48 protein-coding genes (2 of these 48 cut by a window edge) are annotated in these 57,671 nt (G+C 65.5%); 21 read left to right on the forward strand and 27 right to left on the reverse strand.

From position 1 onward, the window contains the following. Nucleotides 1-1,137 carry the 3' portion of a fumarylacetoacetate hydrolase family protein gene (locus MTX19_RS12165; protein ID WP_280983800.1) on the forward strand. Its footprint begins 36 nt before the window's first position, so the window shows 1,137 of its 1,173 coding nt (coding positions 37-1,173); its start codon lies beyond the left edge, outside the window; it ends in the stop codon at nt 1,135-1,137. Nucleotides 1,138-1,261: 124 nt separating this feature from the next. Here MTX19_RS12165 and MTX19_RS12170 read toward each other — a convergent pair whose 3' ends face one another. From MTX19_RS12170 to MTX19_RS12180, 4 genes are all read right to left on the reverse strand, one after another. Beyond that, on the reverse strand, nt 1,262-1,657 hold the full coding sequence (locus tag MTX19_RS12170) for a cupin domain-containing protein (RefSeq protein ID WP_280983801.1): 396 nt from the start codon (nt 1,655-1,657) through the stop codon (nt 1,262-1,264). Nucleotides 1,658-1,776: 119 nt separating this feature from the next. Then, nucleotides 1,777-2,469, reverse strand: coding sequence for a carboxymuconolactone decarboxylase family protein (locus tag MTX19_RS12175; protein ID WP_280983802.1), 693 nt, complete (start codon nt 2,467-2,469; stop codon nt 1,777-1,779). Between the two features lie 102 nt (nt 2,470-2,571). Further along, nucleotides 2,572-3,015: an MFS transporter gene (locus tag MTX19_RS39215; protein WP_348638279.1), complete on the reverse strand. Its 444-nt coding sequence runs from the start codon at nt 3,013-3,015 to the stop codon at nt 2,572-2,574. Continuing rightward, nucleotides 2,907-3,752 carry an MFS transporter gene (locus MTX19_RS12180; RefSeq protein ID WP_348638280.1) on the reverse strand — a complete coding sequence of 282 codons (846 nt, stop codon included), beginning with the start codon at nt 3,750-3,752 and terminating at the stop codon, nt 2,907-2,909. Before MTX19_RS12180 ends, MTX19_RS39215 begins: the two co-directional genes overlap by 109 nt. Nucleotides 3,753-3,874: 122 nt before the next feature. Between MTX19_RS12180 and MTX19_RS12185 the strand changes: the two genes are divergently transcribed. Continuing rightward, nucleotides 3,875-4,777, forward strand: coding sequence for a LysR family transcriptional regulator (locus tag MTX19_RS12185; protein WP_280983803.1), 903 nt, complete (start codon nt 3,875-3,877; stop codon nt 4,775-4,777). Between the two features lie 254 nt (nt 4,778-5,031). On the opposite strand, the gene MTX19_RS12190 is transcribed toward MTX19_RS12185, so the two are convergent. Together MTX19_RS12190 and MTX19_RS12195 are read right to left on the reverse strand one after the other, a co-directional pair. Next, nucleotides 5,032-6,738, reverse strand: a complete 1,707-nt coding sequence (locus MTX19_RS12190) for a Spy/CpxP family protein refolding chaperone (RefSeq protein ID WP_280983804.1) — start codon at nt 6,736-6,738, stop codon at nt 5,032-5,034. A 1,317-nt stretch (nt 6,739-8,055) separates the two neighbouring features. Then, the gene (locus MTX19_RS12195; RefSeq protein WP_016841346.1) at nt 8,056-8,517 is read right to left on the reverse strand and encodes an Lrp/AsnC family transcriptional regulator; all 462 of its coding nucleotides are present in this window, start codon (nt 8,515-8,517) and stop codon (nt 8,056-8,058) included. 131 nt (nt 8,518-8,648) lie between these two features. Here MTX19_RS12195 and MTX19_RS12200 point away from each other — a divergent pair, with 131 nt between their 5' ends. Then, complete coding sequence (locus MTX19_RS12200; RefSeq protein WP_280983805.1) at nt 8,649-11,015, forward strand: transketolase; 2,367 nt, start codon at nt 8,649-8,651, stop codon at nt 11,013-11,015. A 179-nt stretch (nt 11,016-11,194) separates the two neighbouring features. Continuing rightward, nucleotides 11,195-12,625 carry an aldehyde dehydrogenase family protein gene (locus MTX19_RS12205; protein ID WP_280983806.1) on the forward strand — a complete coding sequence of 477 codons (1,431 nt, stop codon included), beginning with the start codon at nt 11,195-11,197 and terminating at the stop codon, nt 12,623-12,625. Between the two features lie 277 nt (nt 12,626-12,902). Here MTX19_RS12205 and MTX19_RS12210 read toward each other — a convergent pair whose 3' ends face one another. Next, nucleotides 12,903-13,865, reverse strand: a complete 963-nt coding sequence (locus tag MTX19_RS12210) for an SMP-30/gluconolactonase/LRE family protein (protein WP_280983807.1) — start codon at nt 13,863-13,865, stop codon at nt 12,903-12,905. A 124-nt stretch (nt 13,866-13,989) separates the two neighbouring features. Here MTX19_RS12210 and MTX19_RS12215 point away from each other — a divergent pair, with 124 nt between their 5' ends. Continuing rightward, nucleotides 13,990-14,811, forward strand: a complete 822-nt coding sequence (locus MTX19_RS12215; RefSeq protein WP_280983808.1) for an NAD(P)-dependent oxidoreductase — start codon at nt 13,990-13,992, stop codon at nt 14,809-14,811. On the opposite strand, the gene MTX19_RS12220 is transcribed toward MTX19_RS12215, so the two are convergent. Continuing rightward, on the reverse strand, nt 14,812-15,423 hold the full coding sequence (locus MTX19_RS12220; RefSeq protein ID WP_280983809.1) for an invasion associated locus B family protein: 612 nt from the start codon (nt 15,421-15,423) through the stop codon (nt 14,812-14,814). It lies immediately after the preceding gene. Nucleotides 15,424-15,539: 116 nt separating this feature from the next. Between MTX19_RS12220 and MTX19_RS12225 the strand changes: the two genes are divergently transcribed. Then, a complete protein-coding gene (locus MTX19_RS12225; protein ID WP_280983810.1) occupies nt 15,540-17,243 on the forward strand; it encodes an IlvD/Edd family dehydratase in 1,704 nt (567 codons plus the stop codon). 9 nt (nt 17,244-17,252) lie between these two features. Here the strand turns inward: MTX19_RS12225 and MTX19_RS12230 are convergent, their stop codons facing one another. Then, nucleotides 17,253-18,050 (reverse strand): enoyl-CoA hydratase-related protein, encoded by a 798-nt coding sequence (locus MTX19_RS12230; protein ID WP_280984771.1) that lies wholly within the window; start codon nt 18,048-18,050, stop codon nt 17,253-17,255. 249 nt (nt 18,051-18,299) lie between these two features. On the opposite strand from MTX19_RS12230, the gene MTX19_RS12235 reads away from it, so the two are divergent. Then, complete coding sequence (locus MTX19_RS12235) at nt 18,300-19,520, forward strand: FAD-dependent oxidoreductase (protein WP_280983811.1); 1,221 nt, start codon at nt 18,300-18,302, stop codon at nt 19,518-19,520. Between the two features lie 96 nt (nt 19,521-19,616). Here the strand turns inward: MTX19_RS12235 and MTX19_RS12240 are convergent, their stop codons facing one another. Both MTX19_RS12240 and MTX19_RS12245 read right to left on the reverse strand, forming a co-directional pair. Next, nucleotides 19,617-20,552 (reverse strand): ribokinase, encoded by a 936-nt coding sequence (locus tag MTX19_RS12240; RefSeq protein ID WP_280983812.1) that lies wholly within the window; start codon nt 20,550-20,552, stop codon nt 19,617-19,619. Between the two features lie 22 nt (nt 20,553-20,574). Then, the gene (locus MTX19_RS12245) at nt 20,575-21,468 is read right to left on the reverse strand and encodes a sugar kinase (RefSeq protein WP_280983813.1); all 894 of its coding nucleotides are present in this window, start codon (nt 21,466-21,468) and stop codon (nt 20,575-20,577) included. A 331-nt stretch (nt 21,469-21,799) separates the two neighbouring features. Here MTX19_RS12245 and MTX19_RS12250 point away from each other — a divergent pair, with 331 nt between their 5' ends. Both MTX19_RS12250 and MTX19_RS12255 read left to right on the forward strand, forming a co-directional pair. Next, a complete protein-coding gene (locus MTX19_RS12250) occupies nt 21,800-22,648 on the forward strand; it encodes a VOC family protein (RefSeq protein WP_280983814.1) in 849 nt (282 codons plus the stop codon). An 808-nt stretch (nt 22,649-23,456) separates the two neighbouring features. Beyond that, nucleotides 23,457-24,161 (forward strand): TetR/AcrR family transcriptional regulator, encoded by a 705-nt coding sequence (locus MTX19_RS12255; RefSeq protein WP_280983815.1) that lies wholly within the window; start codon nt 23,457-23,459, stop codon nt 24,159-24,161. A 384-nt stretch (nt 24,162-24,545) separates the two neighbouring features. Here the strand turns inward: MTX19_RS12255 and MTX19_RS12260 are convergent, their stop codons facing one another. Beyond that, complete coding sequence (locus tag MTX19_RS12260; RefSeq protein ID WP_280982097.1) at nt 24,546-25,574, reverse strand: IS110 family transposase; 1,029 nt, start codon at nt 25,572-25,574, stop codon at nt 24,546-24,548. Nucleotides 25,575-25,871: 297 nt separating this feature from the next. On the opposite strand from MTX19_RS12260, the gene MTX19_RS12265 reads away from it, so the two are divergent. From MTX19_RS12265 to MTX19_RS12295, 7 genes are all read left to right on the forward strand, one after another. Continuing rightward, a complete protein-coding gene (locus tag MTX19_RS12265; RefSeq protein ID WP_280983817.1) occupies nt 25,872-26,681 on the forward strand; it encodes an ABC transporter permease in 810 nt (269 codons plus the stop codon). A gap of 176 nt (nt 26,682-26,857) precedes the next feature. Next, nucleotides 26,858-27,853 carry an ABC transporter substrate-binding protein gene (locus MTX19_RS12270; RefSeq protein ID WP_280985981.1) on the forward strand — a complete coding sequence of 332 codons (996 nt, stop codon included), beginning with the start codon at nt 26,858-26,860 and terminating at the stop codon, nt 27,851-27,853. A gap of 162 nt (nt 27,854-28,015) precedes the next feature. Further along, nucleotides 28,016-28,864, forward strand: coding sequence for an ABC transporter ATP-binding protein (locus MTX19_RS12275; RefSeq protein ID WP_280983818.1), 849 nt, complete (start codon nt 28,016-28,018; stop codon nt 28,862-28,864). A 222-nt stretch (nt 28,865-29,086) separates the two neighbouring features. Continuing rightward, the gene (locus tag MTX19_RS12280; RefSeq protein WP_280983819.1) at nt 29,087-30,490 is read left to right on the forward strand and encodes a hypothetical protein; all 1,404 of its coding nucleotides are present in this window, start codon (nt 29,087-29,089) and stop codon (nt 30,488-30,490) included. Continuing rightward, a complete protein-coding gene (locus tag MTX19_RS12285) occupies nt 30,487-31,638 on the forward strand; it encodes a Gfo/Idh/MocA family oxidoreductase (protein WP_280983820.1) in 1,152 nt (383 codons plus the stop codon). The genes MTX19_RS12280 and MTX19_RS12285 overlap by 4 nt, the downstream gene beginning before the upstream one ends. A 14-nt stretch (nt 31,639-31,652) precedes the next feature. Beyond that, the gene (locus MTX19_RS12290) at nt 31,653-32,846 is read left to right on the forward strand and encodes a dihydrodipicolinate synthase family protein (protein WP_280983821.1); all 1,194 of its coding nucleotides are present in this window, start codon (nt 31,653-31,655) and stop codon (nt 32,844-32,846) included. After that, a complete protein-coding gene (locus tag MTX19_RS12295) occupies nt 32,846-33,709 on the forward strand; it encodes a sugar phosphate isomerase/epimerase family protein (protein ID WP_280983822.1) in 864 nt (287 codons plus the stop codon). Before MTX19_RS12290 ends, MTX19_RS12295 begins: the two co-directional genes overlap by 1 nt. Nucleotides 33,710-33,818: 109 nt before the next feature. Here the strand turns inward: MTX19_RS12295 and MTX19_RS12300 are convergent, their stop codons facing one another. From MTX19_RS12300 to MTX19_RS12315, 4 genes are all read right to left on the reverse strand, one after another. Continuing rightward, on the reverse strand, nt 33,819-34,496 hold the full coding sequence (locus tag MTX19_RS12300; RefSeq protein WP_280983823.1) for a potassium channel family protein: 678 nt from the start codon (nt 34,494-34,496) through the stop codon (nt 33,819-33,821). Nucleotides 34,497-34,643: 147 nt separating this feature from the next. Further along, entirely contained in the window at nt 34,644-35,996 is a 1,353-nt protein-coding gene (locus MTX19_RS12305; RefSeq protein WP_280985982.1) for a Spy/CpxP family protein refolding chaperone, read from the reverse strand. Between the two features lie 622 nt (nt 35,997-36,618). After that, entirely contained in the window at nt 36,619-37,833 is a 1,215-nt protein-coding gene (rocD, locus tag MTX19_RS12310; RefSeq protein WP_280983827.1) for an ornithine--oxo-acid transaminase, read from the reverse strand. 106 nt (nt 37,834-37,939) lie between these two features. After that, nucleotides 37,940-39,163, reverse strand: a complete 1,224-nt coding sequence (locus MTX19_RS12315; RefSeq protein WP_280983828.1) for a cytochrome P450 — start codon at nt 39,161-39,163, stop codon at nt 37,940-37,942. A gap of 311 nt (nt 39,164-39,474) precedes the next feature. Between MTX19_RS12315 and MTX19_RS12320 the strand changes: the two genes are divergently transcribed. The 5 genes from MTX19_RS12320 to MTX19_RS12340 all read left to right on the forward strand — a co-directional run bounded on the left by MTX19_RS12320 (nt 39,475) and on the right by MTX19_RS12340 (nt 45,738). Further along, nucleotides 39,475-40,008: a phosphonopyruvate decarboxylase gene (locus MTX19_RS12320; RefSeq protein WP_280983829.1), complete on the forward strand. Its 534-nt coding sequence runs from the start codon at nt 39,475-39,477 to the stop codon at nt 40,006-40,008. Continuing rightward, complete coding sequence (locus MTX19_RS12325; protein ID WP_280983830.1) at nt 40,005-40,595, forward strand: thiamine pyrophosphate-dependent enzyme; 591 nt, start codon at nt 40,005-40,007, stop codon at nt 40,593-40,595. Before MTX19_RS12320 ends, MTX19_RS12325 begins: the two co-directional genes overlap by 4 nt. A 64-nt stretch (nt 40,596-40,659) precedes the next feature. Continuing rightward, a complete protein-coding gene (locus MTX19_RS12330) occupies nt 40,660-41,361 on the forward strand; it encodes a TetR/AcrR family transcriptional regulator (RefSeq protein ID WP_280983831.1) in 702 nt (233 codons plus the stop codon). A 1-nt stretch (nt 41,362) separates the two neighbouring features. Beyond that, the gene (locus tag MTX19_RS12335) at nt 41,363-42,556 is read left to right on the forward strand and encodes an efflux RND transporter periplasmic adaptor subunit (protein ID WP_280983832.1); all 1,194 of its coding nucleotides are present in this window, start codon (nt 41,363-41,365) and stop codon (nt 42,554-42,556) included. A gap of 83 nt (nt 42,557-42,639) precedes the next feature. Next, nucleotides 42,640-45,738, forward strand: coding sequence for a multidrug efflux RND transporter permease subunit (locus tag MTX19_RS12340; RefSeq protein ID WP_280985983.1), 3,099 nt, complete (start codon nt 42,640-42,642; stop codon nt 45,736-45,738). A 133-nt stretch (nt 45,739-45,871) separates the two neighbouring features. On the opposite strand, the gene MTX19_RS12345 is transcribed toward MTX19_RS12340, so the two are convergent. From MTX19_RS12345 to MTX19_RS12395, 11 genes are all read right to left on the reverse strand, one after another. Next, nucleotides 45,872-46,756 carry an ABC transporter permease gene (locus tag MTX19_RS12345; protein ID WP_280976726.1) on the reverse strand — a complete coding sequence of 295 codons (885 nt, stop codon included), beginning with the start codon at nt 46,754-46,756 and terminating at the stop codon, nt 45,872-45,874. Between the two features lie 4 nt (nt 46,757-46,760). Next, on the reverse strand, nt 46,761-47,702 hold the full coding sequence (locus MTX19_RS12350; protein ID WP_280983833.1) for an ABC transporter permease: 942 nt from the start codon (nt 47,700-47,702) through the stop codon (nt 46,761-46,763). A gap of 31 nt (nt 47,703-47,733) precedes the next feature. Next, the gene (locus MTX19_RS12355; RefSeq protein ID WP_280983834.1) at nt 47,734-49,245 is read right to left on the reverse strand and encodes an ABC transporter substrate-binding protein; all 1,512 of its coding nucleotides are present in this window, start codon (nt 49,243-49,245) and stop codon (nt 47,734-47,736) included. Between the two features lie 16 nt (nt 49,246-49,261). After that, entirely contained in the window at nt 49,262-50,368 is a 1,107-nt protein-coding gene (locus MTX19_RS12360; RefSeq protein WP_280983835.1) for a dipeptide ABC transporter ATP-binding protein, read from the reverse strand. Further along, nucleotides 50,365-51,354 (reverse strand): ABC transporter ATP-binding protein, encoded by a 990-nt coding sequence (locus tag MTX19_RS12365; protein WP_280983836.1) that lies wholly within the window; start codon nt 51,352-51,354, stop codon nt 50,365-50,367. Before MTX19_RS12365 ends, MTX19_RS12360 begins: the two co-directional genes overlap by 4 nt. Beyond that, nucleotides 51,351-52,061 carry a DUF1028 domain-containing protein gene (locus MTX19_RS12370; protein ID WP_280983837.1) on the reverse strand — a complete coding sequence of 237 codons (711 nt, stop codon included), beginning with the start codon at nt 52,059-52,061 and terminating at the stop codon, nt 51,351-51,353. Before MTX19_RS12370 ends, MTX19_RS12365 begins: the two co-directional genes overlap by 4 nt. A 247-nt stretch (nt 52,062-52,308) precedes the next feature. Next, nucleotides 52,309-54,114, reverse strand: a complete 1,806-nt coding sequence (locus MTX19_RS12375) for a gamma-glutamyltransferase family protein (RefSeq protein WP_280985984.1) — start codon at nt 54,112-54,114, stop codon at nt 52,309-52,311. A gap of 100 nt (nt 54,115-54,214) precedes the next feature. Further along, on the reverse strand, nt 54,215-55,210 hold the full coding sequence (locus tag MTX19_RS12380) for an oligopeptide/dipeptide ABC transporter ATP-binding protein (RefSeq protein ID WP_280983839.1): 996 nt from the start codon (nt 55,208-55,210) through the stop codon (nt 54,215-54,217). Then, nucleotides 55,207-56,190 carry an ABC transporter ATP-binding protein gene (locus MTX19_RS12385; RefSeq protein WP_280983840.1) on the reverse strand — a complete coding sequence of 328 codons (984 nt, stop codon included), beginning with the start codon at nt 56,188-56,190 and terminating at the stop codon, nt 55,207-55,209. The genes MTX19_RS12380 and MTX19_RS12385 overlap by 4 nt, the downstream gene beginning before the upstream one ends. Then, nucleotides 56,187-57,158, reverse strand: coding sequence for an ABC transporter permease (locus tag MTX19_RS12390; RefSeq protein ID WP_280985986.1), 972 nt, complete (start codon nt 57,156-57,158; stop codon nt 56,187-56,189). The genes MTX19_RS12385 and MTX19_RS12390 overlap by 4 nt, the downstream gene beginning before the upstream one ends. A 16-nt stretch (nt 57,159-57,174) precedes the next feature. Continuing rightward, nucleotides 57,175-57,671: the 3' portion of an ABC transporter permease gene (locus tag MTX19_RS12395; RefSeq protein WP_280983842.1), read on the reverse strand. The gene runs 484 nt beyond the window's last position; 497 of the gene's 981 nt are visible here — the last part of the coding sequence; its start codon lies off the right edge, out of view; its stop codon occupies nt 57,175-57,177.

Raw genomic sequence — 57,671 nt, forward strand, 5'->3', positions numbered from 1 at the left:
GACGGCACCCGCGGCACGCTGGTGGGGCGGGTCTGGCTGCCGCAGGCCGGCGGTCCGGCCGTGGTGGCGGTCCGCGATGACGGCGTGTTCGACGTCACCGCGCGGTTTCCCACGGTCAGCGCGCTGTGCGAGGAACAGGATCCGGCCGCCGCATTGCGCGCCACCAAAGGCGAGCGGATCGGCGACTTTGCGGCGATCCTCGCCAACACGCCGCCCGATAACCGCGACAGGCAGAAGCCCTGGCTGCTCGCGCCGGTCGACCTGCAGGTGCTGAAGGCGGCCGGCGTCACCTTCGCGATCTCGATGCTGGAGCGCGTGATCGAGGAGCGGGCGCGCGGCAATCCGTCGTCGGCGGAGGCGATCCGCAAGGAGGTGGTGCGGCTCGTCGGCGACGACCTCTCCAAGTTGAAGCCGGGCTCGGCGGAGGCGATGAGGCTGAAGCAGGTGCTGATCGAGCAGAACGCCTGGAGCCAGTATCTCGAGGTCGGCATCGGCCCCGATGCCGAGGTGTTCACCAAGGCTCCGACGCTGTCGTCGGTGGGCACGGGCATGGATGCCGGGCTGCATCCGAAATCGACCTGGAATAATCCGGAGCCGGAGGTCGTGCTCGTCGTCTCCAGCACAGGCCGGATCGTCGGCGCGGCGCTCGGCAACGACGTCAATCTGCGCGACTTCGAAGGCCGCTCGGCGCTGCTGCTGTCGAAGGCGAAGGACAACAACGCCTCCTGCGCGATCGGCCCGCTGCTGCGGCTGTTCGACCAGACCTTCTCGCTGGATGACGTGCGCAGGATGGATGTCGGCCTGACCGTGACGGGGACCGACGGCTTCGTGCTCGAGGGTCACTCCTCGATCAGCAAGATCAGCCGCGACCCGACCGACCTCGTCGCGCAGACCATCGGTCCCGTGCATCAATACCCTGATGGCTTCGCGCTGTTCCTCGGCACGATGTTCGCGCCGGTCAAGGACCGCGATGCCCCCGGCCAGGGTTTTACCCACAAGCGCGACGACATCGTCACCATCGCCGCGCCCCAGCTCGGCAAGCTGGTCAACCGCATGCGCGGCAGCGACGAATGCGAGCACTGGACGTTCGGCGTCGGCGCGCTGATGCGGAACCTGGCGCAGCGCAAGGTGCTTTAAGGATGTAATCGTAGGGTGAGCAAAGCGCAGCGTGCCTACAATTGCGCGGGTGGAGGGCACGGCGCTGGCGCGCCTTTGCCTACCCTGCGCATCATGAGCACGGCTTCGGCCTATCGCATCCCGATCACCTGCGATACTGCGCGTCGCTGACCTTTTCCAGCCAGTCGACATTCCTGCCGTCGAGCGTTTCCTGGATCGCGATGTGCGTCATGGCCGTGGTCGGCGTCGCGCCGTGCCAATGCTTGACGCCGGGCGGAAACCAGACGACGTCGCCGGGCCTGATCTCCTCGATCGGCCCGCCCTCGCGCTGCACCCAGCCGCAGCCGGCGGCGACGATCAGGGTCTGGCCGAGCGGATGAGTGTGCCAGGCGGTGCGCGCGCCGGGCTCGAACGTCACGCTGGCGCCGCCGACGCGCGCCGGCTCGGGGGCCTGGAACAGCGGGTCGACGCGGACGGTGCCGGTGAAATAGTCGTCCGGTCCCTTGCGGGACGGTTGCGATCCAATTCGGGTGATCTGCATGCTCTTGCTCCTGTGGTCTGTTGTCTGAATTGGCACGGCGCCGCCGGCCGGCCGCAGCGATGTCAACGCAGCAAGCGCCCCGCCAGTGCCGGCGAGCAGGCCGCGTCTCGACACCGAGGTCATCGCGGCCGTTGCGCGATCACGTCCTTGACGACCGGCAGCGCCGAGAACGCGTTCGGCCATCCGGCGTAGAAGGCGAGCTGGGTGAGCAGCTCGCCGGCCTCGGCCTTCGTCAGGCCGTTATCCATTGCGCGGTTGAGGTGATAGGTGATCTGCGCGACCTGTCCGGTCGCGACCAGCGCGCTGACGGTGACGAGGCTGCGGTCGCGCGGCGCGAGCCCAGGCCGCAGCCAGAGATCGCGGAACAGGACATCGGCCGTGTACTGCACGAGGCCGGGCGCCGCGTCGCCGGATTGCTGCGCAACGCGTGTCGCGCGCTGCGCCTCGGCCGCCTCGTCGAGCGCAAGCTGCGGGCCCGACGCCGCGGGAAGCTGGTTCGTGCCGATCCCGCGCGCCGCGAACACGTCCTTGGCAATGGCAACCGCCGACATCGCATTGGCCCATCCCGTGTAGAAGGCGAGATGGGTGATGGCCTCGGAGATCTCGGCCGGCGTCACGCCATTGTCGAGCGCGCGATCGAGGTAGAAGGCAAGCTCGATCGTCTGGTTGCGCGCGATCAGCGCGGCGAGCGTGACCAGGCTGCGGTCGCGCGGCGACAGGCCCGGACGCTTCCAGAGATCGCCGAGCAGGACGTCCTGGCGGTATTTCTCCAGCGCGGGCGCGACCGCCCGGATGTCGTCGATATTGGGCATGGGTCTTGATCCTTGTGGTGGCTGTTCCCCCAGCGCAGGGTATGAAGCGATCAGGCAAAAGGCGCCGATCACGGCGGCTATCCGTTTCACGGTCATCTCCTGTCAGGCTCGCGTGTCTGACGCCGCCGGCCGCATCAGGCGCAGCGCGATGCAAGCCCCGCTCAGCACGATCAACGCGCTGGCGAGAAATACGGCGTTGAGCCCGGCGCCTCCGGCGATCAGCCCGAGCAGCGGCGCAGTGATTCGGAGCGCAAGGTCGAGGCACGCGGTGTAGGCGCCCATGGCGAGGCCGCGGCTTTCCGGCGGCGCGCGGCGGATCGCCTCGACGCCGAAGCCCGGATAGACCAGCGAGTAGCCGAGCCCGGCGAGCGCCGCGCCGCCGAACACCGCAAGCCGTGTCGCGGCGAGCCAGATCACGGCGAGCCCGGCCGCCTCGATCAGGATGCAGACCAGCGCGACGCGCGGTCCGCCGATGCGGTCAGGCAGTGGCCGAAGGCGACCCGCCCGGCAATGAAGGCCGTGCTGACCGCCGTCAGCGCGATCCATGCCGCGGTCCAGCCGTTGTGCGCGAACAACAGCGCCACGAAGGTGGTGATCGCGCCGAAGCCGACACATGAGAGTGCAAGGCCGAGGCCGGGCACGGCAACTGCGCCGAGCACCTTCGTCACCGCGGGCCGTGCATGGTGCTGCGGCGCGACGCCGCGTAGCGGCGCCACCAGCGCGAGCGTCGCGAGCGGAATCAGCATGGTCGTAAACGCGATCGCGGCGAAGCCGTGACGCGCAAAGAGAGCGCTGCCGGCTGGCGCGCCGGCGGCAAAGGCGACGTACATCGCGGTGCCGACCCACGACATCACGCGTCCAGTGTTCGCGGGACCGGCGAGCGCCAGACCCCAGGTCAGGGCGCCCGCGACCATGAAGCTTTCGGCGCCACCCAGGACCGCCCGCCCGAGCAGGAGCACGGCGAGCGACAATGTGGGCATCTCGACGAATTCGAGTGAAAGGCCGTAGAGCAATCCCGCGGCCGCAGCCGCGATCAGGCCGCTCGCCACGACGCGCTTGGTGCCAGTGGTGTCGGCAAGATGGCCGGCCGTGAAACGCGAGATCAGCGAGGCGGCGAACTGGCTGCCGGCGACGAGGCCGACGACGAAGGTGCCGAATCCAAGGTCCCGATGCACATGCAGCGGCAGCACCGGCATGGCGATGCCGATCACCAGATAGCCCGTGAAGATCACGGCGATGACCGGCAACAGGGTCGCGGCGACCGAGGGTATGGCGCCTCGCATATCTGACGTCGTAACGGACATGGGCGGGGGTGGCTGAATTCTGTGCTGCGCCGAAGCTAGCGCTTCCGCCCCTCGCGGATTAGATGATGAAAACTGCATGCATTCATGAGGCTCGCTAATCAATGGACCGGGACAATGCGAGCGACCTGCTGATCTTCCTTGCGGTGGCGCGGGAGCGGAGCTTTACGCGCGCCGCCGCCAAGCTCGGCCTCTCGCAATCGGCATTGAGCCAGATCGTGCGGGCGCTGGAGGAGCGGCTCGGGGTGCGGCTGTTGAGCCGCACCACCCGCAGTGTCGCGCCGACGCTGGCCGGCGAGCGGCTGCTGCGCACCATCGGGCCGAAATTCGACGAGATGGACGGCGAGCTCGCGGCACTCAGCGCGCTGCGCGAGAAGCCGGCGGGCACCATCCGCCTGACGGCGACCGAGCACGCCGCCGAGGCGATCCTGATGCCGGCGCTGCGCGCGATCCTTCCGAAATACCCCGACATCAACGTGGAGGTCGTGATCGATTACGGCCTCAGCAACATCGTGGCCGAGCAATATGACGCCGGCATCCGCCCGGGCGAGCTGGTCGCGAAGGACATGATCGCGGTGCGGGTCAGTCCGGACCTGCGCATGGCGGTGGTTGGCTCGCCCGACTACTTCGCGACGCGCAAGAAGCCGCGCACGCCGCAGGAATTGACCGAGCACAATTGCCTCAACCTGCGCCTGCCGACCCATGGCGGCCGCCTCTATGCGTGGGAGTTCGAGAAGAACGGACGCGAGCTCAATGTGCGCGTCGAGGGCCAGCTCGTGTTCAACGGCTCCGGCACGCTGCTGAGCGCCGCGCTGAACGGGCTTGGCCTTGCCTATCTGACCGAAGGGCAGGCGAAGCCGCATCTTGCGGCCGGCCGGCTGGTGCGCGTGCTGGCCGACTGGTGCCCGCCGTTTTCCGGCTATCACCTCTATTATCCGAGCCGCCGGCAGGCCTCACCCGCGTTCTCGCTGCTGGTCGAGGCGCTGCGATACCGCGGGAAGGTGTGAGACGGGTCCGGGGCTGACGTTTCCACGTCGTCATGGCCGGGCTTGTCCTGGCTTGTCCCGGCCATCCACGTCTCAACTTCACATCGAGAACAAAAACGTGGATGCTCGGACACGCCCGGGCATGACGAGTTTGTGGGTACAATAACCAAACCACAAGCACCGAACGCGCAACACAACCGCATACGCGATTGCCCTCCACCGCAAGCAATCGGGGGGCACAGTTTCTCCGCGGTTGCTGCCCGACCGCGCGAGCCTCACAAGCCCATCATCCGGAAGATCATGCCTCCGATATTGGGCCCGTAATGGTGGTGGCGGCGATGATGACTGCGCCGTGGCTCGTCGGTATCAGCGGCCATCGCCGTCCTGCTGCCATTGCGCTCGGGGCCGATCGCGTCGAACGCGGCCTTCTGCTCGTCGCTCAGCGAGTTGTAGAAGGCGTCGAGCGCCGGACGCACCGTCCCGATCGCTTGCAGCATTGTATCCAGTCTTGCTTCCACGGCCGCAAGCCGCGCCGGCGGCGTTCGCGCCTCGGTGGGCGGACAGGACGACTTCAGGGTGTCCTCGGCCTTCGTCGCCGCATCCCGCAGCGCGTCGAGGCTCGCGCGCTGGGCGTCGGTCGGCTTCACATTGCGTTCGATGAGATCGCCGGGCCATTCGATGGCGGCGGGCTGCGCAGCATTGCAGGTCGCGGTGTCCACGGTGTTTTCGCGTGGAGCGCGTCCACGCCGCGCGCGCTGCTGCTCTGCCACCAACGCGGTCACCTTGGCCTTCTGATCGTCGCTCAATAGCCCATAGAACTTGTCGAGCGGCGGCCTTAGCGTCTCCACCGCGCTGCGCATGGCCTCGAGACGCTGCTGCATCGCGGCCAGCCGGCTCGGCGCAGTCAGCGGCACGTCCTTCGGGCACGAATTGAGAATGATCTCGGACGCCTGCTGCGAAGCGGCAGCGAGGTCGTCGAGCGCGGCGCTCTGTTCGGCGTTGGGGTCGATCGCGCTGCGGAACTGGTCGATCGGGAACCCCGCGATGTCGCGGCTGTCGCTGCCGCACATGTCGGCGAGTGTCGCTGTTGTCTGACCGCCGGAACGCGTCGCCTGCCGTGATCCGCCGCGGCCCGGCAGATAATCGGCGTAGCCGCTCAAGGCGTCGTAGTCATAGGGACCGAACAGGCCGGCATAGATATCGCCGTAGCCATAGTCCCAGAAGTACGGGTCATACCCCCAGCCCCACCAAGTGTAGTCATAAAGATCGTAGTAGGCGTAGGGCCAGAACACCGGCCCGACCCAGCCGAAGCCGCCATGTGGGTGGCGCCACCACCAGCCTCCGCCCTGATATCCCCACGCGGCCCCCGCAGCGGCCGTCGTAATCGCCGCGCGCGCCATCGGGTTTCGCAAGCCGCCGGGACTGTGCAGCGCGGTCGTAATCTGACGCGAGGACAGGGTGCGACCGACAGCGCTGGCGTTGCGCCGCATCACCGCGGCGGAGGGCGCATGACGGCCGGCGGCTAAGCCGTTCGAGATGGCCGGATTGCGCGTGATGGCTGGATTGTGGGTCGCGCCCGGAGTGCGAGTGGCGTGGAATTGTCGCGCGCCGGTGCTGCGGCCGATTCGTGGAGCGGCATGAGGCGCGGGATGAATGGTGTGAAAGCCGCCACCGCGAGCGCCTCCGCCATGAAAGCCACCAGCGCGAAGCCCGCCGCCGTGGAAACCACCCCCGCCCCCACGGAAGCCGCCACCGCCATGGAAGGCGCCGCCACCGCCGGCGTGGAAACCTCCACCGCCACCGTGGAAACCGCCGCCACCGCCGCCGTGAAATCCGCCGCCACCACCGCCACCGCCGTGACCTCCGCCAGGTCCGCCGCCACGGGCCGCCTGGGCAGGATCCGCAAGCAGCGCCGCCGATGCTGCGGCTGCGAGAATTGCGACCAGCGTCAACCACACCTGTTTGCGAGCAGCTCCAGCCATGGTGGTTCTCACTTCGCGTCAAGGCACTCAATTCAATAAGGCCTGACATCAACACCCCACGTCGCCGCTCGGTTCCCGCCGCGGTGTGCGTCGCAAGCAACTGTTTGCGAGCGCGCCCCTCCGCAGGGATCGCCAACGTCGAATTCGGTCCTGGGCTGACGGCTGCGAAGCCTGCGAGGAGACCGGGCTGCATCTCCACGCATGCTTGCCGTAGCGACGAGCCAAGAACAGCCTCGGAAATATCCGAGCAGGTTCCTTCATAAAGAGGTTGAGAAACCGGACAAAGCATTTCCCTTCGCGCTGTAAACCGCTCACGCTGCGATCGACGACGCAGAGACCTTGATTCGGAGGAGCCCATGCCAAGGCAATTCGGCCTCAAACAAGTGACGGCAGTGGAACGGTCGGCGTCGGCGTTATCGGCTCAAGGCTCGCGCGAGGTGCCTCAATCTGTGGCGCGTGCCGAGCCGTCGTCACGAACGCAAACGTCTCCGCAGCCGGAGCCTCTCTATGCCCCTGCGAGCTGGCGGGGCAAGGCTGATCGGCGCTGCATCTCCGCCGATTGAGGCGGTGCATTAATGCTGCTTTATCGCCGCGACAATGGTTGCTGCGGGCAAGGCCTCCACCGAGGCCGATCGAGCGCCAATCACTGAGTTGCCCGACGGCGCAAGCCCTCGCGTACAAAATATTTCTGTTTATCAGAAGTGCAACTCAGTGTATGAATGGCCCGTCTCACCCGCTTGAGGGGCGCTTCGCGATCGTCACGAGTGTTGGGTCGAGATGCGGTGGACGCCGAGCGTGTGACTGACGAGCACATGCAAGGCGGACGGTGAAGTCGTGTGGTTCCGACGCCCTAGTGGCAGGTGTCGACTCCCAGGACGCGGAAGCGTCTCGCGGATGACGGTGACAAACAAGCCCAATCTCGCCGGGGAGAGCACGTATAAGCCGTAAAACCATCGCGCAGGGAAAGCCGGAGTGTTTCCGGTTTCACCTGTGGTCCTACCTCCCGAGCTTTCCATTTGCTCGGGACCCATGGGTGCGATCGGCACCCGGCTTTCCCTGCGCCCTCTGTTCAAGAGAGGGCGAAAACGAGAGGCAAAACTCGGACGATTCACGTCGCGAGAATGCGATGCCATATCCTCATCAGCAACTGTCATCGCCCGCGAAGGCGGGCGATCCAGTATTCCAGAGGCAGCCGTGACTGATCCTAAAGGCCGCGGCGTACTGGATACCCCGCATGCGCGGGGGCGGGGTATGACGGCCGAGTGTGTTGATGATGCCAGTCCCCACCACTGCGAGGCGGCCCAAAACAAGCCGCGCTCACACCGGCAGCGCGGTCGAATACTTCACCTGGCTCAAGGCAAAGCTCGACTCGATGGAGGCGATGCCGTCGAGCCGGGTCAGCTTGTTCTTCAGGAACGCCTCATAGGAGGAGAGGTCGGCGGCGACGACGCGAAGCAGGTAATCGCGATTGCCGGTCATCAGATAGCATTCGAGCACCTCGTCCCATTTGGAGATCGCGCGCGCGAAGCGGTTGAGGTCCTCCTCCTTCTGCCGCGCGAGCTTGATCGAGATGAAGACGCTGACATGCAGCCCGATCGATTTCTGATCGACGGTTGCGATGTAGCGGCTGATCACGCCGCGCTCCTCGAGCAGCTTCACCCGGCGATGGCATGGCGACACCGACAGCCCGACCTTGTCGGCAAGCTCCTGCATGGTCATGCGGCTGTCGGTCTGGAGCAGGCTGAGGATCTTGCGGTCGATGGCATCGAGGGCAGGCATTGGGATGAACTCGCAGGTTGAGGTCGGATCGTGGGAATTTATCCCAATTTTTCCTGTGCTGTCGCGTGGAATTGAGATTTTCGCTGCCCCCTGCGGCGGTAACATCCGTTAGATCGCCTCGGAGCTCCGCCATGGGAATCGCGCCTGAACGCCTCGACATGCTGTCCGCTCTGGCCCGCAAGGTGCTGTGGCTGTCGTCGTGGACCATCCATCACGCCAACCATGTCAGGCCGAACACCGACGGCTTGAAAGTCGGCGGCCATCAGGCATCGTCAGCTTCGCTCGCCAACATCATGTCGGCGCTGTATTTCTCGGTGCTGCGCCCGCAGGACCGCGTCGCGGTGAAGCCGCATGCGAGCCCGGTGTTCCACGCGATTCAGTATCTGTTCGGGCATCAGACCCACGACAAGCTGGAGAATTTCCGCGGCTATAAGGGCGCGCAATCCTATCCGTCGCGCACCAAGGACACCGACGACGTCGACTTCTCCACCGGCTCTGTGGGATTGGGCGTGGCGCAGACGTTGTTCGCCTCGCTGGTGCAGGATTACGTCAAGGCGCATGGCTGGATGAAGGACCGCCCCGAGGGCCGCATGATCGCGCTGGTCGGCGACGCCGAGATGGACGAGGGCAACATTTTCGAGGCGCTGCTCGAGGGCTGGAAGCACGGCCTGCGCAACACCTGGTGGGTGGTCGACTATAACCGCCAGTCGCTCGACGCCGTGGTGCGCGAAGGGTTGTGGGCCAAGTTCGAAACCATGTTCCGCAATTTCGGCTGGGACGTGATGATCGTGAAGTACGGCAAACTGATGCTGGAAGCGTTTGCCGAGCCGGGCGGCGAGGCGCTCAGGCGCTGGATCGACAATTGCCCGAACCAGATGTACGCGGCGCTGTGCTTCCAGGGCGGCGCGGCCTTCCGCAAGCACTTGCAGGACGACATTGGCGACCAGGGGCCGGTGTCGGCCCTGATCGACCGCCGCAGCGACGAGCAGCTGCTGGCGCTGATGTCGAACCTCGGCGGCCATGACATGGCGAGCATGATCGAGGCGTTCGAAGCCGTTGATCACGATCGTCCGGTCTGCTTCATCGCCTACACCATCAAGGGCGTCGGCCTGCCGATGCAGGGCCACAAGGACAACCACGCCGGCCTGATGACGGTAGCGCAGATGGAGAAGTGGCGCGCCGCGCAGAACATCCGCGCCGGCCATGAGTGGGACAAGTTCGAGGGCCTGTCGCAAGACCCCGCGAAGCTCGAGGCCTTCCTGGCGGAGGCGCCGTTCAATCGCGAGGGACGCCGCCGGCTGTCGGCGCCTGACATCGACGTGCCAGAGCAGCTCGCCTTCAAGGCCTCGGCGCAGATGTCGACGCAGCAGGGCTTCGGCCTCGTGTTGCACGAGCTTGCGCGCGGCGACAGCGCGCTGGCCTCGCGGATCGTCACCGCATCGCCCGACGTCACCGTGTCGACCAATCTCGGCGCCTGGGTCAATCGCCGCGGCCTGTTCGCGAAGCTGGAGAACCACGACCTGTTCCGGCAGGAGAAGATTCCGTCCGCCTACACCTGGGAATATTCGCCGAAGGGACAGCATATCGAGCTCGGCATCGCCGAGATGAACCTGTTCATCATGCTCTCGGCGCTCGGTCTGTCGCACCAGATCAACGGCACGCGGCTGCTGCCGGTCGGCACGCTCTACGATCCCTTCATCGAGCGCGGCCTCGATGCGCTGAACTATGCCTGCTACCAGGATGCCCGCTTCATGGTGGCGGCGACGCCGTCCGGCGTGTCGCTGGCGCCGGAGGGCGGCGCGCACCAGTCGATCAAGACGCCCCTGATCGGGCTCGGACAGGACGGGCTCGCCTCGTTCGATCCGGCCTTCGTCGATGAACTTGCCGTGATCATGGGCTGGGGATTCCAGCACATGCAGCGCGAGGGCGCGGAGGGCGGGTCGGTCTACTTGCGGCTCTCGACGCGCACGATCGAGCAGCCGCAGCGGATCATGACGCCGGACCTGCGGCGCGACATCACCGACGGCGCCTACTGGCTGCGCAAGCCGGGCCCGAACTGCGACCTGGTGGTCGCCTATACTGGGACGGTCGCACCCGAGGCGATCGAGGCGGTCGGGCTGATCGGCGAAAGCCATCGCGACGTCGGTTTACTCGCGGTCACGTCCGCCGACCGGCTCTATGCGGGTTGGTCCGCGGCGCGGAATTTGCGCCGCGACCGGCGCGGCGTGCAGCATTTGAGTCATATCGAGCGGTTGCTGGCGCCGCTCGGCCGCGACTGCAGCATAGTGACCGTGATCGACGGCCATCCGGCCTCGCTCGGCTGGCTCGGCAGCGTGCGCGGCCATCGGGTCGAGGCGCTCGGGGTCGAGCATTTCGGCCAGACCGGGACGATCGGCGACCTCTACCGCCACTACGGCATCGACGCCAACGCGATCATCGATGCGGCGGAAAGCCTCTCCGTCGGCGCCCCGGTCCGGCATCGCAAGATGGCGGTGTGACGCTACGGGTGAGGGGCGGGCGGCAAGGCTTGCCACGCGAGCGGCAGCGACCTTATATCCGTGGTGCGCGCACGAGCCGCGTCCCGCATATGGCGGGTTCAATTCGCCTGGCTTTCGTGCAAGGATGCCTGCCGAACGCTTCCGTTCCCTTTCCATACGCCCCCTACAAGAGGTTTCCGATGGTCAATCGCATGCAATTCTACATCGATGGCGCCTGGGTCGACCCGGTCGTCAAGAAGTCCACCCCGGTCGTCAATCCGGCGACCGAAGAGGCGATGTATGAGGTTGCGCTCGGCTCCAAGGCCGATCTCGACAAGGCGGTCGCCGCCGCCAAGCGCGCGTTCGAGACCTATTCCCGGACCAGCCGCGAGGAGCGCGTCGCGCTGCTCACCAAGATCGTCGAGGTCTACAAGGGCCGCATGAAGGAGATCGGCGCCGCCGTCTCCGACGAGATGGGCGCGCCGTTGCCGATGGCCGAAAAGCTGCAGGCCGGCGCCGGCCTCGGCCATCTCATGAACACCCTTGAAGTGCTCAAGAAGTACGAGTTCGAGGAGACCATGGGCACCGCCGTGATCGTGCGCGAGCCGGTCGGCGTCGTCGGCATGATCACGCCCTGGAACTGGCCGCTCAACCAGATCGCCTGCAAGGTGGCGCCCGCGCTCGCCGCCGGCTGCACCATGATCCTGAAGCCGTCGGAGTTCACCCCGACCTCGGCGCTGATCTTCGCCGAGATCCTCCATGAGGCCGGCGTGCCGAAGGGCGTGTTCAACCTCCTCAATGGCCTCGGTCCGGAGGTGGGTGCCGCGATGAGCGAGCATCCGGACATCGACATGATCTCGTTCACCGGCTCGACCCGCGCCGGCGTCGACGTCGCCAAGCGTGCAGCCCCGACCGTGAAGCGCGTCAGCCAGGAGCTCGGTGGCAAGTCGCCGAACGTCATCCTCGAGGGCGCCGACCTGACCAAGGCGGTGACCGGCGGCGTGATGCACATGTTCAACAACTCGGGCCAGTCCTGCAACGCGCCGTCGCGCATGATCGTGCCGCTCTCCAAGATGAAGGAAGTGGCCGCAATCGCGAAGGGCGTCGCCGACAAGACCAAGGCCGGCGATCCGCGCGCTGCCGACACGACGATTGGCCCCGTGGTCAACCGCGGTCAGTGGGACAAGATCCAGGCGCTGATCCAGAAGGGCATCGACGAGGGCGCAACGCTCGTCGCCGGTGGTCCGGGCCTGCCCGAGGGCGTCAACAAGGGCTTCTACGTCCGTCCGACCATCTTCGCCGACGTCACCAATGAGATGACGATCGCCCGCGAAGAGATCTTCGGACCGGTGCTGACCATCATCGGCGCCAAGGACGAAGCCGACGCCGTCAGGATTGCCAACGACACGCCCTATGGTCTCGCCGGTTATGTCTCGGCCGACACCGTGGAAAGCGCGCGCCGCGTCGGCCGCCAGATCCGCGCCGGCAACGTCAACCTGCAGGGCGTGCCGAACGAGCGCTCCGCGCCGTTCGGTGGTTACAAGCAGTCCGGCAACGGCCGCGAGTGGGGCCGTTACGGTCTTGAAGAGTATCTCGAGGCCAAGGCCGTCGCGGGTTACAACGCGGCGTAAGCTGGTCCACGAGAGACGAGATTTTGACGCCGGGGCAGGTAACTGCTCCGGCGTCAGGTTTTCTGGGTGCAAGGTTTTGAAGGGTTCGAGTCTTGCGAAGGTCGAGACCGCAGGTTCTTCGTCATTGCGAGCCACCCGGTCGGCGCGAAGCGCCGCCGGATGACAGGCTCCGCGAAGCAATCCATCTCTCCTCACGCGCGGAAAGATGGTTGCTTCGTCGCTTCAGCGCAAAATTGCTCTGCAATTTTGTCGCGAGCTCCTCGCAATGACGTTCGGATCAACCGCCGAGCGCGCCTTGGGTGTTTACATAGAGCGCATAGATCGACTGGCTCGCCGCCATGAACAGGCGGTTGCGCTTCAGTCCGCCGAAGCAGAGGTTGGCGCAGCGCTCCGGCAGCGCGATGCGGCCGATCATGACGCCGTCGGGCGCGAATACGACCACGCCGTCGAGTTCGGGATCGCCCATGCCCCAACCGCACCACAGATTCCCGTCGATGTCGCAGCGCATGCCATCGGGCGTGCCCGGGCCGGCGTCGATGAACACGCGCTTGTTGGAAATCGTCGTGCCGTCGGGTGATACGTCATAGGCAAGGATCTTTCGGTTCGGCACTCCGCGGGATTCCACGACGTAGAGGATCTTCTCGTCCGGCGAGAAGCAGAGCCCGTTCGGCCCCAGCACGCCCTCCGCGACGATGGTGGCCTTGCCGGTCGCGGGATCGAGCCGATAGACATTAGGGTCGATCTCGGGCTCGGCCTTGTAGCCCTCGTAGTTCCCGAGCAGGCCGAAGGTCGGATCGGTGAACCAGATCGAGCCGTCGGATTTCACCACGACGTCGTTCGGCGAGTTCAGCCGCTTGCCGTCGAAGGAGTCGATCAGCACCGTGATCGAACCGTCATATTCGGTGCGCACCACGCGGCGGCCGCCGTGCTCGCAGGTGATCAGCCGTCCCTGGCGGTCGCGGGTGTTGCCGTTGGCGAAGTTCGAGGGTTTTCGGAAGATGCTGACCGCGCCGGTCTCTTCCTCCCATTTGATGATGCGCTGGTTCGGAATGTCGCTGCACAACAGATAGCGTCCGTCGCCGAACCACACTGGGCCTTCGGCCCAGCGCAGGCCGGTGGCGAGCCGCTCCACCGCGGACAGTTTCAGCCAATATTTCTCGAAGCGCGGGTCGAGCGCGTGGATGGCCGGATCGGGATAGTAGGTCGCCGGACCCCAGCCGGCGGAATGGGCATCGGACATCTGCTGTTCTCGTTGTTGTGTTTCGACGGTGTTTGCTTGGTGTTTCCTCGGGCGGCTGGTTTGCTATCATTGCCGGCCTGCGACCGCAATTCGGCCGCGGCAAGCACGAGGAACGAGGGACGGAATGCCACGCATATTGATGACCGGCGCGTCGGGTGGAATCGGCACCAGCCTGCGCAAGCTGCTGCCGCCGATCTATCCTGACCTGCTGTTGAGCGACATCAAGCCGCCGGCCGATCTCGGCAAGAACGAAAAGTTTAAGGCCGCAGATCTCGCCGACCTCGCGCAGGTCGAGGCGATCTGCGAGGGCGTCGACGGCATCCTGCATTTCGGCGGCTATTCGGTCGAAGGCCCCTGGGACTCGATCCTGCAGTCCAACATCGTCGGCTGCTACAATCTGTTCGAGGCGGCGCGGAAGAAGGGCGTCAAGCGGGTGATCTTCGCCTCCTCCAACCACGCCGTCGGCTTTTACCCGCGGCACCGCCGCATCGGCACCGACGTCACCGCGCGGCCGGACAGCCGTTACGGCGTCAGCAAGGTATTCGGCGAAGCCGTCGGTGCGCTCTACGCCGACAAGCACGGGCTCAAGGTTACTTGCCTGCGGATCGGCAATTTCGGCGACCAGCCGCTCGACCATCGGCGGCTCTCGATCTGGCTCAAGCCAGACGATCTCGTTCAGCTCTGCCGCATCGGGCTCGAGCATCCCGACGTCCATTTCGAGATCTTCTACGGTGCGTCCTACAACGAGCGCGCATGGTGGGACAATCACCGCGCCTATGATCTCGGCTATCGCCCGACCGGCCGCGCCGAGGATTTCCGCGAGCATGCGATGGCCGAGCAGGCCAAGCTGCCGCCGGATCCGGTCGGCGACTTCTACCAGGGCGGCTCGTTCTGCAGCATGGAGTTCGACGGCGACACGGGAAGGGTCATCGACTGGAAGACGTAGTCAGTCTTCGCACGACGGGAGCTGGTGGGGAGTCTGCTTCGCGCTTTGCGGGCTTCCGGGTCCGTCAAAGGCCTGGGCGAAGTGTGTAAGTGGGAAGGAGAGGTTGATCGTCTGACCTGTCAAAGTCTTTGCTTCCATCGTGATCGCCTGCGCATGCTTCAGCCGCGTGACCAGCTCGCCGTCGCCTTCGTACGTGCCGCCGCAGCCCAAGTTGTAGCAATGCGGCTTGGCGATCTGGATCGGCTCATCCTGGTCGATCCGGAGGCTGATCGTGCCCTCCAGCATGGTTCGGGTTCCGACATTCGCGGTCAGAAGCACGCGCTTGCTGTTCTGCGGCGAGATGCTGATGGTGCCGCCCGACGGAGAGCATTGACCTCGCGCGCTGACGCCGACGAAACAACTTGTCTGCGTCAGGCAAACCTTGGCCCAGGGCTCATAGGTCAGCTGCGTCGCGCGCGCGTCGGCCGCTTGGCCAAGCGCCGGAAATGTGAGGGACGCGGCGAACGACCCAAGCAAGAAAAGCCAGTGGCGCATTCCCGTCTCCTCTGCGATCAGCGGGGCACGTATCCAGCTATTGCGGCATTTTCTCGTTGGCGATGCCGGCGAGACCACCGCTTTCTTCGCTGTTGGCGAAGCTCTTGCGACGCTATTCGGCGCTGCATGATCGCGTATTGACAACAATTCCCTCGGCTCCTTTAGTGCGGCAAACAATCAAGGGAAACTGCAACATGGCTGACGGACTTCGCAAGGGACTGACAAGCTATGGTGACGCCGGTTTCTCGCTGTTCCTGCGCAAGGCCTTCATCAAGGCGATGGGCTATTCGGACGATGCGCTCAATCGCCCGATCGTCGGCATCACCAACACGTACAGTGACTACAATCCCTGCCACGGCAACGTTCCGCAGATCATCGAAGCGGTGAAGCGCGGCGTGATGCTGTCGGGCGCGATGCCGTTCGTGTTCCCGACGATTTCGATCGCCGAAAGCTTCGCGCATCCGACCTCGATGTATCTGCGCAATCTGATGGCGATGGACACCGAGGAAATGATCCGCGCGCAGCCGATGGATGCCGTGGTCGTGATCGGCGGCTGCGACAAGACCTTGCCGGCGCAGATCATGGCGGCCGTCAGCGCCGATCTGCCGACCGTCGTGATTCCGGTCGGGCCGATGGTGGTCGGCCACCACAAGGGTGAGGTACTTGGCGCCTGCACCGATTGCCGCAGGCTGTGGGCCAAATATCGTGCGGGCGAGATCGACGACAACGAGATCGAGGCGGTGAACGGCCGTCTCGCGCCCTCGGTGGGCACCTGCATGGTGATGGGCACGGCCTCCACCATGGCCTGCATCACGGAGGCGCTCGGCCTGTCGCTGCCGATGAGCGCGACGATCCCGGCGCCGCACGCCGAACGCTTCCGGTCCGCGGAAGCCAGCGGCCGCGTCGCGGCGGCGATGGCGAAATCCAAGGGACCGAAGCCGAGCGAGATCCTGACCCCGGCCTCGTTCCGTAATGCACAGATCGTCATGCAAGCGATCGGCGGCTCGACCAACGGGCTCATTCATCTGACCGCCATCGCCAACCGTACGCCCCACAAGATCGATCTCGAGGCGTTCGACAAGCTCGGCCGCGAGGTGCCGGTGCTGGTCGACCTGAAGCCTTCTGGCGAGCACTATATGGAGCATTTCCATCATGCCGGCGGCGTGCCGAAGCTGATGGCGCAGCTCGGTGATCTCATCGATCTCGATGCCAAGACCATCACCGGCCAGACCTTGCGCGAGGTCGTTGCCGGAGCGGAGGAGGTGCCGGGCCAGGATGCGATCCGTCCCAAGGCCAATCCGATCAAGTCCGAAGGCGCGATGGCGATCCTGCACGGCAACCTTGCGCCGCGCGGCGCCGTGATCAAGCAGTCGGCGGCGAGCCCGAAGCTGCTGCAACATACCGGCAAGGCGGTGGTGTTCGAGTCCGTCGAGGACATGACGCTGCGGGTCGACGATCCCGCGCTGGAGGTGACGGCTGACGACGTGCTGGTGCTGCGCAACGCCGGTCCCAAGGGCGCGCCGGGCATGCCGGAGGCCGGTTACCTGCCGATCCCGAAGAAGCTCGCGCGGGCCGGCGTCAAGGACATGGTCCGCATCTCCGATGCCCGCATGAGCGGCACCGCGTTCGGCACCATCGTACTGCACATCACGCCGGAGGCCGCGGTCGGCGGCCCGCTGGCGCTGGTGAAGAACGGCGACATGATCAGGCTCGATGTCGCCAGGCGCAGCATCGACCTCCTGGTTGATGAAGCCGAATTGCAAAAGCGCCGCGCCGCGCTGGCGCCGGCCGCGACACCGGGCTGGGCCAAGCGCGGTTATGCGCATCTCTTCAACGAGACCATCCTGCAGGCCGACGAAGGCTGCGATTTCGACTTCATGCGCGCCAAGGGCAAGTAAGCCGGCCTGTTACTTCGACTTGCTGGTGAACTTCTTCACCGCGACGCGGAACTCCTCCGTGTTCATGCAGCCGATGATCGCGTCGCGCTCGGCGTCGAGCTGCGCCTCGATCGGCGTGGTCGGCGCCTGATGGATCAGCGCCTTGGTGGCGGCGAGCCCGGCGGGCGCGTTCTGCGCCAGCCGCAGCGCGAATTCCCGCGTGGCCGCCTTCAACTCGACGGCAGGCACGACCTTGGCGACCAGCCCCCATTGCTGGGCCTGCTGCGCGTTAAAGCTGTCCTCGGCAAGCAAGATCTGCAGCGCGCGGCGCGGTCCCACGCTGGCGGCCAGGCCCACGGTGCCGCCGCCATCGGGCGAGACACCGATCTTGGCGTAGGCCGGCGTGAAGCGGGCGTCCTCGGCGGCAATGCAGAGGTCGGCGACGAAGGCGAGCGACAGGCCGGCGCCGGCGGCCGAGCCGTGCACGCTTGCGAGCACCAGCTTGGGCATCCGCCGCAGCGTGGTGATGAAGGCATGGTAGTGCTTGAGCATCTCGCCGACGACGGGCGCAATGTTGTTGGCCTCGGCCGCCGCGCCGATGGTCTGCAAGTCGCCGCCGGCACAGAAGGCGCGGCCTTCGCCCTCGATCACCAGCACGCGGACGTCCCTGTTGGCCTCGACTTGCGCGCCGAGCTGCTCGAGTCTCTTCGCAATCGATATGTCGATCGCATTGAACGCGGCCGGCCGATTCAGCGTAATGGTGGCGACGGGACCGTCGATCCGGAGCAGGGCGGGTTCAGCGGCGGGGGTGGCGGCGGGGTCGGGCATATCGAAGACCTTGGGCTTGTTGTTTCCGGCCATTTAAGTCCCTGGCGGGACAGGTGGCAATCCGGGTCGGGCGTTTCGGCGCCCTGATTTGGCGGAGACCCCCTTGCGTCGGCGCGAGCCATGAGGCCAAATGGCGCCCGCCTTCGGTACGCAGACACGAGCGCTGTGGGGACGGGGCAAGCAAGCTAACATCGACAGAGAGGAAAACGGCATGGGTCACTCCTGCTCGCTCGTATCTGGGTTGTTCCGATGACGACGGGTCCGGTCATCATCGTCGGCGCGGGGCACGCCGGCTTCCAACTCGCCGCGTCGCTGCGCCAGGGCGGCTTCGCCGAGCGCATTGTGCTGCTCAACGATGAGGGGCATCTGCCGTATCAGCGGCCGCCGCTGTCGAAGGCCTATCTGAAGGGAACCGGCGGGCCCGACAGCCTGATGTTCCGGCCCGACAAGTTCTACCAGGACAACCGGATCGAGCTGGTCACCGATCGCGCCCATGCGGTCGATCGTCATGTGCGGAAAGTGACGCTCGGCTCCGGCAGCTTGCTCGACTACGGCCATCTGGTGTTCGCGACTGGTGCGCGGAACCGGCTGCTCGACATTCCGAACGCCAGGCTCGACGCAGTGCGATATCTGCGCACGCTCGACGAGAGCGAGGCGCTGCGCCATCTGCTCGCGCCGGGCATGCGCGTTGTCGTCATCGGCGCAGGCTTCATCGGGCTCGAATTCGCCGCCACCGCGCGCGGCAAGGGCCTCGAGGTCGACGTGGTAGAGCTGGCTTCGCGCGTGATGGCGCGGGCCGTGACAGCGGAAATCTCCGAGTTCTCGCAGTCCCGGCACACGGCAGCCGGAATCCGCATCCACCTCGGCGTCCAGGTGACCGGCATCGAGGCCGATGGCGCCAAGGTCACCGGCGTCAGCCTGAGCAACGGCACGCACGTCCCCGCCGATCTCGTCGTGGTCGGCGTCGGCGTGCTGCCGAATGTCGAGCTCGCCGCGGAGGCCGGGCTGCCGGTGGCATCCGGCATCATCGTCGACGAGTATCTGGCGACTGCCGATCCCAACATCTCCGCGATCGGCGATTGCGCGCTCTACACCAGCAAGCGCTTCGGCGGATCGCTGCGGCTGGAGTCGGTGCAGAACGCGACCGACCATGCGCGCTGTGTGGCGTCGCGGCTGACCGGCAAGAACGAGGTCTATGACGGCTTGCCGTGGTTCTGGAGCGACCAGGGCCCCGACAAGCTGCAGATGGCCGGCCTCACCACCGGTTACGACCGCGTCGTGGTGCGCGGCGACCGCGCGCAGGGCCAGTTCTCGGCGTTCTGCTACCGCGGCGATACGCTGCTCGGCATCGAATCGGTCAACCGCGCCGGCGATCACATGTTCGGCCGCCGGCTGCTCGGCGCGGGCGGTTCGATCACGCCGGAGCAGGCGGCGGATACGAGTTTCGATCTGAAGAGCGCGCTTTCCTGACAGCCTCGTCCCGGCGAAGGCCCGGACCGATACTCCGCGGCCTGCGTTGTGAACGGGATCGTCGTTCCAGCGTTGCGCAACATTTGACATTCGTGGTTACGGGTCCCGGCCTTCGCCAGGACGACGTGGGGAGAGAGTGTCCTCCACCTCTTTCGCCGTCGGCATCGACGGCGCGGCGCCCATCCGCTGCACGCAGATCGAGGCGGCGACGTTGGCATAGGCGAGCGCATCGCGCAGCGGCTTGCCGATAGCGAGCTGCGAGGCGAGCGCGCCGACGAAACAATCGCCGGCGCCTGTGGTGTCGACGGCCTTGACCTCGTGGCCCGGAATCAGCAGCGGCTGGCGCTCGACCAGCGCCAGCACGCCGCGCCTGCCGAGCGTGACGCAGACGATCTTGTCTGGCGCCAGGGCTCTTGCCGCTTCGGCGAAGCGCGCGGGCGCGTCGCTGTCGCGCAGCTCCATGCCGCTGAGGAAGCCGAGCTCGGTCTCGTTGAGGATCAGGATGTCGACGAGATCGAGCAGCACGGCGTCGGCCTTTTTCGCCGGCGCCGGATTGAGAACCGTGGTGGCGCCGGCGGCGCGGGCGCGTGCGAAGAAAGCCGCGATCGCCGGTAGGGGAATCTCGAACTGGCTCACCGCGACGTCACCCTTGGCGAGAATAGGCGCTGCGACGTCGTCGGTATCGACCTTCGCGTTGGCGCCGGGCACCACCACGATGGTGTTGTCGGCATTGGCGATGGTGATGATCGCGGTGCCGGAATGGGTGCCGGGCGTATCTTTGACGAAGGCGAGGTCGACGCCTTGCGCGGCAAGGAAGGTCCTCAACTCCTGCCCGAACGCATCTGCTCCGAGCCGGCCGACCAGGGTGGTCGGCACGCCGAGCTTGGCCGATGCCACGGCCTGGTTGGCGCCCTTGCCGCCTGGGAAGTAGAGCACGGCATCACCGGCCACGGTTTCGCCGATCCGCGGATGGCGCTGCGCGGTCGCCACCACATCCATGTTGATGCTGCCTGCGACGAAGACGCGCCGCATTGCTGTTTCCCCTAACTATCGATCAGACCTTGATCTCGAACTCGCGCTTGACCGCCTCGATGTCGGCGAGCGACGGCAGCCCGGCCTCGTTGCCGAGCTTCTGGATCTTGTAGGTCGATGCGGCGCGGGCGAACTCGAAATGCTCACGCCAGGATTTGCCGGGATTTGCGAGATAGGAATAGATGTAGGCGCCGTGGAAGACGTCGCCGGCGCCGTTGGTGTCGATCACGCGCTCGCGCGAAATCGGCAGCGCCGGCAGGGTGCGTACCGCGCCCGCCTCGTCATACCAGAGCAGGCCGCGCTCGCCCATGGTGACGCCGCCGACGCGGCAGCCGCGGCCCCTGAGATAGTCGAGCATCTGCTCCGGCGTCTTGTCCATCTGCTCGCACAGGCGTTCGGCGACGATCGCGACATCAATGAACTCGAGCAGCTCGTGGGTGTTGGTGCGCAACCCGCCGCCGTCGAGCGAAGTCAAAATGCCGTCCTCGCGGCAGAGCTTTGCGTAGTGGATCGCGGCGTCCGGTTGGTGGCCGTCGATGTGCAGCGCGCGGCAGCCCTTCAGGTTGAGCAGCGGAAACGGATGGATGTGCCGGTCGTCGCGGCAGCGCACGATCGCGCGCTTGCCGTCCTTGGGCATGATGAAGGAGAGCGAGGAGGAGTTGACCTTGCGCGGATGGAACGAGATGCCATACCTGTCGGCCATGTCCCAGAACATCCGCCCCAGCCAGTCATTGGCCATGGTGGCGATCAGGTCCGGCTCTATGCCAAGCTTGGCGCAGCAAAATGCCGCGGTCACGGCGTTGCCACCGAACGACACCGCGTAGGCGTCGGCGACGTGCTTGTCGTCGCCCGTCGGCATGTGGTCGGTGATGAAGGTGACGTCAATATAGGTCTGTCCGATGAAGAGAGCCTGCATTCGCTTTCCGTCGTGGCTTGGTGTGGTCCCGGCCGGTGGTCCAGACTAGAGCATTTTCGGTCCTGATTGAAATCAGAACCAAAGCTCCAGATTCTTCGTCTTCTTCACGTGAAGCGGTGTCCACTTCGCTCGAAAACGCTCTGGTACCGCTGGTCGGGCGATATCGCTGAAAATATTCGCAACCCTGCCTGATTTGCGGGTAGAGATGAAGCGGGAGCACGGATTGATGGCCGTTCTGGCATTCGGCATAACGGCCGGCCGCGCTCCGCGGTTCCGGGTTGCAGCGTAAGGAGAACACAATGACGGCAAAATCGGGGAGGCGGCGGCGGCCATGATCAGCGGTCTCGATCACGTCGTCGTCCTGACCGGCGACATTGCCGCTGCCGGCGCCGCCTATGAGACGCTGTTTGCGCGCGCGCCCGCCTGGCGCAACAGCGGCGACGGCGCGGACCGTGTGCTGTTCACGCTCGACAACACGACGCTGGAACTGATGGCGCCGCGCGGCGACGATGCTGTCGCACAGCGCGTCCGCAGCGCACTTGCCACGCAGGGCGAAGGGTTGGCGAGCCTCTGCTTCCGCACCAATGATATTGCGAAGATGCATCGCCGGCTCGACCGCCTGGCGCTGAAGCCCGAGCCCGTCGCCGAGGTCGAAAGCCGCGACGAGATCAGCGGCGCCGTGCTGTCGTGGCGACGCACGCGGGCCGCGACCGACGCGACGCGAGGCATCCGCATGTTCTTCCTCGAGCGGGAAAAGGAGCGGCCGCTGTCTGTGCGCACCACGCCGGCCTCGATCACCGCGATGGATCATGTGGTGGTCTCCACCGCCGATCCGGAACGCGCCGCCGCGCTGTATGGCGCGCGGCTTGGGCTCGACATGGCGCTCGACCGCTCGCATCCGGATTGGGGCCGGCTGATGTTCTTCCGCTGCGGCGAGCTGATCGTCGAGGTCACGCACAAGCCAGGCAAGGCCGATGCCGATGCGCCGGACCGGCTGCGCGGCATCTGCTGGCGTGTCGCCGATATCGACGCCACGCATGCGCGGCTCGTTGCCGCCGGCGTCGACGTCTCCGAGGTGCGCACCGGCCGCAAGCCCGGCACCAAGGTGATGACGGTGCGCAGTGGCACCTGTGGCGTGCCGACACTTCTGGTGCAGCCTTCGCCGGGCAGGAGCGAGTAAGGCGAGTTCGTTGCGTCGTGCCTGAATCATACGTTCGCAGTCTCGCGGCGCACTGCGTCCGAGGTTTGCTTGTCTTTCCGCCCTCTCTTGAGCAGAGGGCGCAGGGAAAGCCGGTGCCGATCGCACCCATGGGCCCGGTGCAACAAAAAAGCACCGGGGGTAGGACCACAGGTGAAACCGGAGCAATCCCGGCTTTCCCTGCGCGATGGTTTTACGGCTTATACGTGCTCTCCCCGGCGAGACTGGGCTTTGTTGTCACCGTCATCAGCAAGAGATCTTGCCCCTTGCTGATGAGACACCTGCCACTAGGGCGTCAGGCCTGCACGACTTCACCGTCCGCGTTACACGTGCTCGTCAGTCACGCAATCGGCGTCCACCGCATCTCGACCCGACACTCGTGACGATCGCGAAGCGCCCCTCAGGCGGGTGAGACGGGCTATTCATACACTGAGTTGCATTTCTGTAAAACAGAAATATTTTATGCGCGCGGCCTTGCGCCGTCGGGCAACTCAGTGCCAAGGGGCGCGTCTCCATCCATCCGTCGTTCCGGGGCTCGCCAACGGGTCCGCGCAACGTGCGGCCCGATGACAGGCTCCGCGAGGACCCGGAATCCATTTCATCCGCAAATCGTGTGGCTTGATGGATTCCGGGGCGCACCAAGAGGCGCGCCCCGGAATGATGGAGAGAGCAGGCGTTTCAAACGCCAGGATGACGCTCGGACTTTCACCTCACGATCATCACAACATTCATTCTCAAACGCTGCGTGCCATGCTACATTCATACACTCAGCATCACTGAGCGATCGATTTTGGCCAAGGCAAAGCGAATATTGAAATGGCAGCGCGACCCCGAAGGAATGCGGTTGCGCATTCTCGAGGCCGCGAAGCAGGAATTCGCCGCCCATGGCCTCGCCGGCGCACGCGTCGACCGCATCGCGGAGATGGCCGGCGCCAACAAGCGCATGCTGTACTACCATGTCGGCAACAAGGAGGATCTCTATCTCGAGGTGCTGGAAGGCGCCTATGAGAAGATCCGCGCCGAGGAACGCACCCTCGATCTCGAACATCTCGATCCGCCCGAGGGGATCGCGCGGCTGATCGATTTCACCTGGAACTATTTTCTGCGTAACCCGGAGTTCCTGGCGCTGCTGAATACGGAAAACCTCTCGAAGGCCAAGCATTTGAAGCGCTCGACCAAGGTCAAGTCGATGCATTCGCCCTTCGTTGAAATGATCCGTACCGTGGTGACGCGCGGGGTGGAGAGCGGCGACTTCCGCGTCGCCGTGGATCCGGTGCAGCTCTACATTTCGATCGCCGGCTTGGCGTTTTTCTACCTCTCCAACAGCGCGACGCTCAGCGTGATCTTCGGCCGCGACCTGCTCAGGAAGGAGGCGCGCGACGAGCGCCTCGAGCATATGATCGCGCTGGTGCTGGCGGCGCTGACCGGCAAGTCCACGGCCACGTTCGGCGCGGCGAAGATGTCTGCGCTGCAGCCGGTCCATCAGGTGGTGTGAACGCCGCCGGCTTGGCGCGTGATGTCATGACGCCGGGCGATAACGCGTAGCCCGGATGGAGCAAAGCGCAATCCGGGATAGCTCTATCCGCGGATAGCGCGCTCCCGGATTTCGCTGCGCTTCATCCGGGCTTCTGTAACGGGCCTTGGTTAGTCAATCCCTTTTTGCGTGGTCCGCTTGCCGGGCACTTGCTTCTGTATGGGATCGGCGCGGTGGCCGTCGCCTGATGGGGTGCATTGAGGAGCCGGCCGGCCAATCTACGGAAGCGTGGTTGTGAACCGACTTCCCGGATGGCGGCCTGACCGGATCCGTCGTCCCGGCAAGGGACTTCGCTCGGGGAAGGCCTGGTGTCGTGGCCTGCCCAGATCGGTTGAGGCTCCTTGGTTAGGTTGCGTGGGCCATCGGATTGAAGGGTTTCGCATCAGCCAGCATCCGATGCAGGATGACTGCGAGCTTGCGCGCCAGCGCCACCTTGGCCTTGCGCATGCCCGCACGTTTGGCAAGCCGCATGGCCCAGCTCTTCAGCGCCGAGCAGTTCCTGACCGGCTTGGTCAGCATGACGTGGGCGGCCTGGTACAGCGCCTCCCGCACCGACGCGTCGCCGATCTTGCTGATGCGGCCAGTGTAGTCGGTTTGCCCCGACTGATACTTCTTCGGGGTGAGCCCAAAATGCGCACCGGTCGCCTTCGAGGAACGGAACCTGTTCGGATCGTCGATCGCGGCGGCATAGGTGAGCGCCACGATCGGGCCGACGGCCGGCGTTGTCATCAGAAGCCTGGCCGGGGGATGCGATCTGGCGAGCCTCTGGGTGTGTCTGTCCAGGCCATTGAACTCGCGCAGCAACACGGCATGGGCTTCGAGCAGGGCCTGCGCCACCAGCTCAAGTCCGGGGTGGCCGGCGACGAGCTCCCGGATCCGGTTGGCGAACGTGCGCTCGGTGGTCTTGCCGACCTTCAGGCCAAAGCCCCGCAGCACGCCACGTACGCTGTTCTCGATGTCGCGCAGCTTCGACTGCAGCAGCTTGCGGGCCGTCAGAACCGCCCGCGTCTCCTGCGCTTCAATCGACTTGCAGTGGACCGGCCGGAACCAGCCGAGCCGCATCAGTTGGGCGATGCCGCGGGCATCGTTGCGGTCCGACTTCACCGGCATCGCCTTGAAGGCATCGCGGACGTGCCGGGTCTCCAGCAGCTCGACGGCAAGCCCGGCCGCGCGCAGCGCCGCGTACAGCCATTGCGACAACGGACCGGCCTCCAGTCCGATCCGCTCCATCGCCTGGCCCAGCGATCGGAACCAGGCGATCAGCGCTTCCGGCTCGCTGGCAACCTTCGCCTCCCGCAAAATCTTGCCCGCGCCATCGACAACGCAAACGCTCGAGCTTTCCAAAGACACGTCGATTCCTGCATAGTGGTACATGGTCGTCCCTTAATGATGCTTGGAGCGGGCTCGCCCGACTCCGTTTGAACACCATCAGTTTGAGGGACGACCGCCTGCCCGAAAAGCCGCACGCGAGCGCGCTTCCACATCGCGCCGTCGCGACCGGGCGGCTATATCCGTCGGCCCTTTACCCCATCTACGGATCACCAGCGGTAAAATTCTCACATGACGAAAGTCGCAGGTTTCGGCGTGATTTCGCCGTCCGCCGGGGCTGGACAGTATTTATCCAACGGGTTAATTTCCAATGCGAAGAATAGCGATCCAGGGGAGCGTGACGTGGCGGAGGCGAGGAGCCCTTCAGGCGTGTCGAAGGTGCTGAATGCGGCGTGGGTGCGCCCGTTTCTGTTCCTGGTCGTCATCGTGGCGGCGTGGGACCTTTCGATCCGCCTGTTCCAAATCCCGGCCTACCAGATCCCGTCACCCGGCGACGTCGTGGCGGTGCTCTGGAGCGACTGGCCGGAGCTGTTGCAGCAATCCTGGCCGACCACCTATGCGACGATCTGCGGCTTCCTGCTCTCGGCGCTGTTCGGCATTCCCGTCGCGATGCTGATCGCGGGCTCGAAGACGGTGGAGAGCTACGTCTATCCGCTGCTGGTGTTCTCGCAGTCGGTGCCGAAGATCGCGATCGCGCCGCTGTTCGTGGTGTGGTTCGGCTTCGGCATCATTCCCAAGGTGATCTCGGCGTTCCTGCTCGGCTTCTTCCCGGTGGTGGTCTCGGCGGTGCAGGGCTTCAAGTCGGTCGACCCCGATATGGTCGATCTGGCACGCGCGATGCAGGGCAGCCGCTTCCGGGTGTTCCGCGCCGTCAACCTGCCGCATGCGATGCCCGCGATCTTCTCCGGCCTGAAAGTGTCGGTGACGCTTGCCGTGGTCGGCGCCGTCGTCGGCGAGTTCGTCGGCTCCAACTCCGGCATCGGCTATGTGATGCAGCGCTCGATCGGCACGTTCGACCTGCCGACGATGTTCGCTGCGCTGGTGATCCTTGCGCTGCTTGGGGTGATCCTGTTCTGGATCGTCGACCGCATCGAACGGCTGGTGATCCCCTGGCACGTCAGCCAGCGCGACGACATCATCTTCGCTTCGTAGGGTTATCGCAGAGCTACACAAAGAGACGAGCAGCCGTCATTGCGAGCGAAGCGAAGCAATCCATGGCGCCACAAGCAGAGGAATGGATTGCTTCCGCCTTCGCCAAAGGCTTCGGCGGACAAGTCGTCGCTGGCGCCCCTCGCAGTGACGACAAGAAACAACGGGAGGATTATCTGATGCGATTGATCATTGCTGTCATTGCCGCGCTGGCCTGGACTATATCAGGGGTAGTGCCGGCGTCCGCCGCCGACAAGGTCGTGCTGATGCTGAACTGGTACGTCTATGGCGAGCACGCGCCGTTCTATTACGGCAAGGCCAAGGGCATCTATGCCGCCGAAGGCATCGACCTCGAGATCCAGGAAGGCCGCGGCTCGGCGGCGACTACGCAGGCGGTGGCCGCCAAGACGGCCGATTTCGGCTATGTCGATATCCCCACCATGATGCGCGCGGCGGTGAAGGGCGCGCCCGTCATCGCCACCGGCGTGCTGCTGCAGACCAGCCCGATGTCGGCGATGGGATTTGCCGACAAGAACATCCGCAAGCCCGAGGACATCAAGGGCAAGACGGTCGCGATCACGCCGGCGGATTCGATGACGCAGATCTGGCCGCTGTTCCTGAAGAAGACCGGCCTGAAGGAAAGCGATTTCCACACCGTGGCCGGCGACGGTCAGACCAAGCTCAACGCCGTGATCAACGGCCAGGCGGATCTCCTGCTTGGCTACGTCATGGACCAGTCGATGAAGATCAAGGACGCGACCGGAAAAGACGTCTATCCGATCAAGTTCGCCGACTACGGCATCAACATGGTGTCGTCGGGCATCATCGCCAACACCGCTTATGTGAAGGCCAATCCCGATCTCGTCCGCCGCTTCATGTCGGCGACCACGAAGGCGGTGGAAGCTGCCGAGAAGGATCCGAAGGCCGCAGCGCAATCGATCCTCGACGCCAACCCGAAGGGCGGCAAGATCGACACGCTGACGCAGGGCTTCGAGCTCACGATCCCGCTCTACCGCACGCCGGAGACCAAGACCAAGCGGCCGTTCCAGGTCACCGACCAGAACATGACCGACTCGGTCAATTTGATGGTTGAGTATGGCGGCCTCGACGCCAAGGCCAAGGACAATCCGAAGGCGTTCTACACCAACGACTACCTGCCGAAGGGCGACTCGTGAGCGCGCGTTCGAGCGTCATGGCGAGGAGCTCGCGACAAAATTGCAAGCAATTTTGCGCTGAAGCGACGACGCAATCCATCTCTACGCCCGCGGAAATGTGGATTGCTTCGCTTCGCTCGCAATGACGACCACTGATAACCGACTTCAATTGGATCCAGCTGTATGAAATCGGCGATGAAAATCAGTGCTACCGACCAGCCGGGCGCCCATCTGCGCCTGGTGTCGGACCGTGTGGACGGCGCCACGCCGGGGATCACGCTTTCCGGCGTCTCGAAGACCTACCGGTCGCGCGACGGCGACGTGCCGTCGCTACGGCCGCTCGACTTCACCATCAATGACGGCGAGTTCTTCGTCGTGGTCGGCCCGTCCGGCTGCGGCAAGTCCACGCTGCTCAAGATGATCTCGGGCCTGCTGCCGCCGACGACCGGCGAGGTGCTGGTCGACGGCGAGCCCGTGACCAAGCCGCACGGCAATGTCGGCATCGTGTTCCAGAACGCGCTGCTGCTGCCGTGGCGCAACATCCTCTGCAACGTGATGCTGCCGATCGACATGAAGCAGCTGCCGCGGAACAAATATCTCGATCGCGCCAAGGAGCTCTTGAAGCTGGTCGGGCTCGAAGGCTTCGAGAAGAAGCTGCCCTGGCAGCTCTCCGGCGGCATGCAGCAGCGGGCCTCGATCTGCCGTGCGCTGGTGCACGATCCCAAGATCATGCTGATGGACGAGCCGTTCGGCGCGCTCGACGCCATGACGCGCGAGCGCATGAACGTGGAGCTGATGCGGATCCAGCGCGAGACCGGCAAGACGGTGCTCTTGATCACGCACTCGATTCCGGAAGCCGTGTTCCTCGCCGACCGCGTGCTCGTGATGACCGAGCGGCCCGGCGCGATCGCCGCGATCTACGACGTGCCGCTGCCGCGGCCGCGCTCGCTGGATTCGATGTCCGATCCGGTCTTCACCGAGCTGGTGCAGCAGATCCGGAAGCATTTCTTCACGCAGGGCTCGCTGGATTAAGATGGGCATACAGATCGCGAGGAGCTTTCCGATTACCTCGCCCCGCTTGCGGGGAGAGGTCGGAATTTGCGCGACACGCAAATTCCGGGTGAGGGGGGCTATCCGCGAGTCCGCCTTTGCGGAGACGCCCCTCACCCCAACCCTCTCACCGCAAGAGCGGGGCGAGGGAGAGGCGACCAGCGTGCCGCGACCCATGTTCGCAACGCTCCACGATACATTGTGATGCCGCTTCGTCTCGCAGTTCGTGATATCGCCTTCTTCGAACGTCCGGTCGCTTTCGCCCGGCCGTTCCGCTTTGGCGCGGTCACCATCAATGCGGCGCCGCAGATGTTCGTGCGGGTCGAGATCGAGGTGGAGGGCAAGGGACACGCGACCGGCGCCAGCGCCGAGATGATGGCGCCCAAATGGTTCGACAAGCGGCCGCATCTGGCGCCGGACGAGACGGTGGACGTGCTCCGCCGCTCGCTCCTGATCGCGCGCGAGCTGTATCTCTCGGAGAAAGACTTCGACACCGCGTTCGGCCTGCACGCCAGATGCATTGGCGCGCAGGTGGCGGCCTGCGCGAAGGAGGACGTCCCGCCGCTTGCCGCAGCCTATGGCCCGGCCGAGATCGACAAGGCGATCCTGGATGCGCTGTTGCACGGCGTTGGGGTCAGCTTTTTCGACGGCATGGCCGCCAATATTGCCGGCATCAATGCACGGCTGACGCCCGATCTCGATGATGGTGCGATCGCGCGCTTCCTCGCGAGCCGCCGGCGGCTCGACCGTGTTGCCGTCAGGCACACGGTCGGAATGGACGACAGGATCGAAGGCGAGGGCGGCGTGGCTGATAGGACCGAGAGCGCCGGCGCGCGTTACTTCAAGCTCAAGCTGAACGGCGATCCCGCGCATGACGCGGAACGGCTGGCGCGGATCGGCAAGGAGCTGGCTCGGCTGCCTTACGCCACCAAGGTCACGCTCGACGCCAATGAGCAATATGCCGATCTCGCCGCGCTGAACGCGCTGGTCGACCGGCTCGACCGTGACGCAGCCCTCGCGCCGATCTCCTCGAACCTGCTCTATATCGAGCAGCCGATGCCGCGCGACATCACGAAGGCCGCGCCGCTCGGCGGGCTCGCCGCGCGCAACTTCATCATCGACGAGGCCGACGATTCCTGTGATGCATTCCCGCAGGCGCGGGCGCTCGGCTATCGCGGCATCTCCTCGAAGTCCTGCAAGGGGATCTACAAGTCGATCATCAACGCGACGCGCGCGGCGGTATGGAGCGCGGATGGCGCTCCGTACTTCATCAGCGGCGAGGATCTGACCTGCCAGGCCGGGCTCGGCGTGCAGCAGGATCTCGCGCTGGGCGCGCTGATCGGAGTTACTCATGCCGAGCGCAACGGGCACCATTATGTCGATGGCTTTGCCGAGACGCCGGCGGCAGAAGCCGACGCCTTCCTCACGGCGCACCCGGATCTCTACACCCGCGACGGCGGCAAGGTGCGCCTCGCGATCCATGACGGCGATCTCCTGACGGGATCGCTGACGGCACCGGGCTTTGCCAGCTCCGTTCATCCGGACTGGTCCACCATGCAGCCGCTGCAGCGGCCAACCCCACGCGTTTCGCAGGAGCAAGCACTATGACGACCAAACGCCTCGGCCTGATCATGAACGGCGTCACCGGCCGAATGGGGCTCAACCAGCACCTGATCCGCTCGATCGTCGCGATCCGCGACCAGGGCGGCGTGCTGTTGTCGAACGGCGACCGCATCATGCCAGATCCGATCCTGGTAGGCCGCGACGCCGAGAAGGTCGCCAGCCTTGCCAAGCGCTTCAACATCGAGCGTTCTACCACCGATCTCGATCGCGCACTGGCGGACAAGGGCGACACCGTGTTCTTCGATGCCGCGACCACGCAGGCGCGGCCCTCGCTGCTGACCAAGGCGATCAATGCCGGCAAGCACGTCTATTGCGAGAAGCCGATCGCGACCACGCTCGAAGAGGCGGTCGAGGTCGTGAAGCTCGCCAACGCGAAGGGCCTCAAGCACGGCACGGTGCAGGACAAGCTGTTCCTGCCGGGACTGAAGAAACTCGCCTTCCTGCGCGACTCCGGTTTCTTCGGCCGCATGCTCTCGGTGCGCGGCGAGTTCGGCTACTGGGTGTTCGAGGGCGGCTGGCAGGAAGCGCAGCGGCCGTCGTGGAACTACCGCGCCGAGGATGGCGGCGGCATCATTTTGGACATGGTCTGCCACTGGCGTTACGTGCTCGACAATCTGTTCGGTGAGGTCGAGAGCGTGGTGTGCATCGGGACGACGGACATTCCCGAGCGCTACGACGAGAAGGGCAAGAAGTACCAGGCGACCGCCGACGATTCCGCCTACGCCACCTTCAAGCTGAAGGGCGGCGTGATCGCGCATATCAACATGAGCTGGGTGACGCGGGTCTATCGCGACGACCTCGTCACCTTCCAGGTCGACGGCACCCATGGTTCGGCGGTCGCCGGCCTGACCGACTGCATGATCCAGGCGCGCCAGGCGACGCCGCGGCCGGTGTGGAATCCCGACGAGAAGCGGCTGCATAACTTCTATGCCGACTGGCAGAAGCTGCCTGAGAACGTCGTCTACGACAACGGCTTCAAGGAGCAGTGGGAGATGTTCATCCGTCATGTCTGCGAGGATGCGCCCTACAAATACACGCTGCTCGAAGGCGCCAAGGGCGTGCAGCTTGCCGAATGCGCGCTCAAGAGCTGGAAGGAGCGGCGCTGGATTGATGTCGCACCGATCGTGGTCTGAGAAAGGACTTCGTCATGAGCAAGCCGGTCCTGCCGAAATCATCCCTGTCGCTGAAGCTGCCGACCGCAGGCGGTGGCCTCGAGACCTATCGCCTCGCAGTATCCCGCAGCTTTCCGGCAAAGCTCGAGGGCACGCTGAACCGCGTGGCGTTCTCGGCCGCGCATGTGGTGGCCGACCCGCGCGCCGACGTCGATCCGTGGCTGACCGCGGCAATCGACTGGGACCGCACCATCGCATTCCGTGAGCATGTCTGGGACTTGGGCCTCGGCGTCGCCGAGGCGATGGACACCGCGCAACGCGGCATGGGGCTCGATTGGGCGACCTCGCTCGAGCTGATCCAACGTTCGGTGAAAGCGGCGAAGGCGCGGGGCAACGCGCTGGTGTTCTCCGGCGCGGGCACTGATCATCTCGTGGTGGAGGATGCCAAGACGATCGACGACGTGATCCGCGCCTATGAGGAGCAGATCGCCGCAGTCGAGAAGGCCGGTGGCCGCATCATCCTGATGGCTTCGCGCGCATTGGCAAAACTCGGCAAGACCGCTGAGGATTACGCCAAAGTCTATGACCGCGTGCTGTCGCAGGTCCGCGAGCCCGTGATCATCCACTGGCTCGGCGACATGTTCGATCCGGCGCTGACAGGTTATTGGGGCGCCGCCGAGCTCGACAGGGCGATGGATACCGCCATTGCGATCATCAACGCCAACGCGGCCAAGGTCGACGGCGTCAAGGTGTCGCTGCTCGACAAGCAGCGCGAGATCAACATGCGGCGGTGGCTCGATCCGCGCGTCAAGATGTATACCGGCGACGACTTCAACTATGCCGAACTGATCGCCGGCGACGACAAGGGCTTTTCCCACGCGCTGCTCGGCATCTTCGATGCGATCGCACCGGCCGCGTCCTGCGCGCTGTCGCGGCTCGCGGTGGGCGACGAGGCCGGCTTCCACGACGTGTTGGGGCCGACGGTGCCGCTGTCGCGGCACATCTTCAAGGCGCCGACGCGCTTCTACAAGACCGGCATCGTGTTCATGGCCTATCTCAACGGCCATCAGGATCATTTCACGATGGTCGGCGGACAGGAGAGCGCGCGCTCGACCCTGCATCTCGCCGAGCTGTTCCGGCTCGCCGACAAGGCCGGGCTGCTCGCCAATCCGGAATTAGCGACGCGCCGGATGACGACGATCCTCGCCACGCGCGGCATCGAAGCCTGATGCGCGACTTTTCCAACGATCATCGCTGGCTGTCGCTGAACACGGCCACCGTCCGCAAGCAGGGCGATCTCGTCGCCATCATCGAGGCCTGCGCGCGCCGCGGCATCCGCGCCATCGATCCCTGGCGCGACCAGGTCGCCAGCATCGGGCTCGAACGTGCAGTGCGCGCGGTGAAGGACGCCGGGCTTGATCTTTCCGGCTATTGCCGCGGCGGCATGTTCACGGCGGACGCCGCGCACCAGAGCGCTGTGCGCGACGACAACCGCCGCGCGGTCGACGAGGCCAAGGCGCTCGGCGCCTGCTGCATCGTGCTCGTGGTCGGCGGCCTGCCGCAATATTCACGGCCGGGCAGCACGGCGTCGAAGGACATCGCGGCGGCGCGGGCGCAGGTGCATGACGGCATCGCCGAGATGCTGGAGTATGCAAAGCAGGCGAAGCTGCCGCTCGCGATCGAGCCGCTGCATCCGGCCTATGCCGCAGACCGCGCCTGCGTGAACACCACGAAGCAGGCGCTCGACATCTGCGATGCGCTGGATCCCGGCCGCACCGGCGCGATCGGCGTCGCGCTCGACGTCTATCACATCTGGTGGGACCCGGAGCTGAACGCCCAGATCGTGCGCGCCGGCAAGGACCGGCTGCTCGCATTCCATGTCTGCGACTGGCTGGTGCCGACCAGGGACATGCTCAACGACCGCGGCATGATGGGCGATGGCGTGATCGACATCAAATCGGTCCGTGCTGTGGTCGAGGCGCAGGGCTTTGCCGGTTACTCGGAGATCGAGATCTTTTCCGACGACTGGTGGGGCCGTCCGATGGACGAGGTGCTGCGAACCTGCATCGAACGGCACCGGGCGGTGGTCTGACCTCATCCTGAGGAGCGGCGTTCGCGCCGCGTCTCGAAGGATGAGGCCACAGACCGGGCCTCATGGTTCGAGACGCCGCTTTGCGGCTCCTCACAATGAGGGTTGAGTATCACGGATCCTGATCGCGGTGCGCGAGCTCCAGCGTGACGAGCCGCGCCAGCAGCGTTGCGGGATAGAGCTGGCCGAAGATTGCCTCGACATTGCACAGGCTGCGCGCGATGGGGTGAAGCGGCGCGACGTCGCCATAGCCTGTCGTCGTGAGCGTGGCGAACGAGAAATAGATCAGCTGGCTTGCCAGCGTCGGGCTGTCGGCGATCTTCATTCCGGAAAACGCGGTCGGTACCAGCGTGCCGATGAAGGTGTAGAGCGCCGAGAAGATCACTGCGACCATGAGGTAGAGCAGGATCGCACCGATCACGCGGTGATAGGTCACGCGTCCCGGCGCGAAGGTCGCGCGCGCCACCGTCACCGCCATGGTGACGCCGACGATCAGCCAGGAGCCGGCGAACAGGTTGAGGTCGAGGATCGAAGGCGAGCGCAGCCGAAAGATCGCGCCGACCACGATCATCGCGAGCGCGACGAGCATGGCGACCACCGCGAACGCGCTGCCCGACATCACGAACACGCCCGCTACCAGGAACAGCGCCAGCAGTAGTTCGAAGATCTGGAACTCGAACAGGCCGAGCGCCTGCAGCGGCGCCACCACGAACATCATGATCAGGATCAGGACGGTGAGCACCGTCAGCAGGGAATCGCCCCAGCGCTCGCGCAGCTCACTGATGCTCATCCAACCGCGCTTCATTCCTGCCCCGTCATTCGGCATGACATCAGGATGCCGGTGCCAAACATTGCTGCGCGGCGGCCGCAAAGGCAATGCGGAGGATTGGCATCGCGCGGGCACGCCCGCCGGCGGTCTCAGCGCATGCCGGCCGCCTCAGTGGCTCGCGACCTGTTGCAGCGTGTTGAAGCGTGCTTTCTGCTCGCTGCTCAGCGTGGCGTAGAACTCGTCCAGCGCAGGCTCGATCAGCCTGGCGGCCTTCTGCATGGCCTCGAGCCGGTGCTGCATCGCCTCCAGCCGGCCGACCGGCGTCAGCGGCACGTCGTTCGGGCAGGCCGCCTGCAGGTCCGCGATGGCTTTTGTGGTCGCATCGCTCAGGCGCTCGAGCGCGTCCTTCTGCTTGCCCGCCGGATGAAGCGAGGCCTCGATCCTGTTGATCGGCAGTTGGGCCAGGTCGGATTTCGAATCGCCGCAATTCCCGGATTGCGCAGCCGCTTCCTGCTGTTGCTGCGAACGCTCGCCGACATGCGGGCCGAGGGCATTGAAGCGGGCCTGTTGCTCGTCGCTGAGCGAGTTGTAGAAATTCTCCAGCGCGGGCCGCACGATCTTGATCGCCTCGAGCGTCGCGCTGATGCGGTTCAGCATCGACCGCAACCGGCCGGGTGGCGTCAGGGCATAGCTGTCCGTGCAGGAGTCCTTGAAGACATCGGCAGCCTTCGCTGCGGCAGTCTTCAAGTCGTCGAGCAGGGCGCGCTGCTCCTGGTTCGGCCGTACCGCCCGCGCGATGTCGGCAAGCGGCCAGGCCGTGACGCCCTTGTCCGGTTCTCCGCAGAGCTGCTTGATGGCCTGCGGGCTCGTCTCGGCGCGTTGGCGGGACCGATAGCGGCCTGCGGTCGCCGGATAGTTGCCAGGATAGATGCTGGCATAGGCGGAGTAGGGACTGCTGGTGTCCCAGAACACGGTGTCGACGAAGTCGTCGTAGGCGTAGGCCCAATAGCTGGGCTCGTAGGCATAGGACCAGAACGTGTAGTCAAAAATGTCCGAATAAGCGTAAGGCCAGAACACCGGGCCAAGCCACGCCACGAACACCGCGCGGTGGCCGCGTCGCCAGGAATGCCGGGGTGCCCAGCCGCCTTGGCGCGCGACAAGCGCCGCCTGGGCTTGCGCTCCCGCCTGCTCGCGGAAGTGTGCGGCAAATCGCTCGCGCTGAGCCGCCTGCGTCGCGGCGGTGGTCGCGGCCGCGACTCCGACCGTCGTCGCCGCCAGACCCAATCGCTGCTGGCGAGCAAGGTCGGCTTGCTGTGCGCGCTGCTCGCGTTGCAGCAGGCGGTTCTGCGCCTGTAGTGCCCGGTCATGGACGCGTTGCGCGCGCACGCCTTCGACCTTTTGCGACTGCAACTGCTGCACGCGTTGCTGCAGCCGATCGATCCGGGTCTGCCGCTCCGCGGTCTGGCGCGAGAGCGTCTCACGCTGCCGCTGCTGCGCCGTCTGCTGGCGCTGCTGGATCAACTGTTGACGCTGTTGCGCGCGCTGTTGAATCCGCTCCGTCGGCGACGGCCGCTCGCTCAAGCGCGACGGCGGGCTCGGTCGTGACGGCGCGGCCAAATGGGGAGCCGGGCGCCGCGGCGGTGCCCCACGCCGGAATTCGGGTCGAGGCATTGCGACGCGCGGCGCGGCGATATGGGGAGCCCGGCGCGGCGACGGGGCGGCGAAACGCGGTGCCGGGCGCGGCGCCATCGCCGGTCGCTGCGGCGCACGGAACGCAGGTGCGGCCGGCCGAGCCATTGCGGGTGGCCGAGCCATTGCAGGCGGTCTAGCCATTGCAGGCGGCCTAGCCATTGCGGGAGGGGCGGCGCGCGCCATCGGAGCGGCAGGACGCGCCATCGCGGGCGGTGCGGCCGGTCTTGCCGCCAGTCCCGGCGGCACACCCTTTCCATGTGGCTGGGCGGATGCGCCGCCGCTCGCCACCAGCATCGAAACACCAATCAAAAATACGACAAAGCGAACGCTCCGGGGAAGCATGAGCGTAGCTCTCCGTTCACCAGTCGCCCGCAGCACTTTAACGCACAGACGTCGGAATCGTTCGTTGTTGGTCAGAGCCAGCGTTGCGGTCTTCCGACGCAGGGAACCGTCAGGAGACATCCTGCGTGAGTGCAGCCGCGATCCGCTCCAGTGCCCAGTCGACCTGTTCGCCCGTGATCACCAGCGGCGGGGCGATGCGGATGGTGTGCTCGTGGGTGTCCTTGGCGAGGATGCCGCGCGCCTGCAGCGCCAGGCAGTAGCGGCGGGCACCGCCGGCCTCCGGGTGAAGCTCGATCGCGAGCATCAGGCCGCGCCCGCGCACCTCGCGGATCACGTTGGCGCGGATGTCCTCTAGTCCTGCAAGAAAACGCGAGCCCTGTTGCGCAGCGTTCTCGATCATCCCGTCCTCGATCAGCACGCGCAGCGCCGCGCGCGCCACCGCGCAGGCCAACGGGTTGCCGCCGAAGGTCGAGCCGTGCTGGCCGGGCCGCAACGTGCCGAGCACGGCGTTGTTGGAAAGCACGGCAGACACCGGATAGAAGCCGCCCGACAGTGCCTTGCCGAGCAGCGTCACGTCGGCCTCGATGCCTTCGTGCTGCTCGGCGAGCAGCTTGCCGGTGCGGCCGAGCCCGGTCTGGATTTCGTCGAGCACGAGCATCACATTGTGCGCGGTGCACAGTTCGCGCACACGGGTGAAATAGCCCGGCGGGGGAATGATGACGCCGGCCTCACCCTGGATCGGCTCGACCAGGAAGGCCGCGGTGTTCGGCGTGATCGCCTGCTCGAGCGCTGTGGCGTCGCCGAACGGGATGATCCTGAAGCCCGGTGCGAACGGGCCGAAATGGTCGCGCGTCGCCGGATCGGTCGAGAACCCGACGATGCCGAGCGTGCGTCCGTGGAAATTATTGGCGCAGACGATGATCTCGGCCTGCCCGTCCGGCACGCCCTTGACCTCATAGGCCCATTTGCGCACCGTCTTGATCGCGCTCTCCACCGCCTCGGCGCCGCTGTTCATCGGCAGCACCTTGTGCGAGCCGGTCAGCTCCGCGAGCTCGCGGTAGAAGGGAGCGAGCTGGTCGTTATGGAAGGCGCGCGAGGTCAGCGTCAGCCGGCGCGCCTGCTCGACCATCGCTGCCAGGATCTTCGGATGGCAGTGACCCTGGCTCACCGCCGAATAGGCGGAGAGACAGTCGAGATAGCGGTTGCCGTCGGTGTCCCAGACCCAGACGCCTTCGCCGCGGGACAGCACGACCCCGATCGGCTCGTAATTGTAGGTGCCAAAGCGTGCTTCGGTTGCGAGGAAGTCGGTGACCGATGCGCTCATCCTGCGTCACTCCCGCTGCAGCGCACTGGACAGAACGCCGGTGCGCCCGTGACCGTAATGTGGGCATCAGCCCGCCCGCGGGGAAGTGGGCTTGGCCGCAAATGTCCTAGCCGTTGATGCAGCAGGGCACGCTGAGAAAGCCGCGGAAGCGCACCCGGCCGCCGCGCACCGGCTCGCCGTCGAGTCCATAGTTCGGAAAGCGCTTAAGGAAGCGCGAGATCGCGATCGCGCCCTCGAGCCGCGCCAGCGCCATCCCGGCGCATTGATGCGCGCCGGTGCCGAAGGCGAGATGGCGGTTCGGCGTGCGCGCGACGTCGAAGCGTTCAGGATCGGGGAATTGTGCGGGGTCGCGGTTGGCAGCGCCGATGCACAGCGTGACAAGCGTGCCGGCCGGCATCCTGATGCCGCCAAGCTCGATCTCTTCCACGATCATGCGGTTGCCGAGCTGGTTCGAGCTCTCGTAGCGCAGCATTTCCTCGACCGCGGTCTTGATCAGGTCAGGCTGTGCGATCAGGCGCTTCTTCTGGTCGGGGTGTTCGTGGAGTGCCACGAGCCCGTTGCCGATCAGATTGGTCGTGGTCTCGTGGCCGGCGTTGAGCAGGAAGATGCAGTTGTGCAGCAGCTCCTTTGCCGTCAATCGCTCGCCATTGTCTTCACCCTGGATCAGCCGTGTCAGCACGTCGCGGTCGGGATTGCCGGGCCTGGCGCGGCGGCGTTCGACGAGGGTTTCGAGATAGGCGAGGAAATCCTTCACGGCTCTGTTGCCGCGGTCGAACGCCTCCTCGCCGATTACCGGCTCCAGCGCGCCCAAAATCGCCAGCGACCAGTCGCGCAACGGCTCGCGCTCGTCGCGCGGCACATCGAGCAGATTGCCGATCACCTCGACCGGGATCGCGGAGGCGAAATCGCCGATCAGCTCGAAGCGCTGCTTCGCGGCGATGCGGTCTAGCAGGCTGTCCACCAGCGCGATCAAATCCGGCTCCATGCCGGCAATTGCCCGCGGCGACAGCGCGCCCATGATCAGTCTCCGCACGCGGGTGTGCGCCGGCGGATCGTTGAAGACGAGGCTAGTCGTGTGGTGCTCGTAGAGCAGAGAGTCGCCGTATTTCGGCAAGAACTCCTTCTTCTTGTCGGAAGAGAAGGCCTTGGTGTTCTTGTAGGCGGTGACGAGGTCGTCGTAGCGGGTCAGGAAGTAGCAGCCGTTCGGCATCCGCTTCACCGGCGCGTTCTCCCGCAGCGCACGATAGGTCGGGTAGGGGTTCGCGTAGAAGTCCGGCGTCAGTCTTTCGAGGTCGAAACGATCGGACAGCTCTCGCGCCTGCACATCCATGCCGAATGCCCAATCTGATTAGTTTCAGTTGCAACTATCGTAAGCCGCGTCCCGCCGCCGCGCAACACAATTTGCGGTGCGTCCGGGACACTTCGCCGCACGCCAGAGCGTTTTCAGGCGAAGTGGATACCGGTTGCGTGAAGAAAAACGCGTCCAAACAAGATTGGAGAGCTTCGGTGTTGCTTCAATCAGAACCGAAAAGCGCTCGTGCGGTGCGAGTAAATCGCAGAGCCATATGCGGTTTTGCGCTTTGATGAAGCGCGCGCGCCCCACTAGAGTCCCGGCCAAACAGTCTTAAACCGGAAACGCCGATGCATGCCCGTGCCGAGACCGTGGCCTCCTGGCCCGAGGAGATCTTTTCGATATTGCAGCGCTTCGACGTGCGCCAGGTGCCCTATGTGCCGGATGCCGGCCATTCGCAGCTGATCGAGCGCGTGCTCGGCTCGTCCTCGATGCGCGGTGTCGCGCTGACGACCGAGGAGGAGGGCGTCGCGTTGCTCGCGGGCGCCTGGGCGGGCGGCCAGCGCGGCGTGCTGCTGATGCAGTCGAGCGGGGTCGGCAACTGTATCAACATGCTGTCCTTGGTGCAGATCTTCCGCTTGCCCTTCTTCACCCTGGTAACGATGCGCGGCGAATGGGGCGAATTCAATCCCTGGCAGGTGCCGATGGGCTCGAGCACCCAGGCAGTCCTCGAACTGTCCGGCATCAAGGTCCTGCGCGCCTCGCACCCGGATGAGGTGCGGGAGGTCGTCGAGGCCGGCGCCGCCCAGGCCTACAACGCCTGCACGCCAACCGCCGTCCTGCTGTCACAGCGCCTGATCGGGGCAAAGGTCTTCACCAAATGAGCAAAGCCAATCTCCTCGACCGCCGGGCCGTCGTTTCGCAACTGCTCAAGGACCGCAAGGGCGCCATCGCCGTCGGCGGCCTCGGCGCCTCCACCTACGACATCGCCGCCGCCGGCGACCACGACCGCAACTTCTATCTGTGGGGCGGCATGGGCGGCGCCGTGATGATCGGGCTCGGGCTCGCGCTGGCGCAGCCGACGCTGCCGGTGGTGGTGATCACCGGCGACGGCGAGATGCTGATGGGCATGGGCAGCCTCGCCACCGTCGGCCTGCAGCAGCCCAAGAACCTCTCGATCATCGTGCTCGACAATGAGGCCTATGGCGAGACCGGCGGCCAGGCGAGCCATACCGGAGCGACGGCCGATCTGGTCGGCGTTGCCAAAGCGTGTGGAATCAAGGATACGAGCAACATCACGACCCTGGCCGAGGTCGAGGCGTTTGCCTCGTCTTTACAAGATGTTACGGCCGGGCCGCGGTTCGCTAGCGTGAAGATCGACGGCGCCAATCTGGAGCGCGTGCTGTCCAGCCGCGACGGCACCTACATCGTTAACCGCATCCGGGGCTCTCTCGGGCACACTCCGATATAAAACGGCTTTCGCGGTGCGATAGAACCTTGACATCTGGTAAGGTGAGTGATTACTCACGACCCAAATGTCTACCTTACGCATGACGAGTGACTTGCGGCGTCAGTTGATACTGAGCGCCGCAAAGCGGTGTTTCGCCCGCAACGGCTTCGCCGGCACCACGACAAAGAGCGTGGCGGCCGCGGCTGCCATTTCGGAAGGGCTGTTGTTCAAGCACTTCCCCTCGAAGGCGGCGCTGTACGCCGAGATCCTCGCCGAGGAGTGCGAGGCGGATCCGGACCTTGTGCACCTGCTCGGGCAGGAACCGTCGACCGCGACGCTGGTCGAGCTGGTGGAGGGCATGGTCGGCCACTTCATGCAGCTTCGCAACGCGCCAGACCAGGAAGAGGCGCAGCGCCTGCGGCTGATGGTGACAAGCCATCTCGACGATGGCGAGTTCGCACGCCTTCTCTATGACAAGGTCGGCAAGCTGATCGGGCCGACCTTTGCCGCCTCGATCGAGCGCGCGATTGCCGCGGGCGACGCGGCTCGGATCGGCGGCGAGCCGCTCAACCTGTTCTGGTTCGCCCATCACACCGTGCTGATGGGAGCGCTCACGCAGCTCCCTGCGACACCATGTCTCTCCTACGGCGAGGCCGCCGCCGCCGAGCGGCAGCTTTGCCAGTTCATCCTTCGCGGTATCGGACTTACCGAAGCCGCAATTGCCACACATTTGGGCCGCCAGCCGTCACCGGGTCAGGGAAAGTCGGTAACTGCAGAAAGTGCATGACATGAATATTCAGACCGAAAGCCATATCTCGGGGCAACCGATTAAGGAAAAGACCGTCAAGCGCCCTGTCCGCATGGTGCGCTGGTTCATCATCGTGGGGCTGCTGCTGGCCGTGCTGGTCGGTGGCTTGGTCGGCTTCAACGCCTTCCGCAGCCATATGATTGCGCAGTTCTTTGCCAACAACAAACCGCCGCCGTCGAATGTCTCCGCCGTCGAGGCGAAGTCCGAGGTGATTCCGAATCTCCTGACCGCGGTCGGCGATCTCGTCGCGGTGCATCAGGTCAACGTCACCAGCGATGTGTCGGGCCGCATCACCAACATCCTGTTCACGGCCGGCAGCCATGTGAAGGCGGGTACGCCGCTCGTGCAATTGTTCGATGCACCTGAACAGGGCGACCTCGCCAACTACAAGGCGCAGGCAACCGTGGCGGAGCTTCAGCTCGACCGCGCCAAGCAGCTCGCGGCGCGCCAGTTCGGGCCGCAGTCCACCGTCGATCAGGCACAGGCGACATTCGATCAGGCCAAGGCGGGCATTGCCAGGACCGAGGCGATCATCTCGCAGAAGCTGGTACGCGCCCCGTTCGATGGTGACCTCGGCGTTCGCCAGGTCGAAGTCGGCCAGTACCTGACGGCAGGGACGCAGATCGTGTCGTTGACCGATCTGTCGGTGCTCTATGCGAACCTGACCGTCACCGAGAAGCAGAGCTCGCAGATCAAGGTCGGCCAGACCGTGCGGGTTTCGGTCGACGCCTATCCGGGCCGGACCTTCGACGGCAAGATCACGACGATCGAGCCGCAGATCGCGACCGATACCCGCAACATCCGCGTTCAGGCGACGATCCAGAACCCGGACCGCATCCTCAAGCCCGGCATGTTCGCGACCACCACGATCGTGCTGCCCGAGAAGCCGGCGGTCGTCACCGTTCCCGAAACGGCGGTCGACTACACGCTGTACGGAGACTCGGTGTTCCTGATCAACGAAAAGAAGGGCGATGACGGCAAGACCACGCTGACCGCGGACCGCACCTTCGTGAAGACGGGCAACCGCGTCGAAGGCCGTGTCGAAATCCTGAAGGGCCTGAAGCCCCGCGACCGTGTCGTCGCCGTCGGCCAGATCAAGCTGCAGTCGGGGATGCCGGTCGCGATTTCGACCGATCCGCCACCGCCGGTTCCAGCCGAGCCGCCGCGCTACTAACGGCGATCACCTGAATACGGAGGGCCATTGGGCCCTCCGCCACATGTCGCCGCAATCGGCAGAGAACACGAGTAGGGTTGGCAATGGCCTTCACTGACATTTTCATCAAGCGGCCGGTGCTGTCGATCGTCGTCAGCATGTTGATCCTGCTGATCGGCCTGCGCGCCGCGATGGTGCTGCCGATCCGGCAATATCCGAACCTGTCGAACACAGTGGTGACGATCACCACCTCGTATCCCGGTGCGTCGCCGGAGCTGATCAACGGCTTCATCACCACGCCGATCGAGCAGGCGGTCGCCTCCGCCGAGGGCGTCGACTACATGACGTCGAACTCGGTGCTCGGCACCTCGACCATCCAAGTCTACATTAAGCTCAATCACGATCCGAACCAGGCGCTGACCGAGGTCCTCGCCAAGGTCAACTCGGTCAAATACCTGATCCCGAAGGAAGCCTTCGACCCGGTCGTGACCAAGGCGACCGGTGATACCATCGCGGTGATGTATCTCGGCTTCTCCAGCGAGGAGCTGACCGGATCGGCGATTTCCGACTATCTGACGCGCGTCGTGCAGCCGGTGCTGTCAACCGTCGACGGCGTCGCATCCGCCGACATTCTCGGCGGCCAGACCTTCGCAATGCGCGTCTGGCTCGATCCGATCCGCATGGCCGGCCGCGGTGTGTCGCCGAACGACGTCGCCGCCGCGATCGCCGCCAACAACTTCCAGGCGGCCGCCGGCCAGACCAAGGGCTTCTTCATCGTCTCCAACGTCTCGGCCAATACCGACCTTCAGAGCATCGATCAGTTCAAGCGGATGATCGTGAAGTCCAAGGACGGCGGCTTCGTGCGCATCGAGGACATCGCGACGGTGGAGCTCGCGGCCCAGAGCACGGACGCCAGCGTCGCCTTCAATGGCGAGCATGCGATCTTCATCGGCATCAAGGCGACGCCGCAGGGCAACCCGCTGACGCTGGTGAAGGGCGTGCGTGCGCTGTTCCCCGAGCTTGAGCGCAATCTGCCCCCTTCGATGAAGATGAAGGTGGCCTATGACTCCACCAAGTTCATCCAGTCGTCGATCGACGAGGTGCAGAAGACGCTCGGCGAAGCGGTCATCATCGTCGTCGTCGTCATCTTCCTGTTCCTGGCGTCGATCCGCTCGGTGATCATCCCGGTCGTGACGATTCCGCTGTCGCTGATCGGCGTCTGTATCCTGATGCTTGCCGCCGGTTTCAGCTTCAATCTGCTGACGCTGCTGGCGATGGTGCTGGCGATCGGCCTCGTGGTCGACGACGCGATCGTGGTGGTGGAGAACATCCATCGCCATCTCGAGGAAGGCATGCCACCTGTACAGGCGTCGCTGAAGGGGGCGCGCGAAATCGTGGGCCCCGTCATCTCGATGACGATCACGCTCGCGGCGGTGTACGCGCCGATCGGCTTCCTCGGCGGCGTGACCGGTGCGCTGTTCCGCGAATTCGCCTTCACGTTGGCCGGCTCGGTGATCGTGTCGGGCGTGATCGCCCTGACGCTATCGCCGATGATGTGCTCGGTGTTTCTCAAGAGTGCCGACGAGGGGCGTTTCGCCAGGCTCGTCAACCGCGTGTTCGGCGCGATGACGCGCTGGTACGGCCGCCAGCTCGACCGCTCACTCGACTATCGCCCGATCACCGGCCTGTTTGCGGTGACCATCCTCGGCCTGGTCGGATTCCTTTATATGCATACGCAGAAGGAGCTGGCGCCGCAGGAAGACCAAGGCATCGTGTTCGCGGTGACCAAGGCGCCGAAATACGCCAACATCGACTATATCGACTACTACGGCGACAAGATCGACAAGGAGTTCAAGAAGTTTCCCGAGACCGACTTGCGGTTCGTGCTGAACGGCATCACCGGTCCGCAGGGCGGCTTCGCCGGCATGCTGCTCAAGCCGTGGAATGAGCGCAAGCGCTCCGCGCAGACACTTCAGCCGCTGGTGCAGAACGAGTTGTCGAAGATCGAGGGCGTCAGCGCGTTCGCGTTCAGCCTGCCGCCGCTGCCCGGCGGTCCGGGCGGTCTGCCGGTCCAGATGGTGATCAGCTCGACGTCCGGGTTCCAACAGGTGTTCGAGCAGATGGACAAGCTAAAGGACGCCGCGCGCAAGAGCGGCCTGTTCATCGTCACCGACAGCGACCTCAACTTCAATCAGCCGGTGGTCCGCGTGAAGGTCGACCGCACCAAGGCGAGCGACCTCGGCATCACCATGCAGTCGATTGGCAATGCGCTGGCGACGCTGCTCGGTGGCAATTACGTCAACCGCTTCAATCTGGAGGGACGTTCCTACCAGGTGATTCCGCAGGTGGCGCGCGTCAACCGGTTGGCGCCGGAGTCATTCGACAACTACTATGTCCCGTCAGCGACCGGGCAGCTGGTACGGCTGTCGACCGTGGTCTCGGTCGAGACAGGCGTCGATCCGAACGCGCTGACCCACTACAACCAGCTCAACTCGGCGACCTTCCAGGCCGTGCCGATGCCCGGCGTCTCGATGGGGCAGGCGGTGGAGTTCCTGCAGGGTCAAGCCAAGAAGCTGCCGTCCGGCTTCAGCTACGATTTCCTGGCCGACTCCCGGCAGTACGTACATGAAGGCAATCAGCTGCTGGTCACCTTCGCGTTCGCCATCATCATCATCTTCCTGGTGCTGGCGGCGCAGTTCGAGAGCCTGCGCGATCCGTTCGTGATCATGATCAGCGTGCCGATGGCGATCGTCGGTGCCCTGATCCCACTGTTCTTCGGCGTCGCGACCATGAACATCTACACCCAGGTGGGTCTGCTGACGCTGGTCGGGCTGATCACCAAGCACGGCATCCTGATGGTCGAGTTCGCCAACGAGCTGCAGCTCAACGAGGGGCTCGACCGCCGCTCGGCGATCGAGATGGCGGCCCGTATCCGCCTGCGTCCGATCCTGATGACGACGGCGGCGATGGTCACCGGCCTGCTGCCGCTGCTCACCGCTTCGGGCGCCGGTGCCGCCAGCCGCTTCTCGATCGGTCTCGTGGTCGTGGCCGGCATGACGATCGGCACGCTGTTCACGCTGTTCGTGCTGCCGGCCGTCTACATGACGATCGCGACCGACCACCAGGCCAAGTTGAACTCCGAACGCGCCAAGCAGATCGCCGATTTCGATCTCGAAGGCCGCGGCGCACTGAAACCGACCTGAGCCCTCCAAGCTCATGCTCGCAGGAGAGGCGGCACTGGCGAAGGCCACTGCCGCCTTTTCTTTGTCCTGCGACATCCCGCGCCGGTAGCCGGCTCAGGATGACGGTGAAGGACCAGTGGTCGTAACGGCGACGCTACCGCGCCTTCGGATCCAGCGCATCGCGCAGGCCGTCGCCGACCAGGTTGAACGACAGCACAACCAGGAAGATCGCGAGCCCCGGCCAGATCGCCATCCATGGCGCGCTGGTGAGGAAGCGCTGCGCGGCGTTGAGCATGCTGCCCCAGGATGGCGCCGGCGGCTGCTGGCCGAGGCCGAGGAAGGAGAGCGCGGCCTCGGCGATGATCGCGGCCGCGATCGACAGCGTCGCCTGCACCAGCAGCGCCGCCAGAATGTTCGGCAGGATGTGGACCAGCGCGATGCGCCAGCGCGGATTGCCCATGGCGCGCGCCGCCTCGACGTAGTCCTCGACCTTGACGCTCATCACCTGGCCGCGGGTCAGGCGGATGAAGATCGGCGTGGCCGAGACGCCGATCGCGATCATCGCATTGCCGAGGCTCGGCCCGAGGAAGGCCGCAAGCGCGATCGCCAGGATCAGGAACGGGCAGGCCAGCATCGCGTCGGTGATGCGGCTGATCAGCGCATCGATGAAGCCGCCGCGATAGCCGGCGACGAGCCCGAGCGGGACGCCGATCACCAGCGCAATGCCGACCGAGATCACGCCCGCGAGTAGCGAGGCACGGGCGCCGAACACGACGCGCGCCAGCACGTCGCGGCCGAGCTCGTCGGTGCCGAACCAGTGCTGCGCTGACGGCGCCTTGCGCACCAGCGACCAGCTCGTCGCGATCGGATCGTAGGGCACGATCAGCGGCGCGAATACGGCAAGCAGGATAAAGATCGCGATCACGGCAAGGCCGAGCACCGCGCCCTTGCGTCTGACGAGCCGTCGCCAGGCGCGCCGCGCCGGGCTCTCCAGCGTCTCGGCGGCGGCAAGCGAAGCGGTTGTCCCAAGTGCTGTCATCCGATCAGCTCCTCAGCCGCGGGTTGACGAGGATGTAGGCGATGTCGGCGATCAGGTTGAGCGTGATGTAGATCGTCGCTGTCGTCAGCACCACGCCCTGCACCACGGCGTAATCGCGGTTGAACACGGCGTCGACGATCAGCTTGCCGAAGCCGGGAATCGAGAAGATCTGCTCGGTGAGGACTGCGCCCGACAGCAGCGTGCCGAGCTCGAGCGCGCCGAGCGTGATGATCGGGGTCAGCGCGTTGCGCATCGCGTGCTTGAGGATCACCGCGCGCTCGGAAAGCCCCTTGGCGCGTGCGGTGCGGACATAGTCGCTCTCCAGCACCTGCAGCATGGCGCTGCGGGTGTGGCGCATCAGGATCGCGGCGATCGCGTTGCCGAGCACGAAGGCCGGCATGATGGTGGCCGCGAGGCTGGCGCGCCAGTCCTCGGTCAGCGGCACATAGCCGGAGGCGGGCAGCCAGCCCAGTTCGATCGAGAACAGGAAGATCAGCATGATGCCGAGCCAGAAGTTCGGCGTCGAGATGCCCCACAGCGCGAACAGATTGGCGCCATAGTCCCAGGCGCTGCCTTTCTTCACCGCCGAGATGATACCGGCGGGAATCCCGATCAGGAAGGCGATCACGATCGCCATGCCGGCGAGTTGCAGCGTCACCGGCAGCTTCTGCGCGATCAGGCTCAGCACCGGCATCTTGTTGCGCAGGGATTCGCCGAAATCGCCCGACAGCACGCCCTTGATCCAGTAGGCATATTGCACCGGGATCGGCCGATCGAGATGGTACTGCTGGCGGATCTGCTCGATGACGGCGGGATCGCGCTCCTCGCCGGCCATCACCAGCGCCGGATCGCCCGGCAGCAAATGTTGCAGGGAGAAGATCAGGATCGAGACAAAGAACAGCGTCGGGACGATCTGAAGCAGCCGCTTGGCGAGAAAGTTCAGCATGGCGATGCTCGTGCTCCGGCCGCCCCCGCGATCACTTCAGTTTCAGCCCGACCACGCGCACCAGGCCATCGGGCATCTGCTTGTAGCCCTCGAGCTTGGTGGTGTGCGCGATGATGATGCGGCGGTGGTAGAGGTAGAGAATGGCCTCGTCATTGAGTTCGAGCTTGGTCAGTTTCGCGTAGATCGCCTTGCGCTGCGCCGTGTCGGTGGTGAGACGGGCGTCATCGAGCGCCTTGTCGGCCTCGGAATTGCTCCAGGCGCTGTAGTTCTGCGGCGCGTTGCTGTGCAGGAAGACATAGGAGTTGCCGTCCGGATCGATGCGGCCGCTCCAGGCCAGCATAAAGGCCTGGTAGTCGCCGGCCTCGGCCTGCTTCAGCGAGGTCGCAAACTCGGTGACCCTGATCTTCATGTCGAAGCCGGCCTCGGCCGCCATCGACTGAATGACCTGCGCGGTGCCTTCGGTTTCGGGCCCCTTCGGCACCATGAAGTCGACCGTCACGGGCGGCGTGACGCCGGCCTCCTTGAGCAGCGCCTTGGCCTTCTCGACGTCGCGCGGACGGATCGGGAAGTCCTTCTGGTAGTAGGGATGGTCGGGGCTGACCCACTGGTTTCCAGGCTTGAACTCGCCGTTGAACACCACCTGGTTGATGGCATCGCGATCGATCGAGAGGTCGAGCGCCTGCCGCACCTTGGCGCTCTGGCTTAGGGGCCCCTTGGCCTTGTCCTTGCCGATGTTGAGCGTGACGCCCTGATAGCCGAGCTCGATCGCGCTCGACACTTTCAGGCGGGAATCCGCGCGCACATCCTTCAGGTCGGTCGCGAGCACGCGCTCGATCAGATCGAGCCCGCCGGATTTCAGATTGGCGAGCCGCACGGTGGCGTCGACGATCGGCAGATAGACGATGCGGTCGATGAAGACGTTGTCCTTGTTCCAGTAGTCGGCGAACTTTTCCAGTACGATGCGATCCTGCTGCACGCGCTCGACGAACTTGTAGGGGCCGGCGCAGACCGGGTGCAGGCCGAACTTGTTGCCTTCGGCCTTGGCGGCCTTGGGCGACACCATCATTCCCGCGCGATCAGTCAGCTGCGCGATCAGCGGCGAGAACGGCGCCTTCAGCACCAGCTTGATGGTGAGGGGATCGACGACGTCGATATGATCGACACTGGCGAGCTCCGGCTTGCGGAACGAGCCGGGGAAGGTCAGGTGGCGCTCCAGCGAGAATTTTGCGGCCTCCGCATCGAATGGCTCGCCGTCCTGGAACTTGACGCCGGGGCGGAGCTTGATCGTGACCTCCTTGCCGTCGGCGGAGGTCTCGTGCGACAGCGCAAGCTGCGGCACGATGTTGAGCTTCTCGTCGATGTCGAACAGCTTGTCGCAGAGCGCGGCAAACACGATGCGGCCGACATAGGTGCGCGCCATGGTCGGATCGAGGACATCGGGGTCCTCGGCAAGCCCGATCCGCAGCGTGGTTTGGGCATGGGCGTTTGCGGCCAGCGACAGCAACAGGGCCGCGGCGGTCGCCGCCAAACGAAGCATCCTCATCACACAGCTCCTATCTTCATGTCCGTGGCGTCGTCCTGACCTGACCAACCCCGGGACGTCCGGTCCCTTCCGCCGTGGCGCCAAAGGCGGCGACCAATCTTTCCAGCACGGGCGAGAGCGCACCGTCCGAGGGCACGATGCTCTCCGGCGGCGGCAGCTCCGCGACGCGGTGACAGGCCGTGGCGTGGCCAGTGCCATCCGCCAGCAAATGCGGCACCTCGCTGCGGCAGCGCGCGATCACGAAAGGACAGCGGGTGTGGAAGCGGCAACCCTGCGGCGGATTGAGCGCGCTGGGCAGCTCGCCCTCCAGCACGATGCGGCTGCGCTTGGCGCGCGGTTTCGGCACCGGGATTGCCGACAACAGCGCGCGGCTATAGGGATGGCGCGGCGCGGCGAACAGCGCCTCCGCGTCCGCGATCTCGACGATGGTGCCAAGATTCATCACGGCGACGCGGTCGGCGATGTGTTTGACGACCGCCAGATCGTGCGAGACGAAGATGTAGGCGAGCTTCAGCCGATCCTGCAGGTCGCGCAACAGGTTCAGGATCTGCGAGCGGATCGAGACGTCGAGCGCCGACACCGGCTCGTCGCAGATGATCAGCTTCGGCTCGACTGCGAGCGCACGGGCGATCGCGATGCGCTGGCGCTGGCCGCCGGAGAACTCATGCGGATAGCGGCGGGCGAAGCGCGGCTCGAGACCGACGAGGCGCAAAAGCTCCTCGACCCGCTCGCGGCGGCGCGCGGGCGGCACCAGATCGTGCAGCGCCAGTGGCTCGGTCAGGATCTGGGCGACCGTCATCCGCGGATTGAGCGAGGAGTAAGGGTCCTGGAAGATGATCTGCGCGTCGCGGCGGAATGCGCGCAACTGCTCGGCGTTGAGCGCGCCGAGATCGCGGCCCTCGAAGCGGACGGTGCCGGCGTCCGGCTCGATCAGCCGCAGCACGAGCCGGCTCACGGTGGATTTGCCGCAGCCGGATTCGCCGACCAGCGCCAGCGTCTTGCCGGCCTCGACCGTGAAGCTGACACCGTCGACCGCCTTCACATGCGCGGTCGGCCGGCCGAACACCGAGCGCTCGGCGACGAAATGCTTCACCAGTCCCTCGACCTCGAGCAGCGCGCTCATGACAGCAGCCGTTCCAGCGGCGCCCTGATGCAGCGTGAGGCGTGGGTTGCGTTCAGCATCGCGAGCGGCGGCGGGGATTTGGTGCAGGCGTCCTCGACGAACGGGCAGCGCGCGGCGAAGCGGCAGCCCGCAGGCGGGTTCGCCATGTTCGGCACCATGCCCTCGATGGTGGCGAGATGGGTGGTGCGGCGGTCGAGCCGCGGGATCGAGCCCAGCAGGCCGACCGTATAGGGGTGCTGTGGATTCGCAAACAGCTCGTCCACGGGCGCGCGCTCGACGATCTCGCCGGCATACATCACAGCCACCTCGTCGCAGACTTCGGCGACCACGCCGAGATCATGGGTGATCAGGATGATCGCCGCGCCGCTGGCAGCCTTGAGCTCGCGCATCAGGTCGAGGATCTGCGCCTGCAGCGTGACATCGAGCGCCGTCGTCGGCTCGTCCGCGATCAGAAGCTGCGGGTCGCAGGCCAGCGCCATCGCGATCATCACGCGCTGGCGCATGCCGCCCGACAGCTTGTGCGGAAACTCGTCGATGCGCTTCTCGGGCGAGGGGATGTGGACGCGGCGGAGCAGCTCGACAGCACGTTCGCGCGCACTGCGCCGCGAGCCGCCGCGGTGGCGCAGGATGGTCTCGATGATCTGGTCGCCAATCGTGAAACTCGGGTTGAGCGAGGTCATAGGCTCCTGGAAGATCATCGCTAGGCGATTGCCGCGCAGGTCGCGCAGCGTGTCGTCCGGAACGTCGAGCAGGTCGAGGCCGTCGAAGTGGATCGCGCCCGAGACCGCGGCGGATTGCTTCGGCAACAGCCCCATGATCGCCAGCGAGGTCACGCTCTTGCCACAGCCGGATTCGCCGACCAGGCCAAGCGTGGCGCCATTGGCTACGCTGAGATCGACCCGGTCGACGGCATGCGTGGTGCGGCCGTCGTCGCCCTGGAAGATGACGCGCAGGCCCTCGATCTCGATCAGCGGACGCACCGTCATTGCCGGCTCGCTGTCGCGGCTTGGATCTCGGCGTCGATCATGGCGCGATCGGTGATGCCCGCCGGATCGTCGCGCGTCGGCATGAAGCGGCGGAAATGCACCCAGTGCTCGCGGCTGACGGCCTCGAGCCGTTCCAGCTCGTGGAGGGGATCGGCATGATCGTCGACCCGCAGGTCGAGATCAGACCATTCCTCCGCGCCGTGGATCAGGAGCGCTGCCGATTGCTTGCCGCGCTTGTCGCCGCCGGCCGCTTCACCAGCGAGCATGGCCTTGATCAGCCGTTGCGGGAACGGCAGCGCCTCATGCGCGGCATAGGCCCGCGCGGTCTCGTCGAGCACCGTGGGGCCAGTCAGCATGTTGCCGGCGATCGAAAAACCGTCGCCCGCGATATTGCCGAACCAGCCGATGCAGTCTTTGCCGGAATGCGCCGCGATGCGGCCCCTGGCGTCCATGACGTGCACCTGCCGGCTCTCGCGGCCGGCGTCGGCGGCGAGCAACGCGGCGAGCACGTCGTGTGGGTTCTTGCCCTCGCGCAGCAGCGCGAGGCCGTCGATGCCGTAGTAGGGATTGACCATTGCCTGCGTCGCGATCGCGCCAAAGCCGGCGGCGATATAGGGCACCCGTGCGCCGGCCGCGAAGAAACGCGTCGCAACGGCGATGCCGAACTGGCTGGTGGCGCTGTCGCGGGCGATGATCGACCAGGTCATGTCAGTTGTGCTCTCCCTCTCCCCCGCTCTTCGCGGGGTCGTGACGAGCGGAGCTCGCTCTGAGAGGGTTGGGGTGAGGGGCTCATACCGCAGGGATGGTACAAATCGAGTTCGCGGGGGCTCCCCCTCACCCGGAAGCCAAGCTGGGCTTGACTTCCGACCTCTCCCCGCAAGCGGGGCGAGGTGGAGGTTGAGGCTCGCGCTGCAGTTCGATCCGACATCATCATGCTGCGGCGGTCATCTCGTCTTAGCGGCCCGCGGCGTAACCCTGCATGCCGCGGGGGTTGGCGGCGGCGCGGCGGCGAGGGCCGACTTTCGAGGCCGCGGTCAGCCGGCCTTCCGACCAATCGGGGCCAATCTCCACCACATGGCCGCGGCGCTTCAATTCGTCGATGGTCGACTTCGGAACCCGGTTCTCCAGCACCAGCACGCCGGGACGCGCGGTGCGCGGCCAGAACGAGATCGGGAAATGCTCGGAGTGCCAGGCCGGCGCGTCGATCGCCTCCTGCAGATTGAGCTTGGCGTGGACATGGCGCAGGAAGAACTGCGTGATCCACTGATCCTGCTGATCGCCGCCTGGCGAGCCCCAGGCGAGGTACGGCTCGCCGTCGCGCAGCGCCATGCTCGGCGACAGCGTGGTGCGCGGCCGCTTGCCCGGCGCGAGCGAGGCCGGATGGTTCTCCTCCAGCCAGAACATCTGGGCGCGGCTGCCGAGGCAGAAGCCGAGCTCGGGAATCACCGGCGAGGACTGCAGCCAGCCGCCGGAGGGCGTCGCCGAGATCATGTTTCCCGCCTTGTCGATGATGTCGAAATGCACGGTGTCGCCGCGCACCTCGCCGAACCGGCCGACCGTGGGCTCACCGGCGCCCATGGCGCCGACGGCCTCGCGATGCCCTTCGGCGCGCCGCAGTTTTACAACTGCGCCGAAACCTTCAACCGAACCGGGCCTGAAGTCGAGCGATGCCTTGTCCCGCGAGATCAGCTTGCGCCGCTCGTCATTATACGCATCCGACAGCAGCGTCTCGATCGGGATGTCCGTGAACTTGGGATCGCCGTAGAAGGTCTCGCGATCGGCATAGGCGAGCTTGGCGCATTCGATCTGCAGATGGATGAAGTCGGGGCTGACGGGATCGAGCCCGTCGAGGTCGAAGCCTTTCAGCAGCGCGAGCTGCTGCAGCATCACCGGGCCCTGGCTCCAGACGCCGGCCTTCTGCACGGTGTAGCGGCCGTAATCATAGGCTAGCGGCGCCTCGATGGTCGGCTGCCAGCGCGCCATGTCGTCAGCGCTCAGCACGCCGCGATGCGGCGAGCCGGAGACGTCCATGACCTCCTGGGTGCGGCAGAACTTTTCGATCGCTTCGGCGACGAAGCCCTTCGACCAGGCCTGGCGGGCGCGCTCGATCTGGGCGACGCGGTCGCCGCCGGCGCTCTCGGCCTCCTGCAGGATGCGCGCATAGGTTTCCGCCAGCCGCTTGTTGGTGAAGATGGTGCCGGGCTTCGGCACCGCGCCATCAGGCAAATACACGTCGGCGGACGTGGTCCAGTGCTTCCGGAACAATTGTTCGACGGTCTTGATGGTTGCCGATGCGCGCTCGACCAGCGGATAGCCGTCGCGGGCGTACGAGATTGCAGGCTCCAGCACGTCGCGCAGCTTCAACGTGCCGTAGTCGCGCAGCAGCAACATCCAGGATTCGAACGTGCCGGGCACGCAGGCGGCGAGCAGGCCGGTGCCGGGCACCATCTCCAGGCCTTCGCTGCGGTAATGCGCGATCGTCGCCTTGGCCGGCGCCGGACCCTGGCCGCAGATCACCTCGGTCTTGCCGCGCTTGACGTCGTGCACGATGATCGGGACGTCGCCGCCCGGACCGTTCAGATGCGGCTCGACGACTTGCAGCGTGAAGGCCGTTGCGACGCCGGCATCGAACGCATTGCCGCCCTTCTCCAGCGTGGCCATCCCGACCGCGGTGGCGATCCAGTGCGTAGAGGTGACGACGCCGAAGGTGCCTTCGATCTCGGGCCTTGTCGTGAACGGATCGGGGTTGATGTTGCTCATGAGGCTTCACTTCCAGCTGCGTCTTGTGGCGCGCGCACTTGATCACAGGCGGGCTGGGATGCCAACCGGTTGGTTGACATGACCGCTCCCATCCACGTGATTATGCCGGAACGGCTGCGGCCGGACTGTTGACGGCGTGGCAGGCGACCCCGTCGATCAGTTCCGGCGTCTTCTGGCGGCACAGGTCGAAGGCGAGGGGACAGCGCGGGTTGAAGGCGCAGCCCGGCGGCGGGTCGATCGGGTTGGGGATCTCGCCCTTGACCGGGATGCGCTGGCGGCCCGACATCGCAAGATCGGGAACCGCGCCGAGCAGCATCCTGGTGTAGGGCATCCGCGGATTGTCGAACAGCTTGCGGCCGTCGGCGATCTCGACGATGTGGCCTAGATACATCACGCCGATCCGGCTCGCCATGTGACGGACAACCGCGAGGTTGTGGCTGATGAAGAGATAGGTCAGGCCGAACTTGTCCTGCAGGTCGCGCATCAGGTTGAGGATCTGCGCTTGCACGGAGACGTCGAGCGCCGAGGTCGGCTCGTCGCAGACGATGAATTCGGCCTCCGAGGCCAGCGCGCGGGCGATCGCGATGCGCTGACGCTGGCCACCGGAAAATTCATGCGGGAATTTCAGGCCGTCGTCGGGGTGCAGCCCGACCAGCGAGAGTAGTTCGCCGACGCGTGCCTTGATGTCGCGTTCGCCCTGGATCAGCTCGAAGGCGCGGATCGGTTCTGCGACGATGGCATCGACCCGGAAGCGCGGATTGAGGCTCGCATAGGGATCCTGGAAGATCATCTGGATGCGCCGGCGCAAGCGGCGGCGCGCCTGTGCCTGCCGCGGATCGGTCATCGAGATGCCGTCGATCACGACTTCGCCCGAGGTCGGCGGCAACAGGCCGACGACCATGCGTGCGACCGTGGTCTTGCCCGAGCCGGATTCGCCGACCAGCGCCAGCGTCTCGCCGCGCTTGATGTCGAAGCTGACGCCGTCGACGGCTTTCAGGAACTCGAGATGGCCGCCTTCCAGCACGCGGTTGAGCCATGGCTTCGAGACGTCGAAGACGCGGCGCAGGTTCTTGACCTCGATCAGCGCCGCGCTCATGCCGCCGTCTCCTTCGCAGGCTCGAACAGATGGCAGGCGACGGATTGCGCACCCTGCTGGATCGGCTCAGGTCGCTCGACGCGGCAACGGTCGAAGGCAAACGCGCAGCGTGGATTGAACGGGCACCCAGGCGGGATCGCCGACAGCCGGGGCATCGAGCCCGGAATTTGCACCAGCCGCTTGTCCTCGCCCGCAAGCGTTGGGATCGCGCCCATCAGGCCCTTGGCGTAGGGATGTAGCGGATTGCGCACCACGTCCTGCACCGGGCCGATCTCGGCGATCCGGCCCGAATACATTACCGCGACGCGGTCGCAGGTCTCTGCGATCACGCCCATGTCGTGGGTCACCAGCATCACGGCCGTGCCGTGATCGCGGCCGAGCCGCTTGATCAGCGCGATGATCTGCGCCTGCACGGAAACGTCGAGCGCCGTCGTCGGCTCGTCCGCGATGATCAACTCGGGCTCGGCGCAGATCGCCAGCGCAATGACCACGCGCTGCCGCATGCCGCCGGAGAATTCGTGGGGGTAGCCGTCGATGCGCTTTTCCGGCGCGGGAATGCCGACCTCGGCGAGCAGGTCGATGGCACGCCTGCGCGCGGCGCTTTCGCTGAGATCGGTATGGGTGCGGATCGTTTCGATGATCTGGTCGCCGATCCGGTAGAGCGGATTGAGGCTGGTCAGCGGATCCTGGAAGATCATGCCGATCCGTTTGCCCCTGACGCGGCGGATCTCTTCGGGCGGAAGATGGTCGATCCGCGTGCCTGATAGCTCGATCCGGCCGCCGGAGATGCGGCCGGGCGGGTCGATCAACCCGATCACGGCGAGTCCCGTCACCGATTTGCCGGCGCCGGATTCGCCGACCACGCCGAGCACCTCGCCCTTGGCGATGTCGAACGACACGCCGTTGATGGCACGCAGGGTGCCGCGGCGGGTGACGAATTCCACCTCGAGGTTGCGCAACGAGAGAACGGGCTGGGTCATCGGAGCTTCGGATTCAGTGCGTCGCGCAGCCAGTCGCCGAGCAGGTTGATGGACAGGATCAGGCCGGCGAGTGCAGCGCCCGGGAAGGCGACGATCCACCACTCGCCGGCGAACAGATAATTGTTGCCGATCCGGATCAAGGTGCCGAGCGACGGCATGGTGTCGGGCATGCCGGAGCCGAGGAACGACAGCGTCGCCTCGGTGATGATCGCGAGTGCGAGGTTGATGGTGGCGATGACGAGGATCGGGCCCATCGTGTTCGGTAGCACATGCCGCAGCATGATCTTGGGTGCCGGCAGGCCGATCAGCTGTGCGGCCGCCACGTAATCCTTGTTCTTCTCGACCATCACGGAGCCGCGCACGGTGCGGGCATATTGCACCCAGAAACTGAGGCCGATCGCGATCACGAGCACGCCGAGCGTGGCGGTCTCGTCGAGCCGGTTGCCGAGCAGAGATTTGGCGACGCCGTTGACCAGCAGCGCGATCAGGATCGCCGGGAAGGTGAGCTGCACGTCGGCGATCCGCATGATAACGCTGTCGACCACGCCGCCGAAATAGCCTGCGACCAGTCCGAGCGCGATGCCGAGCGCGCCGGCGAAGATCACGCCCGACACGCCGACCGCGAGCGAGATGCGCATGCCGTAGAGGATCGCCGAGAAGACATCGCGGCCCTGCTCGTCGGTGCCCAGCAGGAAGGGGCTTTGGCCGTCGGCGGTCCACAGCGGCGGAATCCGCGAGTTGATCAGCTGCAGCTGCGCCGGATCGAACGGGTTCTGGACCGCAAGCCAGGACGCGAAGATCGCGAGCAGGAAGAGCAGCACGGTGATCGCGGCGGCCACCATGGTCAGCCTGGAGCGACGGAACGAATAGAAGATGTCGCTGTCGAGCGCGCGCCTGAACCAGCCGGCGGCGGCACGCGGGCCTTCCGCGCTGTTTTCGCTGCGATGGGGAACGACGGCGTCAGACATGGATCGGTCTCTCGCCTTACGTCGCGCGGCTGACGGTCGCGCGCAGCCTCGGATCGACCACGGTGTAGAGGATGTCGACCACCAGATTGATGGTGACGAAGATCAGCGAGACCATCAGAAGGTACGCCGCCATGATCGGGATATCGACGTTTTGCACGGCCTGCACGAACAGAAGCCCCATGCCCGGCCATTGGAACACGGTTTCGGTGATGATCGAGAATGCAATAACCGAGCCAAACTGCAGGCCGGCGACCGTGATGACCGGAACCAGCGTGTTCTTCAGCGCATGGCCGAAATGGATCGCGCGCGTGGTCAGTCCGCGGGCGCGGGCGAAGCGGATATAGTCGGTCCGCAGCACCTCCAGCATTTCCGCACGCACCAGCCGCATGATCAGCGTCATCTGGAACAGACCGAGCGTGATCGCCGGCATGATCAGCGCCTTCAGGCCGGAGACGGTGAGGAGCCCGGTCGTCCACCAGCCGAGCTTCACGACCTCGCCGCGTCCGAAGGACG

Source organism: Bradyrhizobium sp. ISRA464 (assembly GCF_029910095.1).
Taxonomy (GTDB): Bacteria; Pseudomonadota; Alphaproteobacteria; order Rhizobiales; family Xanthobacteraceae; genus Bradyrhizobium.

Bases quoted from the DNA above. Each gene is read 5' to 3' on its own strand.
- MTX19_RS12330 (WP_280983831.1), top strand. From the start codon at position 40,660: ATGTCTACCTTACGCATGACGAGTGACTTGCGGCGTCAGTTGATACTG.
- MTX19_RS12190 (WP_280983804.1), bottom strand. From the start codon at position 6,738: ATGGCTGGAGCTGCTCGCAAACAGGTGTGGTTGACGCTGGTCGCAATT.
- MTX19_RS12250 (WP_280983814.1), top strand. From the start codon at position 21,800: ATGATCAGCGGTCTCGATCACGTCGTCGTCCTGACCGGCGACATTGCC.
- MTX19_RS12170 (WP_280983801.1), bottom strand. From the start codon at position 1,657: ATGCAGATCACCCGAATTGGATCGCAACCGTCCCGCAAGGGACCGGAC.
- MTX19_RS12370 (WP_280983837.1), bottom strand. From the start codon at position 52,061: ATGACCTGGTCGATCATCGCCCGCGACAGCGCCACCAGCCAGTTCGGC.
- MTX19_RS12320 (WP_280983829.1), top strand. From the start codon at position 39,475: ATGCATGCCCGTGCCGAGACCGTGGCCTCCTGGCCCGAGGAGATCTTT.
- MTX19_RS12260 (WP_280982097.1), bottom strand. From the start codon at position 25,574: ATGTACCACTATGCAGGAATCGACGTGTCTTTGGAAAGCTCGAGCGTT.
- MTX19_RS12390 (WP_280985986.1), bottom strand. From the start codon at position 57,158: ATGTCTGACGCCGTCGTTCCCCATCGCAGCGAAAACAGCGCGGAAGGC.
- MTX19_RS39215 (WP_348638279.1), bottom strand. From the start codon at position 3,015: ATGGATCGCGCTGACGGCGGTCAGCACGGCCTTCATTGCCGGGCGGGT.
- MTX19_RS12215 (WP_280983808.1), top strand. From the start codon at position 13,990: ATGCCACGCATATTGATGACCGGCGCGTCGGGTGGAATCGGCACCAGC.
- MTX19_RS12225 (WP_280983810.1), top strand. From the start codon at position 15,540: ATGGCTGACGGACTTCGCAAGGGACTGACAAGCTATGGTGACGCCGGT.
- MTX19_RS12175 (WP_280983802.1), bottom strand. From the start codon at position 2,469: ATGCCCAATATCGACGACATCCGGGCGGTCGCGCCCGCGCTGGAGAAA.
- MTX19_RS12280 (WP_280983819.1), top strand. From the start codon at position 29,087: ATGCCGCTTCGTCTCGCAGTTCGTGATATCGCCTTCTTCGAACGTCCG.
- MTX19_RS12235 (WP_280983811.1), top strand. From the start codon at position 18,300: ATGACGACGGGTCCGGTCATCATCGTCGGCGCGGGGCACGCCGGCTTC.
- MTX19_RS12240 (WP_280983812.1), bottom strand. From the start codon at position 20,552: ATGCGGCGCGTCTTCGTCGCAGGCAGCATCAACATGGATGTGGTGGCG.
- MTX19_RS12360 (WP_280983835.1), bottom strand. From the start codon at position 50,368: ATGAGCGCGCTGCTCGAGGTCGAGGGACTGGTGAAGCATTTCGTCGCC.
- MTX19_RS12210 (WP_280983807.1), bottom strand. From the start codon at position 13,865: ATGTCCGATGCCCATTCCGCCGGCTGGGGTCCGGCGACCTACTATCCC.
- MTX19_RS12380 (WP_280983839.1), bottom strand. From the start codon at position 55,210: ATGAGCGCGGCGCTGATCGAGGTCAAGAACCTGCGCCGCGTCTTCGAC.
- MTX19_RS12245 (WP_280983813.1), bottom strand. From the start codon at position 21,468: ATGCAGGCTCTCTTCATCGGACAGACCTATATTGACGTCACCTTCATC.
- MTX19_RS12355 (WP_280983834.1), bottom strand. From the start codon at position 49,245: ATGAGGATGCTTCGTTTGGCGGCGACCGCCGCGGCCCTGTTGCTGTCG.
- MTX19_RS12195 (WP_016841346.1), bottom strand. From the start codon at position 8,517: ATGCCTGCCCTCGATGCCATCGACCGCAAGATCCTCAGCCTGCTCCAG.
- MTX19_RS12200 (WP_280983805.1), top strand. From the start codon at position 8,649: ATGGGAATCGCGCCTGAACGCCTCGACATGCTGTCCGCTCTGGCCCGC.
- MTX19_RS12375 (WP_280985984.1), bottom strand. From the start codon at position 54,114: ATGAGCAACATCAACCCCGATCCGTTCACGACAAGGCCCGAGATCGAA.
- MTX19_RS12290 (WP_280983821.1), top strand. From the start codon at position 31,653: ATGAGCAAGCCGGTCCTGCCGAAATCATCCCTGTCGCTGAAGCTGCCG.
- MTX19_RS12325 (WP_280983830.1), top strand. From the start codon at position 40,005: ATGAGCAAAGCCAATCTCCTCGACCGCCGGGCCGTCGTTTCGCAACTG.
- MTX19_RS12270 (WP_280985981.1), top strand. From the start codon at position 26,858: ATGCGATTGATCATTGCTGTCATTGCCGCGCTGGCCTGGACTATATCA.
- MTX19_RS12335 (WP_280983832.1), top strand. From the start codon at position 41,363: ATGAATATTCAGACCGAAAGCCATATCTCGGGGCAACCGATTAAGGAA.
- MTX19_RS12385 (WP_280983840.1), bottom strand. From the start codon at position 56,190: ATGACCCAGCCCGTTCTCTCGTTGCGCAACCTCGAGGTGGAATTCGTC.
- rocD (WP_280983827.1), bottom strand. From the start codon at position 37,833: ATGAGCGCATCGGTCACCGACTTCCTCGCAACCGAAGCACGCTTTGGC.
- MTX19_RS12180 (WP_348638280.1), bottom strand. From the start codon at position 3,752: ATGCGAGGCGCCATACCCTCGGTCGCCGCGACCCTGTTGCCGGTCATC.
- MTX19_RS12275 (WP_280983818.1), top strand. From the start codon at position 28,016: ATGAAATCGGCGATGAAAATCAGTGCTACCGACCAGCCGGGCGCCCAT.
- MTX19_RS12185 (WP_280983803.1), top strand. From the start codon at position 3,875: ATGGACCGGGACAATGCGAGCGACCTGCTGATCTTCCTTGCGGTGGCG.
- MTX19_RS12230 (WP_280984771.1), bottom strand. From the start codon at position 18,050: ATGCCCGACCCCGCCGCCACCCCCGCCGCTGAACCCGCCCTGCTCCGG.
- MTX19_RS12350 (WP_280983833.1), bottom strand. From the start codon at position 47,702: ATGCTGAACTTTCTCGCCAAGCGGCTGCTTCAGATCGTCCCGACGCTG.
- MTX19_RS12340 (WP_280985983.1), top strand. From the start codon at position 42,640: ATGGCCTTCACTGACATTTTCATCAAGCGGCCGGTGCTGTCGATCGTC.
- MTX19_RS12345 (WP_280976726.1), bottom strand. From the start codon at position 46,756: ATGACAGCACTTGGGACAACCGCTTCGCTTGCCGCCGCCGAGACGCTG.
- MTX19_RS12315 (WP_280983828.1), bottom strand. From the start codon at position 39,163: ATGGATGTGCAGGCGCGAGAGCTGTCCGATCGTTTCGACCTCGAAAGA.
- MTX19_RS12295 (WP_280983822.1), top strand. From the start codon at position 32,846: ATGCGCGACTTTTCCAACGATCATCGCTGGCTGTCGCTGAACACGGCC.
- MTX19_RS12300 (WP_280983823.1), bottom strand. From the start codon at position 34,496: ATGAGCATCAGTGAGCTGCGCGAGCGCTGGGGCGATTCCCTGCTGACG.
- MTX19_RS12205 (WP_280983806.1), top strand. From the start codon at position 11,195: ATGGTCAATCGCATGCAATTCTACATCGATGGCGCCTGGGTCGACCCG.
- MTX19_RS12365 (WP_280983836.1), bottom strand. From the start codon at position 51,354: ATGACGGTGCGTCCGCTGATCGAGATCGAGGGCCTGCGCGTCATCTTC.
- MTX19_RS12285 (WP_280983820.1), top strand. From the start codon at position 30,487: ATGACGACCAAACGCCTCGGCCTGATCATGAACGGCGTCACCGGCCGA.